The 57,671-nt window shown below is 49.1% G+C and carries 49 protein-coding genes and 3 pseudogenes (1 of these 52 running past the window's edge); 23 read left to right on the forward strand and 29 right to left on the reverse strand.

Translation table 11 applies throughout. From position 1 onward, the window contains the following. Nucleotides 1-347: 347 nt before the first annotated feature. Nucleotides 348-545: a hypothetical protein gene (locus NATSA_RS12460; protein WP_210512931.1), complete on the reverse strand. Its 198-nt coding sequence runs from the start codon at nucleotides 543-545 to the stop codon at nucleotides 348-350. 7 nt (nucleotides 546-552) lie between these two features. Between NATSA_RS12460 and NATSA_RS12465 the strand changes: the two genes are divergently transcribed. Together NATSA_RS12465 and NATSA_RS12470 are read left to right on the forward strand one after the other, a co-directional pair. After that, the gene (locus NATSA_RS12465; protein WP_336244716.1) at nucleotides 553-870 is read left to right on the forward strand and encodes a type II toxin-antitoxin system RelE/ParE family toxin; all 318 of its coding nucleotides are present in this window, start codon (nucleotides 553-555) and stop codon (nucleotides 868-870) included. 76 nt (nucleotides 871-946) lie between these two features. Next, on the forward strand, nucleotides 947-1,906 hold the full coding sequence (locus tag NATSA_RS12470; RefSeq protein WP_210512933.1) for a calcium/sodium antiporter: 960 nt from the start codon (nucleotides 947-949) through the stop codon (nucleotides 1,904-1,906). A gap of 146 nt (nucleotides 1,907-2,052) precedes the next feature. On the opposite strand, the gene NATSA_RS12475 is transcribed toward NATSA_RS12470, so the two are convergent. The 5 genes from NATSA_RS12475 to hxsD form a co-directional block, all read right to left on the reverse strand. Next, nucleotides 2,053-5,262, reverse strand: coding sequence for a DEAD/DEAH box helicase (locus tag NATSA_RS12475; RefSeq protein ID WP_210512934.1), 3,210 nt, complete (start codon nucleotides 5,260-5,262; stop codon nucleotides 2,053-2,055). Between the two features lie 250 nt (nucleotides 5,263-5,512). Next, a complete protein-coding gene (locus NATSA_RS15610) occupies nucleotides 5,513-5,635 on the reverse strand; it encodes a hypothetical protein (protein ID WP_272491780.1) in 123 nt (40 codons plus the stop codon). Nucleotides 5,636-6,425: 790 nt separating this feature from the next. Beyond that, nucleotides 6,426-7,544, reverse strand: coding sequence for a His-Xaa-Ser system radical SAM maturase HxsC (gene hxsC, locus NATSA_RS12480; RefSeq protein WP_210512935.1), 1,119 nt, complete (start codon nucleotides 7,542-7,544; stop codon nucleotides 6,426-6,428). After that, entirely contained in the window at nucleotides 7,541-8,977 is a 1,437-nt protein-coding gene (gene hxsB / locus NATSA_RS12485; RefSeq protein WP_210512936.1) for a His-Xaa-Ser system radical SAM maturase HxsB, read from the reverse strand. Before hxsB ends, hxsC begins: the two co-directional genes overlap by 4 nt. Further along, on the reverse strand, nucleotides 8,977-9,288 hold the full coding sequence (gene hxsD, locus NATSA_RS12490; protein ID WP_210512937.1) for a His-Xaa-Ser system protein HxsD: 312 nt from the start codon (nucleotides 9,286-9,288) through the stop codon (nucleotides 8,977-8,979). The genes hxsB and hxsD overlap by 1 nt, the downstream gene beginning before the upstream one ends. Nucleotides 9,289-10,137: 849 nt before the next feature. Between hxsD and NATSA_RS12495 the strand changes: the two genes are divergently transcribed. Continuing rightward, entirely contained in the window at nucleotides 10,138-10,518 is a 381-nt protein-coding gene (locus tag NATSA_RS12495) for a hypothetical protein (RefSeq protein ID WP_210512938.1), read from the forward strand. 56 nt (nucleotides 10,519-10,574) lie between these two features. Here NATSA_RS12495 and NATSA_RS12500 read toward each other — a convergent pair whose 3' ends face one another. From NATSA_RS12500 to NATSA_RS15690, 3 genes are read right to left on the reverse strand one after another with little or no spacing between them, the layout of a single operon-like run. Continuing rightward, entirely contained in the window at nucleotides 10,575-11,330 is a 756-nt protein-coding gene (locus tag NATSA_RS12500) for an N-formylglutamate amidohydrolase (RefSeq protein ID WP_210512939.1), read from the reverse strand. Next, nucleotides 11,331-11,576 carry a hypothetical protein gene (locus NATSA_RS12505; protein ID WP_210512940.1) on the reverse strand — a complete coding sequence of 82 codons (246 nt, stop codon included), beginning with the start codon at nucleotides 11,574-11,576 and terminating at the stop codon, nucleotides 11,331-11,333. Next, a complete protein-coding gene (locus tag NATSA_RS15690) occupies nucleotides 11,573-12,259 on the reverse strand; it encodes a DUF433 domain-containing protein (protein ID WP_210512941.1) in 687 nt (228 codons plus the stop codon). Before NATSA_RS15690 ends, NATSA_RS12505 begins: the two co-directional genes overlap by 4 nt. Nucleotides 12,260-12,403: 144 nt before the next feature. Between NATSA_RS15690 and NATSA_RS15825 the strand changes: the two are divergent. The 6 genes and pseudogenes from NATSA_RS15825 to NATSA_RS12540 all read left to right on the forward strand — a co-directional run. Continuing rightward, nucleotides 12,404-12,733, forward strand: a pseudogene (locus NATSA_RS15825) (5-methylcytosine restriction system specificity protein McrC); the annotation flags it as partial. Nucleotides 12,734-12,790: 57 nt separating this feature from the next. Further along, a complete protein-coding gene (locus NATSA_RS12520) occupies nucleotides 12,791-13,606 on the forward strand; it encodes a type IV toxin-antitoxin system AbiEi family antitoxin domain-containing protein (protein ID WP_210512943.1) in 816 nt (271 codons plus the stop codon). 3 nt (nucleotides 13,607-13,609) lie between these two features. After that, nucleotides 13,610-14,401 (forward strand): nucleotidyl transferase AbiEii/AbiGii toxin family protein, encoded by a 792-nt coding sequence (locus tag NATSA_RS12525; RefSeq protein ID WP_210512944.1) that lies wholly within the window; start codon nucleotides 13,610-13,612, stop codon nucleotides 14,399-14,401. Nucleotides 14,402-14,650: 249 nt separating this feature from the next. Beyond that, nucleotides 14,651-15,583: a hypothetical protein gene (locus NATSA_RS12530; RefSeq protein WP_210512945.1), complete on the forward strand. Its 933-nt coding sequence runs from the start codon at nucleotides 14,651-14,653 to the stop codon at nucleotides 15,581-15,583. 475 nt (nucleotides 15,584-16,058) lie between these two features. Then, nucleotides 16,059-16,391, forward strand: a complete 333-nt coding sequence (locus NATSA_RS15830; protein ID WP_419539891.1) for a DUF4160 domain-containing protein — start codon at nucleotides 16,059-16,061, stop codon at nucleotides 16,389-16,391. Next, entirely contained in the window at nucleotides 16,375-16,638 is a 264-nt protein-coding gene (locus NATSA_RS12540; RefSeq protein WP_210512947.1) for a DUF2442 domain-containing protein, read from the forward strand. The genes NATSA_RS15830 and NATSA_RS12540 overlap by 17 nt, the downstream gene beginning before the upstream one ends. Before the next feature lie 105 nt (nucleotides 16,639-16,743). Here NATSA_RS12540 and NATSA_RS12545 read toward each other — a convergent pair whose 3' ends face one another. Further along, nucleotides 16,744-17,880 carry a Fic family protein gene (locus tag NATSA_RS12545; protein ID WP_210512948.1) on the reverse strand — a complete coding sequence of 379 codons (1,137 nt, stop codon included), beginning with the start codon at nucleotides 17,878-17,880 and terminating at the stop codon, nucleotides 16,744-16,746. A 235-nt stretch (nucleotides 17,881-18,115) separates the two neighbouring features. Between NATSA_RS12545 and NATSA_RS12550 the strand changes: the two genes are divergently transcribed. Then, a complete protein-coding gene (locus NATSA_RS12550) occupies nucleotides 18,116-18,382 on the forward strand; it encodes a BrnT family toxin (RefSeq protein ID WP_210512949.1) in 267 nt (88 codons plus the stop codon). Continuing rightward, nucleotides 18,369-18,593 (forward strand): type II toxin-antitoxin system BrnA family antitoxin, encoded by a 225-nt coding sequence (gene brnA / locus NATSA_RS12555; RefSeq protein WP_210512950.1) that lies wholly within the window; start codon nucleotides 18,369-18,371, stop codon nucleotides 18,591-18,593. Before NATSA_RS12550 ends, brnA begins: the two co-directional genes overlap by 14 nt. Before the next feature lie 61 nt (nucleotides 18,594-18,654). On the opposite strand, the gene NATSA_RS15835 is transcribed toward brnA, so the two are convergent. Continuing rightward, complete coding sequence (locus tag NATSA_RS15835; protein WP_210512951.1) at nucleotides 18,655-18,762, reverse strand: DUF3024 domain-containing protein; 108 nt, start codon at nucleotides 18,760-18,762, stop codon at nucleotides 18,655-18,657. A 50-nt stretch (nucleotides 18,763-18,812) separates the two neighbouring features. Continuing rightward, on the reverse strand, nucleotides 18,813-20,639 hold the full coding sequence (locus tag NATSA_RS12565) for an SWIM zinc finger family protein (RefSeq protein ID WP_210512952.1): 1,827 nt from the start codon (nucleotides 20,637-20,639) through the stop codon (nucleotides 18,813-18,815). Between the two features lie 241 nt (nucleotides 20,640-20,880). Here NATSA_RS12565 and NATSA_RS15840 point away from each other — a divergent pair. Together NATSA_RS15840 and NATSA_RS15845 are read left to right on the forward strand one after the other, a co-directional pair. Continuing rightward, a pseudogene (locus NATSA_RS15840) lies at nucleotides 20,881-20,994 on the forward strand (hypothetical protein); the annotation flags it as partial. Nucleotides 20,995-21,239: 245 nt separating this feature from the next. Continuing rightward, nucleotides 21,240-21,422: pseudogene (locus tag NATSA_RS15845) on the forward strand (TOTE conflict system archaeo-eukaryotic primase domain-containing protein); the annotation flags it as partial. Here the strand turns inward: NATSA_RS15845 and NATSA_RS12570 are convergent. The 3 genes from NATSA_RS12570 to NATSA_RS12580 all read right to left on the reverse strand — a co-directional run bounded on the left by NATSA_RS12570 (nucleotide 21,398) and on the right by NATSA_RS12580 (nucleotide 22,940). Then, a complete protein-coding gene (locus tag NATSA_RS12570; protein WP_210512953.1) occupies nucleotides 21,398-22,267 on the reverse strand; it encodes a type II toxin-antitoxin system HipA family toxin in 870 nt (289 codons plus the stop codon). The pseudogene NATSA_RS15845 and the gene NATSA_RS12570 overlap by 25 nt on opposite strands. A gap of 64 nt (nucleotides 22,268-22,331) precedes the next feature. Continuing rightward, on the reverse strand, nucleotides 22,332-22,706 hold the full coding sequence (locus NATSA_RS12575) for a HipA N-terminal domain-containing protein (RefSeq protein WP_210513038.1): 375 nt from the start codon (nucleotides 22,704-22,706) through the stop codon (nucleotides 22,332-22,334). 15 nt (nucleotides 22,707-22,721) lie between these two features. Further along, nucleotides 22,722-22,940 (reverse strand): helix-turn-helix transcriptional regulator, encoded by a 219-nt coding sequence (locus NATSA_RS12580; RefSeq protein ID WP_210512954.1) that lies wholly within the window; start codon nucleotides 22,938-22,940, stop codon nucleotides 22,722-22,724. 244 nt (nucleotides 22,941-23,184) lie between these two features. Between NATSA_RS12580 and NATSA_RS12585 the strand changes: the two genes are divergently transcribed. After that, nucleotides 23,185-23,334, forward strand: a complete 150-nt coding sequence (locus NATSA_RS12585) for a hypothetical protein (protein WP_210512955.1) — start codon at nucleotides 23,185-23,187, stop codon at nucleotides 23,332-23,334. Between the two features lie 285 nt (nucleotides 23,335-23,619). On the opposite strand, the gene NATSA_RS12590 is transcribed toward NATSA_RS12585, so the two are convergent. Both NATSA_RS12590 and NATSA_RS12595 read right to left on the reverse strand, forming a co-directional pair. After that, nucleotides 23,620-27,285, reverse strand: a complete 3,666-nt coding sequence (locus NATSA_RS12590; RefSeq protein WP_210512956.1) for an SNF2-related protein — start codon at nucleotides 27,283-27,285, stop codon at nucleotides 23,620-23,622. A 197-nt stretch (nucleotides 27,286-27,482) separates the two neighbouring features. Continuing rightward, on the reverse strand, nucleotides 27,483-28,241 hold the full coding sequence (locus NATSA_RS12595; RefSeq protein WP_210512957.1) for an SDR family NAD(P)-dependent oxidoreductase: 759 nt from the start codon (nucleotides 28,239-28,241) through the stop codon (nucleotides 27,483-27,485). 271 nt (nucleotides 28,242-28,512) lie between these two features. Here NATSA_RS12595 and NATSA_RS12600 point away from each other — a divergent pair, with 271 nt between their 5' ends. Further along, on the forward strand, nucleotides 28,513-29,433 hold the full coding sequence (locus NATSA_RS12600; RefSeq protein ID WP_210512958.1) for a hypothetical protein: 921 nt from the start codon (nucleotides 28,513-28,515) through the stop codon (nucleotides 29,431-29,433). A 40-nt stretch (nucleotides 29,434-29,473) separates the two neighbouring features. On the opposite strand, the gene NATSA_RS12605 is transcribed toward NATSA_RS12600, so the two are convergent. Beyond that, a complete protein-coding gene (locus tag NATSA_RS12605) occupies nucleotides 29,474-30,208 on the reverse strand; it encodes a DUF3667 domain-containing protein (protein WP_210512959.1) in 735 nt (244 codons plus the stop codon). Between the two features lie 437 nt (nucleotides 30,209-30,645). Here NATSA_RS12605 and NATSA_RS12610 point away from each other — a divergent pair, with 437 nt between their 5' ends. Both NATSA_RS12610 and NATSA_RS12615 read left to right on the forward strand, forming a co-directional pair. After that, complete coding sequence (locus NATSA_RS12610; RefSeq protein ID WP_210512960.1) at nucleotides 30,646-30,831, forward strand: hypothetical protein; 186 nt, start codon at nucleotides 30,646-30,648, stop codon at nucleotides 30,829-30,831. A gap of 208 nt (nucleotides 30,832-31,039) precedes the next feature. Further along, on the forward strand, nucleotides 31,040-31,471 hold the full coding sequence (locus NATSA_RS12615) for a MauE/DoxX family redox-associated membrane protein (RefSeq protein ID WP_210512961.1): 432 nt from the start codon (nucleotides 31,040-31,042) through the stop codon (nucleotides 31,469-31,471). Nucleotides 31,472-31,629: 158 nt separating this feature from the next. On the opposite strand, the gene NATSA_RS12620 is transcribed toward NATSA_RS12615, so the two are convergent. Next, nucleotides 31,630-33,897, reverse strand: a complete 2,268-nt coding sequence (locus NATSA_RS12620; protein WP_210512962.1) for a T9SS type A sorting domain-containing protein — start codon at nucleotides 33,895-33,897, stop codon at nucleotides 31,630-31,632. Nucleotides 33,898-34,184: 287 nt separating this feature from the next. After that, nucleotides 34,185-35,171 carry an NAD(P)H-quinone oxidoreductase gene (locus NATSA_RS12625; RefSeq protein WP_210512963.1) on the reverse strand — a complete coding sequence of 329 codons (987 nt, stop codon included), beginning with the start codon at nucleotides 35,169-35,171 and terminating at the stop codon, nucleotides 34,185-34,187. A 239-nt stretch (nucleotides 35,172-35,410) separates the two neighbouring features. Between NATSA_RS12625 and NATSA_RS12630 the strand changes: the two genes are divergently transcribed. Beyond that, nucleotides 35,411-37,492, forward strand: a complete 2,082-nt coding sequence (locus NATSA_RS12630) for a glycosyltransferase family 4 protein (RefSeq protein ID WP_210512964.1) — start codon at nucleotides 35,411-35,413, stop codon at nucleotides 37,490-37,492. A gap of 12 nt (nucleotides 37,493-37,504) precedes the next feature. Beyond that, the gene (locus NATSA_RS12635) at nucleotides 37,505-38,551 is read left to right on the forward strand and encodes an NAD-dependent epimerase/dehydratase family protein (RefSeq protein WP_210512965.1); all 1,047 of its coding nucleotides are present in this window, start codon (nucleotides 37,505-37,507) and stop codon (nucleotides 38,549-38,551) included. Between the two features lie 33 nt (nucleotides 38,552-38,584). Here NATSA_RS12635 and NATSA_RS12640 read toward each other — a convergent pair whose 3' ends face one another. Further along, nucleotides 38,585-39,406 (reverse strand): class I SAM-dependent methyltransferase, encoded by an 822-nt coding sequence (locus NATSA_RS12640; protein ID WP_210512966.1) that lies wholly within the window; start codon nucleotides 39,404-39,406, stop codon nucleotides 38,585-38,587. 276 nt (nucleotides 39,407-39,682) lie between these two features. Here NATSA_RS12640 and NATSA_RS12645 point away from each other — a divergent pair, with 276 nt between their 5' ends. Further along, nucleotides 39,683-42,352 carry a CHRD domain-containing protein gene (locus NATSA_RS12645; RefSeq protein ID WP_210512967.1) on the forward strand — a complete coding sequence of 890 codons (2,670 nt, stop codon included), beginning with the start codon at nucleotides 39,683-39,685 and terminating at the stop codon, nucleotides 42,350-42,352. A 1-nt stretch (nucleotide 42,353) separates the two neighbouring features. Here NATSA_RS12645 and NATSA_RS12650 read toward each other — a convergent pair whose 3' ends face one another. From NATSA_RS12650 to NATSA_RS12685, 8 genes are all read right to left on the reverse strand, one after another. Further along, nucleotides 42,354-43,790 (reverse strand): DASH family cryptochrome, encoded by a 1,437-nt coding sequence (locus tag NATSA_RS12650; RefSeq protein ID WP_210512968.1) that lies wholly within the window; start codon nucleotides 43,788-43,790, stop codon nucleotides 42,354-42,356. Between the two features lie 84 nt (nucleotides 43,791-43,874). Beyond that, complete coding sequence (locus NATSA_RS12655; RefSeq protein WP_210512969.1) at nucleotides 43,875-44,786, reverse strand: ATP-grasp domain-containing protein; 912 nt, start codon at nucleotides 44,784-44,786, stop codon at nucleotides 43,875-43,877. Between the two features lie 49 nt (nucleotides 44,787-44,835). After that, the gene (locus tag NATSA_RS12660; protein ID WP_210512970.1) at nucleotides 44,836-45,828 is read right to left on the reverse strand and encodes a 2-hydroxyacid dehydrogenase; all 993 of its coding nucleotides are present in this window, start codon (nucleotides 45,826-45,828) and stop codon (nucleotides 44,836-44,838) included. Nucleotides 45,829-46,111: 283 nt separating this feature from the next. Continuing rightward, entirely contained in the window at nucleotides 46,112-46,999 is an 888-nt protein-coding gene (locus NATSA_RS12665) for a DMT family transporter (protein ID WP_210512971.1), read from the reverse strand. Between the two features lie 340 nt (nucleotides 47,000-47,339). Continuing rightward, a complete protein-coding gene (locus NATSA_RS12670; RefSeq protein WP_210512972.1) occupies nucleotides 47,340-48,434 on the reverse strand; it encodes a radical SAM protein in 1,095 nt (364 codons plus the stop codon). Between the two features lie 15 nt (nucleotides 48,435-48,449). Continuing rightward, entirely contained in the window at nucleotides 48,450-50,795 is a 2,346-nt protein-coding gene (locus tag NATSA_RS12675; protein ID WP_210512973.1) for a spermine/spermidine synthase domain-containing protein, read from the reverse strand. A 432-nt stretch (nucleotides 50,796-51,227) separates the two neighbouring features. Further along, complete coding sequence (locus NATSA_RS12680) at nucleotides 51,228-51,860, reverse strand: fasciclin domain-containing protein (RefSeq protein ID WP_210512974.1); 633 nt, start codon at nucleotides 51,858-51,860, stop codon at nucleotides 51,228-51,230. A gap of 202 nt (nucleotides 51,861-52,062) precedes the next feature. Next, entirely contained in the window at nucleotides 52,063-52,206 is a 144-nt protein-coding gene (locus NATSA_RS12685; RefSeq protein WP_210512975.1) for a hypothetical protein, read from the reverse strand. A gap of 83 nt (nucleotides 52,207-52,289) precedes the next feature. On the opposite strand from NATSA_RS12685, the gene NATSA_RS12690 reads away from it, so the two are divergent. From NATSA_RS12690 to NATSA_RS12700, 3 genes are all read left to right on the forward strand, one after another. After that, a complete protein-coding gene (locus NATSA_RS12690; protein WP_272491781.1) occupies nucleotides 52,290-53,114 on the forward strand; it encodes a DUF3891 family protein in 825 nt (274 codons plus the stop codon). A gap of 77 nt (nucleotides 53,115-53,191) precedes the next feature. After that, the gene (locus tag NATSA_RS12695; protein WP_210512977.1) at nucleotides 53,192-54,262 is read left to right on the forward strand and encodes a CIA30 family protein; all 1,071 of its coding nucleotides are present in this window, start codon (nucleotides 53,192-53,194) and stop codon (nucleotides 54,260-54,262) included. Between the two features lie 270 nt (nucleotides 54,263-54,532). Next, nucleotides 54,533-57,671, forward strand: the 5' portion of a protein-coding gene (locus tag NATSA_RS12700) for an FISUMP domain-containing protein (protein ID WP_210512978.1). Its footprint extends 296 nt past the window's final position; the window shows 3,139 of its 3,435 coding nt (coding positions 1-3,139); its start codon is at nucleotides 54,533-54,535; the stop codon falls past the right edge of the window.

Raw genomic sequence — 57,671 nt, forward strand, 5'->3', positions numbered from 1 at the left:
TTCTGGCAATATTGGCAGGCCGGTAATCAAATTGAATTGCGCTGCGGATGTGGTATCTTTCCCACAGTGCGAGGTGTTTGTATGGCTTCATGTGCTCGACTCTTTGGTAGGAGAAAAGACGGAAGCTGCAAAACTTCGCGAAAAATCCGGGGGGCTAGCCCCCCGGATTCAAACTTTTCTCCCAGGATCGGGCACTTCAAATGTTAATTAGCCAGAATCGAACAACAATTTCCATTTTATGTCATTATATTTAAAGAAATGTTCGCACCTAAAACTGATTGTCATTAGCTTGATTCCACATTTTCTCTCTTTGCCATAAGTCATTGAATGATATGGACCTACAATCTTCAAAACTCGAATTGGTCAAACTGATTCTCAAGATCGATAATCAGCAAACCATCGATAAGCTCACTGAAGTGCTCAAAGAGCAAGATCACGATTTTTGGAATGAGCTCAGTGATCAGCAAAAAGAAGAAATCAAGCTCGGCATCAATCAACTCGATGACGGCCAAAGAATAAGCCTGGAAGAATTTATTTCTAAACATTCTTGATGTGCTTAAAGTCTACCTCTCTCCTTTGGCTGAAAAGAAGTTATCGTTACTTCTTGAATTTATTGAGCAACAATGGGCAAAAAAGGAACGAGACGAGTTCCTGCAAAAAGTATTAAACGCATTCAAAAGAGTAGCTACTCATCCTGAGAGTTGTCCAAAGTCGGATACTTTCCCGAATCTGTTTAAATGCGTTGTGAGTAAACAAACATCATTTTTCTATCGATTCAACTCTGAAGAGCTTGAAATTATAACGGTTTTTGATAATCGTCAGGACCCACATAAAATTGATTCTGATATCAAAAAATATTTTAGCCAATAATGAGAATTATAAATTTTGGGATATGCGTTTTAAAATCCACCCTCATCACTAATTATCTGAGTCCCCCTCCTCCAATATGTTCGATTTGTTTTTTCTTATCATTGGCATTGTTTTACTTACCATTGGTGGGGAGTTATTAATACGGGGTTCCTTGAGCGCTGCTTCTTTTTTTAAAGTTTCCCCTCTTTTATCAGGTCTTATAATCGTTGGCTTTGGTACATCAGCACCAGAATTCGCTGTCTCGGTGGATGCTGCAATTAATCTTCGTGCTGATATCGCAATTGGCAATGTAGTTGGTAGTAATATTGGTAATATCTTGCTCATTTTAGGTCTGTGTGCACTCATAAAACCACTAGCTGTGCGTCCCCTCGCTTTGAAACGTGATGCTTTGACTGTTATGCTTTCCAGCGTGTTGCTACTGGTATTGGTGGGAGGAAGCAGCCTCGCAAGATTTGATGCCATCATCCTTGCAATAGCATTGTTGGGTTACTTGTTATTGGCCTATTTTAGCCAGCGCCATACAAGCTCCCCATCCGCTGAGCTTCACAAAGCTGAAGCAACGGAAGTTACTGGAATTCCAGGCTCAACCCTTAAAACTATTGTTTACATACTGCTTGGTTTACTACTTTTGATTGCTGGGGCTCAGGTTTTATTATTGGGTGCCATTGGAATAGCCGAATCATTTGAGATTTCAGAAGCGTTTATAGGTTTAATTTTAGTGGCAGTAGGTACCTCATTACCTGAATTGTCAATATCTGTATTGGCGACGATTCGGGGCCATGCGGACGTTGCCGTAGGGAACATTCTTGGTAGTAATATTTTTAACACACTCGGTATATTGGGTGTTTCAGCAATGCTGCAACCACTTCCCGTTAACCAAAGAATACTAGATTTTGACTTATGGATAATGTTGGGTGTCTCCATGTTGCTGTTCCTTTTTTTGTACACGGGAAAAAAAGTTACCCGCAGGGAAGGGTGTATTCTACTTTTTGGATATCTCGCTTATGTATTTTTCAGTTTCACTTTGTTTAGTTAACATGACTAATCGAGAAAATTCACAAAAACGCATAACAAGCGCTTCAGGCGGACTGGCAGTCGCATTTTGCCCAATTAAAACATCTCGCCCAGCCACTTAAACGCAAGGCCGATAAATATAAGTGCCGTGCCCATCCCCAAAAATCATCACCCCGCAACCAGCTTTCTTCCACTTTCCAATAAAGAAGCCGGCATCGGTTCCTCAAGTCGCCAGGTTATGCTCATAGGTTGTGCCCCTTCATGCGTCACATATTGCACAGGGCCCAGAAAAACATAGCCAATGGTATTGCCCCATTTCGACTTTTTCCGCTCACGTACGAAAAGCAACACGTTCTTGCCTTTATCACGTTGTTGTACATATTCCTGACCTCGACCACGATCGGGTCGGGCAGAATTCTGTGACTGCCAGTGGAATAGTTCTTCGTTGATGGCATAATCGTGGTACATGGTGGTTGGTGAGTATTCTTTTTCACTTTTCTCCAGCGTGACAAATAGAAGCTCGGTATTGGTTTCACCAATGCGTGCTACCCCCTCTTTAATTGACTTTGATTTTCTAAAATCATTGAATCCGAAAGCTGTCAAAATCTGATCACGATGGTAACGCGCATGAAATCTAAGGGGACAAGGGTATCCAGGTCGAAAAGTTTTTTCTTCTACTTCGATTCGGGCGATAATCCAATCCAGTACCTGCACAATTTCAGTACACATCACAGGATGTGACCCGATATGTTCTACAGCCCGCGTCAAGGAGCTAAATCCTGCTTTAGCCGGCGGGACGCTCCATATATCGTAACAGAGCATCATAGCCATCAACGCGTGTTCTGGTTCTTTAAAATCAGAATCGTCCAGGCTGGATACCTTGTTTTGTGCGAATTTCGCCAACAGCTGCCTTATAAATCGGAAGTATCCCACACATCGATTGGGCAACCATTTCTGGAAAATAGCTTTAGTAACATTCTTTTCGAGAGATTCGGAAAATCCCGGTATTAAGCCGGCATCGGCGCACAAACGATGAAAATTTTTATCCCGCTTGTATATTTCTTCCGGGTCCAAATGGTAAAACTCCAGAAAGTTCTCAAGTGTAAGTGGTAGTGTCGACTGATGCTGAAACTGCCTGATTAGATGGCGCATATGAGCATGGGTGCGCCGTGTGTTTCGGCGGATATTTTCGATAATTCGATCTCGGGCCACTCGCTCAAGTGTAATGGAACACCCCAGTGGCAGATTCGGAAAATCACGTTCGATTTCGCGTCGTGTGGATGTGTCCGTCTTGCCTACCAATGCCCGGAACTTATGTTCGTAATCGTACTCCTTGCGGGCATTTGCGACATAATCCAACACTGTTAAACACTCCTTGCCATCCGAATTGCGCAATCCACGCCCAAGTTGCTGCAGAAAGACAGTCAAACTCTCAGTGGGACGTAAAAACAGCACAGTGTCCACCTCCGGAATGTCGAGACCTTCATTAAACATATCCACCACAAAAAGGTAGTTAATATCGCCTCGTGCCAACTTCAGACGCAGCTCTTCTCTCCGGATGGCATTCTTGCTGGTAAGTACAGCGGCCCGGAAACCTGCAGAGACAAAGCGTTCCGCCATAAACTCAGCATGCCTCATATCCACGCAAAAACCCAAGGCACGCACTTTGTGCTCATCGACGGTGTATTTGCGAATGCTATCAATAACCTCACCGACACGTGCATCAGATGCGGTGTAGACATGGGACAATTCTTCGGTCGCATAACCTCCGCGTCGCCAGGTCACGCCTGAAAGATCGACACTATCGGTGATGCCGAAGTACTGAAATGGACAGAGCAGTTTTCGGTTGAGTGCCTCAGGCAGACGGATCTCCGCGGCTATCCGATTGTCAAAATCACGCAGAATGTCTTCACCGTCCATGCGTTCGGGCGTGGCCGTGAGTCCAAGCAGCACTTTAGGTTTGAAATAGTCGATGATGGGACGGTAACTGGACGCAGCAATATGATGCACTTCATCCACTACAATGTAGTCGTAGTATTCCTTACTCAGCGAAATTTGATCCCATCGGCTATTGAGTGTCTGGACGGATGCGAATACGTAATCAACATGAGTGGGCTCATAGCGACCAGTCCATAATTCACCAAAATTCTGATCACGGAGAATACCACGGAACGTGGCCATTGCCTGCTTAAGGATCTCCTCTCGATGTGCTATGAATAGCAATTTTGGACGAGTGGTTGTATTCGCTTGCCTTTGCAAATTTTCTTGTTCCTCTTCCTCCTTTTTACAAAACCTGCGATAATCGAATCCAGAGATTACCGTTTTTCCCGTACCAGTTGCAGCAACTATCAGGTTACGCCAGCTGTCATGCACTGACCGACGAGCGCTGAGTGTTTCCAATATCCGCTGCTGAAACGGGTACGGTCTCAGATCGAAATAAACGAAAGATGGTGTGGCATCATAAGACCGACGTGCATCCCGCAGTGCACTGGTAAGCCGCTTAGCTTCATAGGGCTCGAAATCGTAATCATTCCAGTATGTTTCAAAAGTCTTTATGAACTTGTCGATGATATGGCTGATTTCGCTGTTTGTGACCTTCAAGTTCCACTCCAGTCCGCTGGTGAGTGCGGATTGCGAGATGTTGGATGAACCTATATAGGCGGTATGAAAACCCGTGTTGCGCCGGAACAGATACGATTTGGCGTGAAGTCGTTCACTGCCGGTATTGTAGGAGACTCGGATTTCGGTATTCTGAAGTTCATTCAGAAATCGGATGGCCTTTTCGTCGGTTGCACCCAGGTAAGAGGTGGTAATAACACGCAGGCGTCCACCACGGCCGGTAAATTCCCGCAATTCTTGCTCGAAAATCCGGATACCAGTCCATTTGATAAATGAAATGAGCAAGTCAATACGGTCTGATGACAGAATCTCCTTTTTAAGCTCGCTCTCCATGGTGATTCCTGCGCGACTGCCAGTGAAAAGCTCGCTTTGAGTGAGACGTGTAACCGGAGTGATGCGCTTTAAGTGTTCTTCGAGGTTGGAAAATGGCGCATTATTCTGGTCGAAAACGGCAGTAAGTACCTGGCCACCGGCCTCAATAAGATCCTCAGATAGATCCAGCCGTCGTGTGCTTTGATTCAGCCGCTCGATAAGCTCATTGCATAGTTGGATTTGCTGTTTAATACCTTCGTGATCGGACCGATATTCACCAAGGACCGACTGCATAATCCGGGAAAGATATCGACTCAGGTATAAGGCGGCCTCTTCGGGATCAAGTGGTTCCTTTGCAATATGATATTGGCGTTGATCTTGTTCCTCAAGCTTACGTTGGAGCGTCCTGCTGATGAGTTGTTCGTAAAGTCCGTAAGTGAGAGTCATAATGGAAAAGACACGTCAAGATGGCTTAAATTTTGTCTTTCTATCCAACTTATTCCAATTTTGATTATTAACCATGGTACTTACGATGAAAAAACACTGCACCTAGAGAATCCATACATCATACTGCTTTTCTTAAGACTTTGGGTACTCAATCAATGCTATTAATTTCATGCCTGACCAGGCAATAATTCAAAATTTTACCGCAGCTGTTGTCCTCGCAATATAATTTACGATTGACCTCCAGCATAATCTACGCCACCCGCTTGTCATTGCCATACCAGGCAAGTGGCACGATGTCGCCCTTATTGGGCGCAGATTCCTCCAGAAAGGCATTACGTTCGGCTTTCATCATGCCGTTCAGGGTCATCCCCATGACCTCATTCAGACCGTTTTCTAGTTGAAGGTGGGTGGCAATGAGTTAGCTGAGTTGTACTTTTGTTATATGCATTGTCTCTTTGCGTTTGGTTTTGGTTAGTTTGGTCGCTTGCCAAACCTACGCAAGGAGATTTTTTTATGCTACCTCAGACACACAAAATGGTGAAGTACCTTTCAACGTTACTGGCATATCCATGGAAACTTCATGCACCTTGGCCCGATCCAGCAGCGGCAGTTTCTTCAGAACCCTTACCAGATCAGCTGTCCGGATTATAGTTTCGGCTCTATCCCCAAGGAATTGATTTAATACGAGTATTCTATCTTAAATTAAGTGGATTACTTATGTGTACATTGAATAGTGTGAGCTATGTGAGCTGTGTGAGCTGTGTGAACTATGAGAGCTGTGAGAACGGTGCGAACTATGTGAAGAGTGGGATCTATGAGAGGTATGCTGATTAGATGAATAAAATTCACTGCCATAAATCTCATTTGCATGTTTCAATACGAGTCCGTCATTTTCTTCATACTCATTATAAACAATATCTTTTGCAGATAATATGCTTGTTTTTTGAGTAATAGAAGTTCCAATAAATATAAATCCAGTAAGTAGAACAGTTAATAATCTTCTCATATCTCCTCCAACTACTCTTTTTTCTAATGAATATTAAATTTCTGTTTCGTTGCAATTTAAACTTAGATTTTTAATTTGTCAACAAACTAGTTAGCAAATATTCAGAATATATATGTTGTTGTTTATTTTTGTTTTGATCCTATATGTTTGATTAGCTTTAATTATTCATTACAGGTTGAATTTTTCTACTATGAAACTTTTCTGATGATGCAAAAAAACCTGGACATTCGGATTTAATATTGCATAATTCACATTTCTGGACATAAATATTTTTCCATTCTGAAATTGATTTAACCGCAAATCTTCTTATTTTTTCTGGTAAAATGCATAATTGGCTATTATATATTGATACATGCATATCCCTATAGTGTAATATCAGTACTGCTTTTTCTAATTGTTCGTTGTAGTCATATGGGTCAATCCAGAGTTCATTGATATTATTAATTGCATGTCCCGTTGGCTCCATTTGCATAAATGCAATCTGATATACAAATGGCATATTTGAGTAGATAAACTCAGCTATATTTGCCAATCTTTTATAGTTGTGCTTCATTACAACAACACGTATACCAATTTTTACATTGTAAGAAGCAAGGTTATAAATACCTTTTATTGTGTCATAGAATGTTTTTGTACCTACTATATTGTTATGTATATGATCTATATCACAATACAATGGTATTTCTATAACTGTTCTTTCATTTATACAGCTTGCATAATCATAAGCATATTTCTTATCCTTAAATTTTATACCATTTGACAATATGTTTATATGTATTTCAGGTTGTCTCTTTTTGATTTCTTTAATTATACCAAATAATTGTTCACCTATAACAGTGGGTTCACCTCCAGTCAAGCCAATCGATTCCGTTTGTTTAGGTAGGAGTCTTATATATTCAATATTGAGTTTAAATCTATCTGCTTCCTTTTTAACTGGTGGTTGGGAACACATTATGCAATTAGAGTTACATCTCCCAGTAATAAATATCGCATTATGTTTTGATCCTTTTTCGTAAACAACATTTATTACGCCACTGGAGTCGATTGTAACTATATCACCATTATTAAGCTCATCAGTGTTACTTACACCCGATACACCTTGCTGTTCGCTTAAAAGCTTATGACCTGTAATTATAGCTTTATATTTCCCTTTAATATCTATTTGATCAGTTACTAGGACATAGTCTTTTCTTCTTAAAAAAGCCCTATTTTCTTTTACTATTATTCCAATAATAGTCTCTTCTAGATTATATGGTTCCCCAAATAGTTGCTTCATAATTCTATATTTCTGCGAATAATCCAACTCCAAAATATTTTGTTTATTTCAGGGTTGTCTTCTTTAAGTAGACTTAACAAGTACTGAATTATACTTTTATTTTTTTTACAGAAGTCACTAGTTGGTCTATGACCTATGAAATCTTTTTGTTCATTATAGTTTCTTACTGGGTCTCCTCCACAATAAGACAAATAAGCACAAGTCGAACACTGAGGAAGACTTTCAGCAACTGAATATTCAATCAGCTCATGAAGATAGTCACTATTAAATATATCTTCATACTTATCATTGTTAACATTACCTATTTTAAATGTTTTGTCCCCTGAAGAGGCTAACATTCTTCCTTCATCAGAAACATATACGTCACCGTCATAATCATATATAACACCTGAAATAGCTATACCACTTGGTGATTGAAGATCTACAAATCCAGTGCTAAATGGAGTTAAGATTCTAGAAAGCAATATTGTAGCATAGTCTTCACAAAAATATTCACCGGAAAGATTAATTTGAATGATATAGTCTAAACCTAACTTATACTCTTCAATAAATTTATTTACTGGATAAGCTAAAAAATGCTCATCTCTTTTAGCAAATCCATAAGGATTTAGTGCTCTCAAAAATATTGAGTTAAAACCTAACTCCCTATATGTGTCTATGATCTCAGGAAAGTTTCCTAGGGAATAGGATGATGTTGTCATTAGTGCTGATACGCTATCTTCTCCAAGATATTCCCTACAAAGCTTTATTTTCTCTACTACTGATTCAAAACTATTATTATTTTTTTGTAATGGTCTATTTTTATTATGAAGGTCTCTTGGTCCATCAATAGATGTTGATATGTAAACCTTGTGTTTACTTATCCACCTAAGCATCTTCTCATTAATTAATGTCAGATTTGTACAAATTACAAACTCTAGATTTTTTTTATGATATATATTTTTCCACTCTGCATAGTTTATTATATATTTGATTATTTTATAATTAAGTAAAGGCTCCCCACCTTGAAATTCTATTTTTATATTATTGCTAGGACTTTTAAAAATCATGTCTACTGTTTTTTTCGCAGTAGACTTATCCATATCGAACTGATAATCTTCTACATTTTTTTTTGATACTTGACAATAGCTACAATTTGCGTTGCACCTCAGAGATGCAACAATCATATGTAGAGAGGTAAACTCAGATAGAAAATTTTTTTTTGTTCTATATTTAGTCGCAAGTAATTCAATAACTGATTCAATATTTGTATCAGCAACAATATGCTTGCTTTTTAAATTTAGATATGCATCAGATTCTATATCAAGATTATGGTTCACAAATGAATTAAAGTCAATTGGATTCAAATAGACATATTCTCCTATTTCGTTTGAAATGAAGTAATCGTCTTCGAATCTTTCAAATCTAAACGGCAGTATACTATAATTACTCATCACTTATTAATTGAAGAAAATGCTTTTTTTACCAACTGCTTTCTTATCTCTTTATACTCTCGACCTGTTGTTAATCTTATTTGCTGATCGATTACTTCATTATTAAATTCACGGGCAATAGTATCTAAGTTAATATTTTTATCTTTTTTCTTAAGACAGACCTCTATCCCTGACTCATTCGTATTGATACTTATGTAGCACCTATCTGTAAAGATATAAGATGAATGTATAATTGAAGTAATTTCAAAAACATTTTTGTCCACATTGATCACAATCGAATCAGCGTCAATTCTTTGATTTGTATCTTCCATGTTTTAATATTTTAATAAATAGCTAGAAACAAAATATTTTCTACGAATTAAACAAAAAAAGACAAATTTAGCAAATAATTTTACTTCTTAGCTTTTAAGACATCTCATTTTTACAAATTAATACGTATGAATTTCATATTAACTGAATTTATTCGCCTTTATGAAATTTATCGACTAGAGGTTATTAAACTTTACCATCCTGCAATAGAGCTTGCGATCGACCTCCAACATGAATGACTGCGCAAGCGGCGCGATTGCCCGCTAGCTCAATCCCAGCAAGTATGCGCTCACTTCATCAAAACCGATGAAAGCATCATTAAGTAAGTCGTCGGAGTGCCAGTCCGTGAGCGTGAGTAGCTCCTTTTCGATGTGGACCCCATCTACAAGAAATCTATCCAGGGACGGGATTTACGTTGAGGTGTCCGGGATGTGTATGATATGGAGGGTCTTTTCGGAGGGCATCGGCGTGTACTGCGGGTTCACGGGTACTCGCCTGTGCAGCGCATTTGGGATGGCAGAGGGTTGATACAAATGTTGGGCCGGTGGATATTGCCGCTTCCGACTTCGGCAAGGACGATAACCTGCAATTTGGGTGGAACTGCAGTGAGAACTCATCACCTCATCCACCATACTGCAATAGGGGACGTGGCACACTCTTTGAAACACTACCAACGATAATCCCGGCTCAGGGCTTTTAAACGTCAAATCGTGTCGTAGTGAGGCATTATTTTATGAGATACCACAGTGAAAATTCGGAATCAACACGCTGTCATCGGGCTGTCAAGATGATTATTCTTTATATTGAGCGGCATACACTTGCCATCCACTTCACCAAATATTTAGTGTGACATGCATCCCCCGGAACATGAGATAACAAAAGACAAACTTGTTTTGACCTGGCATGGAAAAGGTGACAACCTCTCTGATTTTATTTTCGAGTGGCGAGGCAAATTGATCCAGGTGAAATACGGTGTCAATGCTCTTTATAAAAGTACTACTGAGACTGTGACCATTGTTTTCAGGAATAAGAGCTACAGCTTTGGTATCGGCAGATCATCTGCGGGAGGAGGGCGATTTGGAAATCAGCCCCGGATTGAGACATCGACCCATTTTTTATCATTTATTCAAGGCATAAAAAGTCTCACGATCATCGATAATTTGAGAAAAGGTGCTGTCCCAAAGCGTGAAAAGGATATTGCTTTCAAAGTTGTCAAGACACCTGAGGAATGACAGCGCTGCAAGTCACGTGATGCAGTTTTTAAGGCAATGCTCCTGCTTTAAACGGTTCAGACCGTCACACTCGATGCGATTACATCCAGATAGTCCTGAATTGTCTGTCGGACATGGTCATAATTCCCATTTTTGTCGCTGCTGCCATCCTCCAGATACAGTTTTCGATTGACCTCCAGCATGATGGACGCCACCCGCTTGTCCTTGCCGTACCAGGCAAGCGGCACGATGGTGCCCTTGTAGGGCCAGTCCACCCCCAGCGAGTATCCGCGCGCTTCGAAAAAGCGGACGGACGCATCCACAAGTTCCTGCGGCGTGTGGAACGGGTCGGTGCCGATGTTGAAATCCGGACGGGGCCGGCGCGGGTCCAGGTCGCGCTTCAGGGGGATGTCCGGATAGGAATGCGCATCCACGATGACGGCCCGACCGACCCGGTCCAGTTCCGCCTGCACCGCCTTCTCGAGCCTGGCATGGTGCGGGTGATAATAGCGCTCCAGGATCCGCTTCCGCAACTCCGGGGTCACATTGCGCATCGGCTCGCCGTCGTCGGTCGATTCGTAGAGCACGCCCATCCCGAATTTCGCCATGACTTCTTGACGATCGTCCGCAAACCGCTCCACGTCGCAGAAGATGCGGGAGAATCCGGCCGCGACCGGATGATCGTCACGGGCCGCATCCACAAACAGATCGTCGGTGTGCCAGTCCGTGAGCGTGAGTAGTTCCTTTTCGATGCGGGCCCCATCCACAAGAAATCCATCCCGGGATGGGATGTGCGTTGAGGCGTGCGGGATGTGTATGATGAGGCTGGTCATTCAATCAACCTTCTTCATTTTCCCTTTTAGTGATATTTGATATGCAAAAGGCCTCTTCTCACGATAAATGATGTCTACAATTTGCAGCCAATTTTTAGCCAGAGCCTCAACCATTTGCCATACACTCAAACCTTGTTTTTTACTCGTTCCTTTTAAGAAAAACATTCCGATGTTCTTCCTGCGGTAAAGTTCAAGCTCATGTTTTCTTCGGTGAATGGGCATATTTTCGTCAAGAGAGAGAATCATGCCGCTTCACAAAATTCCAGTGCATCCTGTATCTGCTTTTCCGACAAATTGTAGACATGAGAAATGTAAGCAATGGGATCTCCTGCAATATAGTGACCGTGAATCGTTTCCGGATAAATGTTTCGGTCATCAATTACCGGATGGCCAAATTTTCGTTTCGGATCTATCAGAATGGACTTTTCCTTTCCCAGCGGCCAGAACCGGGATGCAATATTCCCGGAATCGAAGTCGAGTTTTTTAAAAAAGAATCTGATGAAGTCCATATTTAATTGTCTGGTGCCGTCGAGAGTGACTACATCCTTGTTTTTTGACAAATAGATTTTGAATCCGTCTGTTTTGATATTATCCAGAACTTCTTTCATCGCAAACGGGAAGGCGGTGTCGTATGTACCGGATAGATCCTTGTGGGCTTCGAGAACTTGCCTGGTTTTAACTCCGGCCTCCGCAAATTGCATCAAGGAATGGAACTCTACCAAGGTGTGAAAACTTACCGCCATAGAATTTTCGACCTTCCAGGAATATCGCTCAGCAAACTCTTTTCCGAGTTCGCCGTCCCAGTATTTGGTAATCCATCGGAAAACCTTTGCGTAGGGAACCCTCAGTATTTTTGCGATTTCAGAGGGAGTGTAAATACCGTTGCCTATTTCTAATTGATTTTCGAATTCCATATGGTTTGGTTTCACGGCGATGGTAAGGATAATCGGTAAATACCATTTCTTAGTCAAACGTGAATGTAATTCTGTTGGTACCCTTTTGTGCCATATTGAATGATTATTTCAGTAGGTTAAGTCAGGCTATTCAAATTGACATGATAAAAGCATTACAAAAAGGTCCTTTCGATCGCCCGGATGATCCTGCTGAATGTTCATCCGGATATTTCCAGAGGCCGGGACTATGTGCTCGCCCTGATGTTCGACATGAACGATCTCTGGGAGCAATATGCCGCGTTGCAGATCCGGAGGCATTTGCGGGAGCCGGTGCCATGTATTGTCGCTCAATGTGCTGGATGCGGCCGGCCGGTTGATGCAGGGGCGGGAGTTTGTGCGGCCGTTGGGGGAGTTTGTTGCTTCTATCCGTATTTGATTAAAATGGTCAGAATTGTCACGGATCACCACTATTCAGAATTGTTGATATTCAGGGGTGAGACTTCGTTATAAGAGTAGAATATTGCAAGAAGTATTGAAAAGTGATAACTTTTGCAAAAAGTTACTATTATGGGTTCGCAATCTTTCACTCGTTTGGAGCATTGGGTCGGGCATCTGCTAGCTACCGGAAAGTATGCATTTTCCTGGGAGGAGCTTAAACAAAATATGCCTCATAGTACCACGGACGCACTTAAACAATCCCTGAATCGCGAAGTCAGGAAAAACAATATCCTTTCCATCCATAAAGGATATTATATCATTATTCCGCCGTCCTATAAGGCCCGGGGTATTCTGCCACCGACACAATTTATCGACGGGCTGATGCATTTTCTGAAACGTCCCTATTATGTCGGGCTGTTAAGTGCTGCCTCTATGCATGGAGCAGCACATCAGCAACCTCAGGAGTTTTTTGTGGTGACCGAACTACCCGTACTACGTCCAACCCGAAAAAAGGGAATCAAGGTTAATTATCTTAGCAAGAAGAACTTCCCGAAATCTTTCATCCAGCAAATAAATACGGAAACCGGCTTTATTAAAGTTTCCAGTCCACTACTTACCGCGGTGGATTTGATTCAATACAACCACCACATCGGAGGAATCAACCGGTCTGCCGTCGTCCTGCATGAATTGATGGAGGTAGTTGGAAAAGAAGATTTCACGAATGAATTACTGGAATATGTCCCGGTTTCCGTTATGCAAAGACTGGGTTATCTGCTGGAATACAAAGTCGAATATGTCGAATGGGCAGACACACTTTTTCGTCTGTTGGATAAAAAAGGGGTTAAACTATTCCGGACGCCTTTGAAAACGGGTTCCTCTGAGAGTGGTTATTCGGCGGATAACCGCTGGAAAGTGCTTGTAAATGTGGATGTGGAAACAGACTGATCAATGATACCCCGCGCATATATTACAGAATGGAGCAGTGTAGTCCCATGGCAAACGGATGAGCAGATTGAGCAGGATTTGATAATCTGTCGTGCACTTTGTGAAATTTATCAGGATGAATTCCTGTCGGAAAAACTGGCTTTCCGCGGCGGAACCGCATTGCACAAGTTGTATTTATCCCCGCAGCCGAGATACTCCGAAGATATCGATTTAGTGCAGATAGTTGGTGAACCCATCAAACCGGTAATTCGCCGCCTTCGGGAAAGGCTGTCTTTTTTAGGTGATGCATCCATAAATCAGAAAAAGGATAACAACACCCTGTCATTCCGTGTAGCGGCGGAATCAGATCCATCGATAGTCCTGCGACTTAAAATTGAAATCAATTGTCGTGAGCATTTTTCTATGATGGGGTATTTTCATAAACCATTTCAAGTGGCAAGTTCCTGGTTTAATGGAGAATGTGAAATTACTACATATCGGCTGGAAGAATTGACGGGGTCAAAATTGCGAGCAATGTATCAAAGGAAAAAAGGGCGTGATTTATTTGATCTATATAAAGTCTTGATAAACCGGAAACCATTTGACGAGCAGGAAGCTATAGCCTGCTACCAACGTTATATGGAGTTATCCGGGGGTAAATCCCCAACAAAAAGACAATATTTATTGAATCTGGATAAGAAAATGACTGATTCCGAGTTTTTTGGTGATCTTGAAGCACTTGTGAGACCGGATGAATCATTTGATTGGCAGGAAGCATATGAAGTGGTGAGAGAGCGACTCATTGAACGTATTTGATAACTGACACCTATCCTTTCAACATAGAATTCACAAGATTGATTTGAGGTTTGCAGAGCTTGCAAAATTACGAAATGACGCCCGTGCCGGTCCTGCAGAACCGGATCCGGCGCCTGCTGCTCGATTTCGAGGGGATCCGGGACTTCGCCATGGGTCCCTTCATGTTTTTTTGAAAATTACGCCATTCTCAGTACTCTTCTGGTTCAAACAACCTTTTGAATCAGATGTTTTAACAGAAGGGTAACCGCCTTGGATAACGATCTGCAGCAATATGCCCGGCAGTACATGGACCGGCAAAACAACCGACCGATTCCGGAATTCGAAGGATATTCTCCCAACGAAATGCAATATCTGCTGCATGATCCATTCGGGCCGGACAGCCCGTTGAAACTGAATCTCCTTGATGAAGCCGATTACCGCTTGATTCCCATGCTGAACATGATTCGGTATCTCGGAGGACGCCTGAAAAAGACCGGGGAGATGAAGCTCACGGCCAAAGGGTTTCTGCCGGTAAAAATCGTCGCCGACCTGTACGAACAGGGTTTTTATAAAGAAGAAATGATTGAATCGGGTATTGTCAAGCTTTATAAGCAGACCGATTCGCATTCGATCGATCTGGCCAGGAAACTCTCCGATATCGCCGGCCTCACGAAAAAGCGCAATAACAAGCTCAGCCTGACCAAAAACGGTGAAAAACTGCTTGGAAACAATGCCGAACTTTTGCGTCAATTATTGTTGACATTCTGCTACAAATTCAATTGGGCCTACTATGACAGGTACGAATCGGAGAGAATCGGCCAAATCGGTTTTGCATTTTCCCTGGTTCTGCTCAAACGTTACGGAGATAAAAAGAGACGAGATACTTTCTACGCCAAAAAGTACTTCAGGGCCTTCCCGGATTTATACGAGGGCGGGGATGCCCAGACTGAAATCGAAGAAAATCCATGGAACCCCGCCAGCAGATGTTATTTTATTCGAACATTCGAGCGGTTTTTACATCTGTTCGGTCTGGTCGAAATCGAAACAGAGAAAGTATCCATGAAAGAGCGATGGTCACCCGAGAAGCATTACATCACGCGCACCGCTCTGTTTCACCGGCTGATCTCGTGTGCACCCCACCGGAAGTTTCCGTCGGGCCATGTGCCGCCGGGTGTGCCAAAAATTAACGGAAACCCTCTTTAGCCATGACCCACTCTCCATTTTCTGACACTAAAAAGTAGAGACTCGGGGCTTTATTGGCGGTTTCACGGATACTCGCCGGTGGGGCGCATTTGGGTTGGCGGCGGGATGACCATCTGGGAGGCGTAGTGGAAGTTATCGGCCAGGAGCGGCTCCAGGTGGGACACGTCCAGCGTGTTCATCATGCGGGCATAAGCGCGCAGGGCGTCTTCTTTGGTGAGTTACATGGTGGTTTCCTGTGTAATAGTTTCGGGGTGATGGCGGGTATGATAACGTTTTCTACAGGCCGCATCCACCCGGCAAATGGATTTTGTGTTTGCTTCAACAGGACTGGCGGACCGGATGCGCGTGAGGGCGCTCAATGATCCGGCGGACTGGGGGCCGAGCGATTATTGCCGGATTGAAATTGATTTTGGATAGACCAGGCAAACTCATCGAAAAAACGTTGTAAGGATTCCAGAAGTTACGTGTCTATAAAATGACACCATTATTGTTGCAATCGGACAATAATAGACTCATTAATCGGATTAAATCTCGATTTTTTTTGAGCTATTCATCTTCATCTTTACAACTTTCGGATGCCAACGGTACTAAGAACCCGGGGATATCGTCTTTTTTCTTCAGTAATGAAGGGAATGAACCCATCCACATACACGTTGAAAGTGGAAATGGATATTGTAAATTCTGGATTAAACCAGTTATACTTGTATATACAAGCGGATACAGTGCAACGGAATTGAACAAAATCCAAAAACTGATTGAAGAACATACCAACCTGATCGAATCTTCCTGGAATGAGTACCTCGGCTGACATAAAAACCCCGCTGGCAAGGAACATCCGGTTTACCGATCGCATGATGGTGATCCAACTGGATGACGGCCGGGAGCTGGCCGTTCCTATCGACTGGTTCCCGAAACTGCGCAATGCCGGTGCAATCGACCGGAACAACTGGCGGCTGATTGGAAACGGCATCGGAATCCACTGGGAAGCCCTCGACGAGGACCTGTCCGTGGAACGCCTGCTACTTGACGGAAAGCCCGTCAGAAAACAGCGGTAACCCGGCGCTCGGAATCCCGATTATGTCTCACAGGTGGTAAACTGGTCGCAAATTGCGACCGGTTTCAGAGCCTGAAACATGCCCCTTAACCCGCACGGTGTGCGTTCAATACGACAGGATCTCGACCAGTGCCGGGTTGATGTAGTAGTGCCGGCCCCTGATCTCTCTTTTCTCCAGGATTTGTAATTCCGCCAGCTCATTCAGGTAGTTGCGGGCTGTGTTTTCGGCATAAATCCCGCGATCGACCAGATGTTGCACCTTGACATAAGGCTGGGTGAAAATCGCTTCGGCGAGATCCCCGGGCCGACGGATGTCCGTCTGTTCCCGCAGCACGTCAAGTATATCCTCCCTTGTTTCAATGATGTCATTGACCTTCCGGAGGGTAAGCTGCGAAGTCCACTCCACTGCTTTCAGCATGTAGAGCAACCAAGCCTTCCAATCACCGCGCTGGGATACGCCCGCGAGGTACTCGTAATAATCCTGCTTGTGCTCAAGGATGTACCGGCTCAGGTAAAGAATGGGCAGTTCCAGCTGATGGCTCCGGGTGATGATGTGCAAATTCATGATTCGTCCCACCCGTCCGTTACCGTCCCGGAACGGGTGGATCACCTCGAACTGGTAGTGGGCAATGCACATTTTAAGCAGTACATCATCCGGCTGCGACTGCTCATCGTTCAGAAAGTCGATCAGATTGTCGAGTTTGGCTTCCACCACTCCCTTGCCGCGAGGCGGGGTAAAGACAGGTTTTCCCGCGTTCGGACCGCTTCCTCCCATCCGGATGAATGTCCTGGCAAACGGCGGACGAATGCCATCCCCGCTCTCCTGGATGATCTGATACAGTTTGATAAAATAGTCCCGGTCGAATGCGCCTTTCTTTTTCAGATAGTGATACCCCTCCCAAAGGGCCTCACGGTATCGGAGCACCTCTTTGGCAGGTCCCGCAGATTCACCACCGGTTTTTGAATCGCTCATCGCCCTGTAGAGGTCGTCATCGGTGGTGAACACGTTTTCGATGGCACTTGAAACCTTGGCCTCCTGGAGTGTGATGGAATTGATAAGCATCCCTGGATTTGGAATGGCAATACTTCGTCCTGCCAGCAACGCCAGCGCTTCTTTTGCCCGACCGAGCTGCTCGTAGATATCCACATCTCTGTAGAGATCCGGTGCAATCGGCAAATCAGGCAGAGCATTCCACGGCTGTGTCCGGTCCGGGTTTACTGTGTATTGCTGTGCTTTTGGCATTAAAATTCCGGGTTTTTAATGTATGCGTCCAAATCCGACCTCAAAATAAGACATTCCACCCAAACAAACATTAAATTTTCCGTTTTTTAATGTCTGGGTCCAGATCCGGCGGACTGGAGACCGAGCGATCACTGCCGCATCAGGATAGATTTTGTCCCGGCTGTGTAAACCAAATCGAAACACTTGCATATAGCTCTATTGTATTATTGAGTAAAAAAGGTATATATTTCATACCATGATTGAATTTGAGTTTGATGAAAATAAAAGCAGGGCTAACCGGGAAAAGCACGGTATAGATTTCTATCAGGCGCTGGATCTGTGGAAAGATCCGGATGTACTGGAAATCCCGGCAATAACTTCAGATGAACCAAGGTTTTTAATAATCGGGAAGCTTGATCAGAAAATCTGGTCGGCAGTCATAACGTATCGAAAAAATAACATCCGGATCATTTCCGTTCGAAGAGCACGTAAAGAGGAAATAGAACTATATGAAAGCTTCTGATTTTGATAAAAAATTTGATGATGGTGAGGATATCACCAGTCTGCTTGACCTGAAAAAAGCCAAAAGGTCTTCTCAGGTTCAAAAGAGGATCAATGTGGACATGCCAGAATGGATGGTGCGCCAACTGGACAAGGAAGCCAAGCGTACGGGAGTCACCAGGCAGTCTGTGATCAAGTTCTGGCTTTCTGAAAAACTGAAAGATACTTCTTGAATATCTCTTTCAGGGGCAAACCGAGTTGTGTTTATCCGCAGGTTTTCCTTAATAACATCCTTCATCCGAAAAAGCATCCGTGTGGATCGTTTTTGACCTCAATTAATGCCTCCGAAAGGGTCGGGAAGATCGGTTTCGGTTCATATCCATGCCATTTCAGGTCCGACATTATCTCATTTTGCCTGCTTTATCAGCGTTGGAAGCAGCGAATGATAGAAACTACATATATCTCACACGGTCTGAAAATACCTGTTCCAGTTCTTCTTTCATTGCCCGCCGTGTCGGATACTCCTCTATCAATCTCCTGACAATATTTCGCACTCGCCCCAGTCCACCCCGCCATTTGATCATAGCACGCAGTTCGTTTGCAATGTCCCGGTAATACTTGCGCCCGACATTTTCAGCGGCGTATGCTTCAATGGCCTGCTGCATTACATTACCGGCTCCCTCAGGCCGCATCTCAGCCATTTTCGGGGCAAATACGCAGATACTGTTAAAACCAGAGGGATTGCCGGCTTCATTCATAAGCATTTCTTCCAGCCGGTCAAAGCGTTTTTCTTCAACATAGATCTCCGCCAAAAAATGGTCGACATGAAAAACATCTTTTCGTTTCTTTTGCTTGGCTATGATTTTTTCCAGCTCTCGCGGCCATTCCGCTTCCGGCCATGTTTTTTTGTACTCCCTGAACCATTTCATATGCCGGTAATCGTCAAAAATGAGTTTTTCCAGCCATGTTCTCATGTCGGCCGGACTGTTTTCGCCCTCTGCTATTTCATAGAGCAGTTTATACCAGGTTGTTGATTGCGACCCGTCATCCTCCAAGGATATCGTCATCCTGTCCCCCTCATCGGCTTTCTTCAACCCCTCCGCACTTAATTGCTTCGCCTCTGCGAAGTGCTTTTTTTCGATGTAATACCTGACCAGCATCAGACAGAACTTCGGATCATCTTTCATGGACAGCATCACTTCAACGGCTTCTTTTTCCCGTCCCAAATGCTGCAGATACTCGATCTTGATTTCTTGCACCTGATGTTCGCCTATGAAGGATTGTTCGCCGTTTCTGAACTCATCGGTAAGACGATCCAACAGCTGCAGGTACCGCTCGACTCTGCTCGCATCCGTGGCCGAAAGCCCCATGGCGTGCAGCAAATGATCCGGCACGTCACCGATGTGCAACTTTTCATCCGGAAACATGTTCCAGATGGAATCAAACAGGTTGTTCTTCAGCTCCTCATTACCGGATTCCACTATTTTGCAAAGCTCTTCGGCTGCTGACTCCATGAATCCGTCTGCATCCGGCAGTTCATAGTAATCATTCCCGTCCTCTATCAATTCCTCCAGGCTGACCGGCACCTCCTCGAGAATCGCTTTCGCAATGAGAAGGGCTTCCTCCGGCCTGTTTTCCTCACGATGCTTCTTTGACAGATCAAGCAGCCAGTCCGTTTGAGCCATCAGCTGATCCGACAGCATATCCATATCCTCGAAATCCCGATACTCCGGATATTCAGCAAAATGCCGGTTTCTGAAGGCGGATCGAACCGCTTTCGATACAATGCGCCGGTACCTTTCCGATTTTTGATGTTCCGGCAGCCGGTACAAAAACTCACTTTCGAAAACACTTGCAAGCTGGTGATCTTGTTCCAGCTTACTGCGTAAAAATCCAATCAACTCTTCATTGTCGAGTACTTCGAAAAGCTGATCAATTATCAAACGCGACTCAAAAGCCGGCAGCTTGTATAAGTCCCCCGCTCGGGCAACCCCCGGATATTTGTCTCCGGCAACCTGAAGCACCGCGAAACACGCAGCTACAACATGTTTGCACACCGGCCCGTCAAACGGACAGTCACAATGCCACTCGTCGTCACCTTCGGGATTGAAAGTGAGCGATACCTCGTAAACCCGCCTGCCCATTGCACGGGTCACCCATTTATGCTCCGATACTCTTTCGGGAGATTCTATGAAGTCGTTTCTGAAGTAGTCCAGGCCCCGGTCGAAAATCTTCGGACTCACGTATTCGGGCAGCCTGACGAGCATATCTTCCGGCATAATCATAATCCGTTATTCATATCTTATTGGCTTGATACACCTGCCTAAAATCATAATTTATCCTTTATGATCTAAAAAAAATGATCATGAACCAATATGATCATATGCTGTCAGAATCTACACCCAGGCCGAGGACATCTTAATGATCCCGCATTTGATGCTGTCTTTTGAGGAACGGGAAAACCTGGAGACGGAAGAACGGAAAAAGCTGAAAGAACTCGGATTCTAGTTTCGGGGCAAGGGAGGATGGCCTGTACTGAGCAAGATCACACCTGGGCATCCGCCTCTGTTTCCGGAGCTGGAACAGTTGCACGTCCTGGATACGGTTATCGAACAAACCATACTTGTGGCAGGGCGCGCCGCCATGGAAGCGCTTCCATTACTCCGGGTCAACGGCAACGATGAAGTCACCGGACAGGGACCCGCCCTATTTTCCTTTTATCCTTCTGGTCCTTGACAAGGAGTCCGGGTACATTATGTATTACGAGCTGCACATCTGACATTAAAACTCATTGAAGAACACACCAATCTGATCGAACCTTTCTGGAATGAGTTTTTCGGCTGATATAAAAACCCTGCTGGCAAAATAATGGCAAGAAACACATTGGAATATACCCGCTTTTGAAAGATCACACTTCCTGGTTTATTACTGCTGAATTCGACGGTAATAAAGCACGTAACGAGGCATACCGGGTGCTTTCAATCCTTGAGAATGATTCACTACCTGTTTATATGGAGCGGTCAGAGAATGTGCTGCTTCAAAAAAGCACTTGCGATCTTTGATCAAGTATGGAAAGGTATTTCGATTTCATCTCATTATTTAGAAACGATCGACTTATGATCTCTTTAAAAGCCGGTAACTTTGCCTCCAGATTGCTGATCGCATTGGCAACCTGGCGCTGATTCAGTCCAATATTCCTGCCAAAGGAAATAAAAACGGCACGATTGAAATTGCTTTTTTTGCCTCCGATTGTCAGCGCCAGTTCCTCCGGATCTTTATTGGCCGGCATAACCAGCCTTGTATTGATCAGGTCATAAGCATTGGCCAGTTTCCATCCGGATTCCTGCTCCTTCAGGAGTGAGAAATTTTTCAGATGCATATCAGCGTTTCCAGTCAGGTAGCAGAACAATATGAGATCAAAATACCGGGTAAGATCAAAGCCGGGGTTGTCAGAGTACTTTTTTATAATCCCGGAAATCTGTTCATGTGAACCCTTGTATTTGTCTTCGGTCAACCGTTCTGTGAGCTGACACATATCCTCCATGGCCATTTTTTGCCCAGTGCTTCTGCGATCGATTCTCCTGGTCAGGAACGAAAGCTCCCCGCTTCGCAAGCGCACAAGTCCAAACGGAACCGTTTGTATTCCAGCTGCATCGGCCAGAGAAAGCGTAGTATGTTCGTTTTCAGGAAGCTGATCCCATTGTTGGGACGGTGGCTTCAGGATATATCGTCCCCAAAGGCCTGTAATTGTTATTTTCGGATGACGACCTGCCTGTTTTTGTACCTCCATAGACATTTTTGCCTGAACGCCGGGTATGGTAACCCGCTGTCTGACGACCTGACTTGCCAGCTGATTTAGCTCTTCAAGATCATAGGGGATTTCCGGAACATGTGGACTTTCGAACAAACGCCGGGCACATTTTGTATGATATTCTCCAGTATCTCCCGTTTCCCGGGTGCATATCAGACATTTACTCATGATGTCCCTCTGATTCATCATCGCGGCCACTGGATGGTCCCCAGCCGACAGATGGTTCCCGTACACTGACATTCCCGATGCAGTCCCGGCAACTGACCAGGAGCAGGCCCATTCTGTCCCGCGGGTTCACCTTCCAGGTTTCCGTCACCACATCCAGAAGCCATCCCTCCGGAATCAATCCATCAAAAAACGGAAACATGACATTGGATTGATACGGCTCCCGGCGAAGCGGGAGTGTCAGACTGACCGGAGCGACATCGCCTGAATCCAGATATTCAGCCGCATAGGCAAATTCATATCCGGTTTCGGTTTCCTTCAGAATACCCGCAAACGCTTCATGGACATAAATATGTGCTATTCTATGCATCATCTTGCCTAATATCTACTCTTGATCTTTTACGGGAACCGGCCCCACCTTGTGCCCGAATAAACCCAGCACCTGATTTACTTTATCCATGCGAAGACTCTCCTTTCCTTGCTCCATATCTCTGATGAAGCGCAAACCCACTCCGGCACGGCGAGATAGCTCTTCCTGGGTTATACCCAGCTGCTTTCTTCGATTTTTGACAAAACGTATAATTGCATCGCTATTCGCATTCATATTATACCCTATAAGATATAAAATTTCCTAAATATAGTATATTATATCAATTTGGGTATAATAAAACAATATAGTTCGGAAGTATACCCGATGCAGCATAATAATCTTCGGTACAGGACGCTGCTAACCAGCATTAACTTACCGATCAATTGCGACCGCCGGACAAAAACAAAAGCAGAACGTTTTTTACAACAATTACAAGAGCAATAAATAAGCGAAGCTTTCCCCGAAGACTGCCTTTCAAATGAAGAAAGAATTTGCCCGTAACCAGCTCCTGGCGCAGCAAAAGCAGTTTCTTGTCGAAGTTTTCTTTGTTCAGGATGATGTCGCTGAAAAGCTTTTCTTGCAAATACTTCAGCCTGTGTCGATCCGCTCTGAAAGCGATGCTGAATGAAAACAGGAGTATATCCAGCCAGATGGTATAAGGAGTAGCTTTGCGGCAAATCGCATCGATAAAAAAACAATTTTTTTCTGTTCTTTTTGGATGATGATATTGCGCGTATGAAGATCTCCGTGCACACAGATGTCGGGGGTCACGACTATTCCCCACCCCGGGCCACCAAGATTCCCCAGGCGGGGTCATTAAGATTCCCCACCCCGGGTCATAAGGTGATGCCCGGTATGTTGGTCTGGTTATGTTATGGTGTAAACGGAACTTGTGTATAGTGATATCTTCCGCTCATCTGCTGCCGGCCACACCTATAATCATGGACATCACCCGTCGATCGACCGGTTCGATCACGGGCAATCCGTCCAGAACATGGGCCAGCGCATCTTCGTCGAGCGGATTTTTATGCAAATACCGGTTGATGTTTTTGAGCCGGATGTTCTGGTATTTCCGGTTTTTCCGTTCGGTTTCAATCCAGCGGATCAGCTCCGGCTGGGCCACATCAAGCCAGCGGTTGGCCAGTTCATACCAGTCGACGCCCGGGCTGGACTTGCCCGAATTGCCTGCGGCGCGCCTGTCTTCCCGATGCATTACCAGATCGTGCAACCGATGCACATACTGGTGCCACTCCCTGCTGCCGTGATCTTCCATTTTTTTCCATTTCGGCAATAAATAACGCATCTGTTCAATAGCATGTCGCTTTTTATTAGGCAGGGTCTGCTGCTCGTAATTATACAGCCAGGCCATGTGTCGTTGCATCAGCGCTTCGGCATTCCGGTCGAATTCAGCAGGTTCGGATTCCGGAAGCAGTTTGCGCAGCTTCTCAGTAATTTTATGGATGTCCTGGTGAATTTCACTGCCTCTGCCCCTGGAACTACCGCTACTCCTGTCGCTGGCACCGCCCCTGGCACTGGCACTGTCACTGGAACTATCACTATCTCTGGCACTACTACCACTTTTGTAACCGCTATCTCTCTCACCGCTTCGACCCGCGTTGCTGTCTCGGCCGGCATCCGTTTCATCTTCCTGTGCATGGTCATCACCGTCTTCCGACCGGCCGGCACCCGCTTTCTCTTCCTGTGCTTTTCCTCCATTTTCTGTCCGGCGGTCCATATCTGCTTTTTCCGTACGTAAGATCCACCAGGGAGCGGTGCTTTCGGAGCCCCGGACCGCCGCAAAGACAAATGGTTCATTGGTACGGACGACACTGATCCAGGCTCCGGCGCTGTCGCCATGCCGTACGGCCTCATCGTAGAGCGTTCTTTCGATCAGCGGTTCCGGCCCGAACACCATATTGCGCATGGATGTGAATGCATCTTCAAAGCCTTCCCACGACCGTTCGGCCTGCCGGTGTTCTTCAAACTCGGCGATCACTTCGTCTGTACTGAGCGTCTCTTCCGCGAACGTTTCTCCACGTACCGCCATTTGTTCAGGCAGGTTGATATTGCTGCCAATGAGCTCCTCGACCATCTGGTGCCGATGAAAAAACTGCCGGTCTGTTTTCAGGCGGAATGCTTCGGAGTCATCCGGCCAGTAAACCGTTATCTCCGGGTGGGGACTGTCCAGCCGGTCTACCCGCCCGATTCGCTGCTCGGCCACCCGAATGACAGTGGGCATATCCAGGAACACTACCGCCGACGCGCGCTGCAGGTTGATCCCCTCGGCCAGGGCGTCGCTGCACAGAGCGACCATCGGCCGGTTTTCGGCTTCCAGGGCAAACGCTTTTTTCAGCTGCTTTCGGGTGTCGTCCGAGCTGCCGGTCACTACCATCGTCTGTTCATCGTACCCCAGATCCTTCAACTTTTGGCGGATTACCTGCAGGGTGATGAGGGCCGTATCGTAGGCCAGTACCATGCCTTCTTTTTCAATAAGCCGGGCCACCATTTTCGCCTTATCCGTCTCCCGGCTGCCGCTGATTCGCCGTGCAAGTTCGGCAATCTCTTCCAGCGCCTCCACCTCCTCATCACAAGCCTGTTGCCAACGGTCACGGTCGCTGATCCAGTCCGGTAAGGGAATATCCAGGTTCGTGTCGGGTGGATTTTTACGGAGCTCCCGGATCCGTCCGATAATATCGCCCGTCGGGTTTCTCTTGAAATCCCTGACACCAAACGTTTCCCTGGCTGCATCGGTACCCTCGAGATGCTCGATGAGAGCGGCACGGCTGGATCGCAGCATATTCCGGATGTTGTAGCGCGTCAGGGCCGGTCCCATTGTCAGCCGCTTTTTCAAAAACGACTGCTGGCGTTCTTTGTTGAACAGATCGTATTTATCGGCTTTCAAGCGGGAAAGATAGATGATGCCCCGCAACCGGTCGATGAGCCGCTCGATCCGGCCGGCCAGCTCCACATCATCAGTGGTCTCGCCGGTCTTGTAGATTTTGGAGCGATGGACCGGATAGCGGCAGAGATTGCCGAACTCATCGCGGTAAGCCTCCGGCTCCTCATCGATCGCCTCGTTGAGTTCACGCTTGGTACGCCGGACCATGAACCGGTGGACATAATTGCGCAGCTGTTCCATCTTTTCGGGGCTGCGCGCATCCCGGCTGGTCATCAGCTGGCGATAGGTCCGGTAGGCCTCATCGCTCAGGTTATCCAGCCCCAGTATTTCCACCAGTCGCAGCAGATCCTCGCTTCGGCGGTTGAGCGGGGTCGCGGTGAATAATATTACGTGGTCTGCGCGGTTGACCACGATCGAGCGGCTGCGGGTGGAGGCTTTGTTAAGGTAGTTGTGCGCCTCATCGACCAGCAAAATGTTTGCCTGGCGGATTTGCTGCAAAACCTCCCGGGCTTTATCGCCGTCGGATGAACTCAGTATTCCGTGCGAAACCGGCCCGGACATCGACTGCGGCAGGTATCCGAGTTCTTTGTTCCAGGTATCGATGACCAGTGGCGGGCAGATGATCTGATAATTGGCACGGAACCAGGCCGACCGGCTCCATAACCGATTCAGCAGGGATTCAAGCAGACGCGCTCCCATGCGTGTTTTGCCGGAGCCGGTGGGATCGGCGATCAGGACGCTGCCTTGCCGTTCAAGCAGATAGAGTGCCTGGGCGATGGATCGTTTCTGAGTGGGCCAAAGTGATGCTATGTTCCGGCGCAGCCAGCGGTTCGGATACTCTTCTATCCACTGGCCTTCGTTGATCATTGCGATTGCCCGGGCCAGGGACTCCTGCCAGCTCACATTGCGCAACAACGATTCCAGCAGTTCAATGACAGCGTCATTCCAGGGTGTCGCCCCGTGGCGAAAATGATCGGCAATATCGCTGATGTCGTTATAGCCCTCGGTGCCCCAGCTTCGGCGAACGTTGGCCTCTCCCTGGGTCAACATGCCGGGCCGAGTAAAATTGCTCGAACCCAGCATGGCATGCAGATCACCGCGGTAGATTTTGGCGTGCAGATTCGGACGATATAAAAAAGCCACCAGTTCAAAACGAATTTTTTCGATCAGTCGCAATACCGGTCCGTTCAACAACACCGATATACCTCGCTGCAGCCAGTACTGCCGGATTTGATCGGGCAGCGAAAGTCCGGACGATCCGTCTTTTGTCCGCAACTCTGCTGCATATCTGTCGGCACCGGAACTGTGTCGGTCTGACCTGTGACCGGCGGATTTATGGTTGACGGACCCAAAACTGCCCGTTCCAGGATCACCGGTTCCAAGATTCACCATTCCGGGACTGCCGGAGAGCCCGTCCGGCTGAAGAGGGGAAACCGGCTCGTTGCCAAGTACGATCTCGATGCGGGAACGGGCCTGCAGTCTGCTTCCGAGCTGCTCTGCCAGAAATGCCAGTGAAGAATATCCGGTGATAATCAGATATGTATCCGATTCTGCTATGTCACGACGAATCACATTCCAAACCACTTCCTCCCCGCCGCGGTTCATGGGATAATCGGCATGTTCGGGCAGTTGAGAGTCGAAAAGCGATCCTTGCGGAGCGGATGGATGTTCTTTGGTCATGCGATGGTGCCGGTAGGGATACTGGAAAAAAACTGGATTCTCAAAGGATCACATGCGGGCAATATACAAAATTTACAATCCGGCGTAGTTTCGGGGTTATTCTGCTCCACATGTTGATTGCATTACTTCTGAAACTCTTTTGCCTATACATTCAGGCTTTATCGAAATAATCTATACCCTGCAGTCCACATCATATTTCAATGCTCGTAAATCATCTTCCGGGTCATTCCGCCGTCGATAACCAGATTTTCTCCGGTAATGAAATCATTTTCAGGGTCGCACAGAAACAGGCAGGCCCTGGCAATATCATCCGGTCTACCGACTCGTCCGGTCAGGTGCTGGCGGTGATCCTTCTCCCGCAGCGATTTCGGATCCCCCGTATGTATCCAGCCCGGACTGACCGCGTTTACCCGGATTCGCTTATCCTGAAGGGATACCGCCAGGGCATGCGTCAGCGCCAGCAAGCCGCCTTTTGATGCCGCATAGGCCTCTGATCCCGGCTCCGACATCAGCGCGCGGGTGGAGCTGATATTGACGACCGCACTCCTCTCCGGCATCACTTTCGCTGCTTCTTTTGCGCACAAAAAGGCACCGCGCAGGTTGGTGTTCAGCACGCGGTCCCAGTCGGTCACGTCCGTTTCAAAAAGCGGCTTGAATTCCGATATGCCGGCATTGTTGATCAGGATGTCCACGCTTCCGAAAGTATTTTTTACATCCGAAATCATCGCTGCCGCAGCATCCGGTTGGCTGATGTCGCAGGCGAAGAAAGCTGCTTCATGTCCTTCCTGCCGGAGCGATTCGCAGAGCGCTGCGCCGTTTTCAGAGTCCGCATCGGCAACGGCAACCTGCGCCCGGCGTTCGGCAAACCTTTTTGCAATGGCCTTGCCGATTCCATTGGCTCCGCCGGTGACGATGATAACTTTTTGATGAAAAGGAGAGGTTTCCGGCTTGTTCATATCCTGACGGGTTTTGTTGAGGGCAGATTTTTGACAGCCGAATTCCGGCAACATGACTCATAACCGGAAAAGGATCTTGCTTTCCAAAAGAATACAAATAATTTCGGATTGATCCCCAAAATTAGCGACTTCCGGCCCTTTTTCCGGAATGATGTGCGGTTTCGGGTTCAAGGTAAATATTTCCCATTCTTGTTTTTGAAAAAAACACCAATATCGGTACACTTCTTTTTATAGTACAATTGCGAATTATAAATCAAACAAACAAACCGTCTTGGAAAACGATCTGCAGCAATTTGCACGCCAATACATGGACAGGCAGAATAACCGACCGATTCCTGAGTTCGAAGGATATTCTCCAAACGAAATGCAGCACATGCTTCACGACCCTTTCGGTCCGGACAGCCCGTTGCAAATCAATGTCCTTAGGGAAGACGACTACCGCTCAATCCCATTGTTGAACCAGATCAGGTATCTTGGAGACCAGCTTAAAAAGTCTGGTGAATTGAAGCTCACGGCTAAAGGCTTTCTGCCGGTAAAGGTCGTTGCCGACATGTATGGTCAGGGTTTTTACAAAGAAGAAACAATTGAGTCGGGCATTGTCAAACTCTATAAACAGACCGATTCACACACGATAGACTTGTCCGCCAAACTTTGCGAGATGTCCGGTATTACGAAGAAACGCAAAAACAAGCTCAGTCTGACAAAAAAGGGTGAAAAGCTGCTGGAAAACAATGACAAACTGTTGCGACACATTTTGCTGACGTTCGGTTTGAAATTCAACTGGGCTTACTATGACGGGTATGAGTCAGAGCAGGCCGGTCAGCTCGGTTTTGCATTTTCCCTGATTCTGCTCAAGCGCTATGGTGGAAAAAGGCGGCGGGATATTTTCTACGCACAAAAGTACTACAGAGCCTTTCCGGATCTGTACCAGGGCGAGGATGCATATAAAGAATTACAGGAAAACCCCTGGAATTCCGCGCTTCGCTGCTATTACATCCGGACATTTGAGCGGTTTATGGATCTTTTCGGACTTGTTGAAATTGAAAAAGAAAAAATTACCGGTATGGATATGTGGCCGCACGAAATACATTACATCACGCAAACCGATCTGTTTAACAGGCTGATTTCCTGCGCGCCCCACCGTGAATTTCCGGCGGGACACACCCCTCCGGGTGTGCCAAAATTTGACTGATTCATACGTTGGAGACCGGTGTTCTGCTCGTTGCGGGGAATCAGCCCGCAGCTGCCTGGCTCGTGTAAGCCCCCACGAATCCGTGAATTATGCCTGCGAATAAGACCAGGAACAGGATGAGCAGGGTAGCCAGAAATACGGAAGCCACAGTCTTGAAGACGGTCTTGATCCATGTCTGGCCAAAAAATTGCTTGTAGCTGAATAACGTATAGAAAATGGTCACGGCGTAAAGCAAGCTTGATGAAATGATATTAATTACCGCAGAATTGAATAGTCCAATCAGCATAAAGATGATGGTCAGCAGGACTATTTGTGCGGTGATGGCGATGTTCAGAACCAGGTTTTCAGCGAGGTTGAATCCCGTTTTCTTTCTGAACAGCAGGTAGCTGAACAGTGACACGAAGAAAGCAAAGATCACAAGCCAGATATTCATGTAGGAGATGAATATTTGTATTACCGGATCATCAATTGCAGGAGCGGGTTGATCGGTTGCGGACTCCCTGTCAAAGACCCGGTAATAGAGAAACAGGTAAATACTGACAGAGATCAGGTAATATTTAAAAGGATTGGTGTAGGTAAACCGGTCTGCGTCCAGAAACCTGATGATTGTGGTGCCCGGTCTGAGTGCCAGGTCGCGTATCGTAAGCAGCAATCCCCGCTCCAGGTTGAAAAACTGCATTACAGAATGCGCGATACTCCGGACCGAAACCCTTTGAATCCGCCTGGTTTCCGTCACATCGACGTGCCCATCCTCCCATATCTTTAGTTTTTTCATAGACGTAATAATATCAAAAACAGCCGGATAATGAAATGTTTTTGTGACAAGTCAAGACAAGTAACGCGCTGCGAACACTGGTGTTGAAGTGCAATACCAGTATGGTTTGGATCAGACTGATCAGCTGTGAGGCTTGTATGAAAACACACTTTCAGGTACTTTATGTTTAGTCTTGCAAAATCAACTGTGTTGATGCCGGATAACACAAGGAATAATGTTCCTGACCGGGCAGTTTACAGGCAACGGGGGAGGATGTATCTGCAAGACAAAACCGATTGCCGGGAGCAGGAGGGGCCAGGGTGATGATGTCGTATGCACGTCCCCGGTCTTTGCCATTTCCAAAGAAAAAACGGGTCGAAGAGAGCACGCAGGTCGACCGGATAAACCGGTCTGTAAAATGCAGATGCTGTAATTCAGCAAACATTGATTAAAAATTCATGAACCGAAGTATTATGGACTCAGATGAAATGACGCTGTCAGAAAAATTTTCAAAGAAATGGAAGAGCCTGAACCGTCTTGAAAGGACCGCAATTTGTGTGCTTGCCATTTTCGTGATGGGAGTTATTATTTTTACTTTAGGTACAAATATCGGGGAGGCCTTTTACCGGGCTTTCAGCGGGTAGGAAAATTCTATTATGGATGTACCTGAAGACACCTGTGTCCTGAGCCGTGATAACCGGGGAAAGGGGTTATTCTGTTCTTCACCTGGTTGACGAAAATCCATGCAATCTGAAACAAATAACGGCCAACGGTGGTTGTATACCTGAACACGTTCGCGTCAGGAGTTGCAGCTAATAACGGAATCCCAGCCAAACAAGAACAGCACCACACATGGATACCGCACAAATCGATTCGACCACCCTCAGAGACCGCCGGATGGGGTTTGCCATCCTCAGAATAATCCTGGGCATCAATATGCTCGGACGCAGCATGGTCCGCATCCCCGAATTGAACGAGTTTGCCTCGGGCATGGCCGGCAACTTTGCGGATACCATCCTCCCCGCACCGTTCGTCCACGTGTACGCATTTGTGATCGTCTTCGCGGAGGCGGTGATCGGTGTTCTGCTTATTGCCGGGTGGAAAACACGCTGGGCGCTGCTCACCATGGGAATCCTTCTGGCGACTCTGACATTCGGCATGCTTTTGCAGCAAAACTTCGGGACCGTCGCCAATATTCTGATTTACACCATCGCCGTCGCATTCCTGCTGTTCAACACGCGGTACGACTATTTCGGCGTCGACAGGGGATTCCGGGTGCGCTGAGCGGTGTGCGGCGTTTGGCGTACGGCGATGGATACGACGAAAGGAACGTCAGTACCTGACAGAGCCGGCTGCATCTTAAGATCATGCAGTTGATGCAAAGCCGGCTGATCTGTCAGGGCCAGCAGAAAATGCTGTGCCGGGTGAAAGAAGCAGCTTTCCTATTTCACCAGGGTCATGGTGCCGCTCAGAACGCTGTTTTCGGTCTGCAGACGATAGATGTAAAGGCCGGAGGACAGCTGCGATGCGTCAAAGTGAACCTGGTGTCGTCCGGCTGACATCTGCCCGCTGACCAGAACCGTAACTCTGCGTCCAAGCATGTCAAACACACTCATTTCGACATGAGAGTCCACCGGCAGGGCAAAGCGGATCGTTGTTGACGGATTGAACGGGTTGGGATAGTTCTGATCCAGTTCCAGTACGGCGGGAATCCCGGTGAGAATTTCTGTCCCAGTCGGAACGCGGGTGGCAAACCGCCAGACGTCACTCCAGTCTGAAGCTCCGTCACCATTTGAAGCCTGAACACGCCACCAGTAAGCGCTGTTGTACTCCAGCGGAGCATCAGGGCTGATCGTAAAAGAGGTGTCGGCAACAAGACTGTCAACCACGAGTTCAGAAAAGAGGGAGTCGGAAGCAAGGTGAAGGATGTAAGAATCCGCGTCGGCCGAGGGCGTCCATGTCAGTGCCGGCATGCGGGACAGGTTTCCGGACTCATTCTCCGGTAACAGAAGTGTCACCGGACCGGGCGGCTCCAGGGGAATTTTTGTGGTAAAGCTGCGCTGCTGGCTCCATTCCCCGATGCCCCGGGGATCTTCGACACGCACCCGCCAGTAATAGGTTGTTCCGGCAGCAAGTTCCTCAGGGATTTGAAATTCGGTCCCACCGACCAGGGTATCCACAAATACGGGGTTCAGGAAAGGAGAGGTGGATACCTGCACGCGGAACTCCACGAACCCCTCCGCCTCATTCCAGCTCAATGTTGGTGTAAGGGAAACTCCTGACGCGTTGCTGAACGGGCTGGAGAGGCTTGCCTGCGGAGCCGGTATGATTTCCTCTCCGATTCGCCAGAGGGTACTTCGTGCTAACATGGACGCTCTTGCGGAAAACCAGGGCTTCCCGTCAACAATACCCAAGTCGCGTGCGATAAATAGCTCTTCGGGTTCCATCATAATGGTTCCTTCACTGGTACCGTCTGTATAGAAGATGTTATTGCCGTTCGTTATCCATGCGGCATTGTCAACGGAGGCATAGCTGCCCCGGATCGATGTAGAGATACCAATATGATTGCCATCGACCAACAGGGGCTGCACGCTTGCTGATGTAGTGCCTGCCCGCCACCAGATTCTGCCCGGATCAGCTGAAAAGGGGGTCGTGAATATCAGATAATCACCCGCTGCCGTCATGCCCAGATTGAGTGCATCCTGCGCGCCGGTAAGGCCCAGATCTTCACTTAAGAGCCTTGTGGTTCCATTTCCAGCCGAATAGTAGAGTCCGGATCCGAAGTGAAAATCATTGGTGTCGCTATTCCAGGGCTGGGAAAAGAAGTATACCCGGTCACGGACGGCCGTGAGATTGTAGACGTTTCTGTGCTGCTGATCTTCCGGATCCGGACTGAACATGCGATTGGCTGATCCGTTTTTGTAAGCCCAAAGGGCAAAGCCTTCTCCGTCATTGCCAATCATAAAAATATGCTCACCCGCGGGTGTCAGGCTGTAGATGGAGCGGTTGGCCGTGCCGTTGACCGGCATCTGCCAGGACCGGCTGGCTTGCCCGGTTTCGGTAACGGTGGTTAAATACCGCGAAGCTCCGGAAGACTCTACTGTATAGAGTGAATCATTATGAACCACGATCTTCGGCGGCACTCCGCCGTTAAAGACCCGTTCAACCCCGGTGACTTTCATGGCGCCGTTGGTATTGCTGTTGATCAGATAGACCCGGTCCAGCGATTCGTCCGGTGAGAATGCAACGAACGCGACGCCATCCCCATACGGAATCATTTCACGGATGGTCATAAAATTATCTTCACTGCCGACAGCTTCGGAACGGGTTCCCTCCAGGGTGCCGTCGCTGGACCATACCTGCCATCCGCCATCAACCTGGGTGCCGAAATAAATACGGTCGCCCGATACTGCCGACTGGCGCTGATTCAGGTAGAGGTTTGTCACCTCAGGTAACGGAATTTCAAAGGTGCCTCCCTCGAAACCATTACTGATCCAGAGCGAGGGCGGGAAAGTGCTGATGGTGAATACACCGGTGCCGTTCAGGTCATGAAAGTCTCTCGGTGTACCTCCGAAGAAAAAATGCGGAGCTACTTCAACCCCCATGTATGATGAGATACCTCCGGAGGACGTACTGTAATCCGCTGCAGCGGCTTGTGCCTGAAGTGCCGGAAAGCCGGGATGGATGATCAGCACAGTCAGCAACGGCATAATACACCGGAAAAGGATCCGGCAGATCGGGGAAGGGGCAGGCAAGCACACCTTCCCGGGTTGATTGGAATTCATCGCATTAGCAGGTTTTGAGAATCGTTATGTTCGTTGGCGACCCTGATCCGGGTCTTTCTGCGCCATAATTATAGCAAAACTTTACACATATTTACAAGTTATTACAAAAAAATAACATAAGGCAGGATGTGCTTCCGGTGGGGGTGGTGAGCCGGAAGCACCGGCCAAGGTGGGTGAACCTCCGCAGGGCGGCCGGTTGCCGCCCGCATCATTCAGAACCCGGTGAGGACCAGTTTGCCGGCATTGAGATTCTGTTCCATTCGCTGATGGGCTTTTTCGGCTTCGGTCCAGTCGTAAACCTTGTCGATGACCGGTTTGAGCCGTCCCTGTGCAATCAACTCCCGGTTTTTTTCCCGGAAATCCTGTGTCAGGGCGATTTTATAGTCCGGCGGACGGTTGCGTAATGTGGAACCGCGAACGGTCAGTCGTTTGCGTAACAGGCTGCTCAGACGGACCTCGTTCACCCGGCTGCCTCCCATAAACGCCAGATAAACCAGTCGTCCGTCCATATCCAGCAAATCAATATTCCGCTCCCAGTATGGCGCGCCAACGGGGTCGATGATCAGGTTGAGGCAGGCCGGACCCCATTTTCCGGAAATGACCTCCCTGAAATCCTGCTCACGGTAGTTCACGGCCATGTCAGCGCCCAGTTCCCGGCACAAATCCACCTTTTCTGCGGAACCGGCGGTTACCGCTACATTGCATTTCAGCCGGAGTTTAGCCAACAGGATTGCTGCCGTGCCCACACCGCTGGCTCCGGCATGGATGAGTACACGTTCTCCATCAGCGGCATTAACCAGCCATGACAGCGCCTGCCAGGCCGTCAGAAAAGCCTCAGGTATGGCAGCAGCCTCTTTGAACGTCATTGTTTCCGGCACGGGCATGGCCATCTCTTCGTGGATCACGCAGCGTGAGGCATATCCGCCGCCGGAAAGCAGGCCGAAAACACAGTCACCGGGGCTGTACCGTGTCACACCCCGGCCGGTTTGCTCTACCACGCCGGACATCTCAAGTCCGAGCAGTGGAGAGGCGCCCTCGGGCGGGGGGTACTTTCCAGCTTTTTGAGCAAGATCGAGGCGATTCACCGCGGCTGCTTTCACATCGATCAGCAGCTCCTGTTCACCGGGGACCGGATCGGGGTGCTCGCCCGGAACCATGACGGGGCGGTCGCCGGATGTATCCACAAGAAGTGCACGCATATGTTTTAATAATTTCGATTCAAAATGAGAGATGTAATGACAGATAATACCGTGACCGTCTCTGGTTCGCATGGGTGCGCCCGGGTCTCACCGGTACTTCCAGACGATTCCATTTTAATAAGCAAATGCGACATATAAAAAGAAGATGTGCGTAACAGGCCGGTTTTTCCGGGAAAACATGATGTGATGTTACATCTAAACAATTATTTATAAATGTATATGTAGATCTGACTGACTGAATGATATCAAAAGAAGTTATGTTCGTCACTTTTATTCATAACAGTCTCGCCATGCGGATTTTCCTCGACGCCACAACCATATCGCCCGTACAAAGTGGCACTGGTGCGTATACGCGCAACCTGCTGCAATCACTTCCGCATGTGTCTGGTGCAGAGCATGTATATGCGGCTGTGGGTCCGGAAACCGGAAAGTTTCTGTCTCTTCCGGAAAAAACAACGCTGCTAAACAAACACTGCTCACCGCACCGTGTGCTGAATCACCAGCTAATCGGTAACCGTGACCGTATTCCAGCCGATCTGGCGATATTTCCAAACTATTTCATGCCTTTATTCTGGGAAATTCCATCCGCAGTTACGGTGCATGATCTCTCCTTTCTCTCCCATCCGCATTATTATTCATTCAAAATGCGGCAGTGGTACCGGCGGCGAATACGGCACAGCGTTGATAAAGCCAGTTTATTCCTGACAGTGAGTGAGGCTTCGGCCCGGCAGATTAACCGGCACCTTGGTGTTCCGTACGACCGTATTCTTGTTCACCCGCCTTGCTGGCTGGAATCAAAACCCATTGTACCGCACGAGCAGCGCTCAAAGACGCTGCTTTATCTGGGCAACATGGAGCCCAAGAAAAATATCCTGACGCTCATCGAGGCGTTCAACCGCAGCGGCCTGACCCAATATTGCCTTGAGCTGGTAGGCAAGCTGCATGCCGGCGGATCCTGGGCGCGCGCGTTCCGGCATCTCGCAGATGCATCAGACCGCGTCACCTGGACAGGGTATCTTTCTGATGACGAGGTGAAGCGTCGCCTGTCGGAGGCATTCGGATTTATTAATCTGAGCCATATTGAAGGATTTGGCCTGCCTCACGCAGAGGCACTTTCCTGCGGTACTCCTTGCCTGATTTCACATGATGCCGCGATGCAGGAGGTCAGCGGCGGCCGGTCACTTGTGACCGATCCTGACGACACAGCGCAGATTGCCGGGCAAATGCGGGCGCTTGCCGAATATGATTTTGACAAAGCCCGGGAGCATGCCGCTGAAATGTGGGAGAGATTTTCCCGCAAAAAGTACATGGAAAGCCTGGAGAAAATTACCAACCGCCTTACATCCGAAAACGCCCCGTTATTTCCCGGTTTTGGTGCAGGACGCCCGAACAAAACAACCGCAGTCCTGGCCACGGCATCCTATGCTGCCGTGTTTGGTGAGCCGCTTTCCGTTTCCAAAATGTATCTGGCTTTTCCGCTGCCGGTCACCGCAGAGCGGGAAGTGCGTAATGAGGCCGCCCGCCTGGCAAAACAGTATCCCGGACTTGTCTCAATGCGCCGGGGTCAATTCCACATTCTGCAACCCGACGCGGTTTCCAACATAAGAAAATTGGACGGGCAGAAAGTCCACTCCCTGGTCCGGCGCAGGCATCAGCTGCTCCTCCGGCTGCTTGGACGTGTGCCGCTGATCAGGGCGGTTTACTACTCCGGCGGCACCGCCCATCAGACCAGCCTTTACGACAAACCTGATCTTGACCTGTTTATAGTCACCCGGAAAAATTCGGTATGGATTTCCTACCTGATCATCCGGCTGTTGAGTATGATGATGCTTCGCAAAGACAGCTGCTGCAGCAATTATCTGGTTGATGAGCACGCCCAGGAGATCTTTTGGCAGCGGGATTATTACACGGCATTTCAGCTTTTGTTTTTGAAGCAGGTTTTCCGCAAACCGGGAACAAGGCATATCCGGCAGTGCAATCCGTGGATTAGACAATTTTTCCCGAATGCACCGGTCACATACAATACCGCGGAAAATACGCATGAATCAGAGAATAAATCCGCTGGCACAAAATCATTGATCTCCGGGCTCGTATTTGCCGCCAATCTTGCTGTCATGCGCCTGTTTGCAAAAAAATGGGAAATGAACGGCAGGAAGAACCGCAGCGGAGGACTGATGTGGGATGCATTCCGTATCAAATTGCATAGCAACGATCATCGTCCATGGGTTTACCGGATATACGATCACATTTTGCAGAACACATTAAGCCGAATCCGGTCCTCCAACCGGGAAAACGTCCGGAAAGTATCCGGCAGCTGGTAACCGCTATCTGCAATGGCTTCATCGGAAGATACAATCAGCGTCAGCAACCGGTCACCACATATAATGGTGATCGGCGCGAGCGGATTCATCGGCTCCCGGATAGTGCGCATACTGACAGCCCGGAGATGCCGGGTCACAGCGTTGCATCATCGCAATCCGGTTCGGGGGGATGGGGTCCGAAGCGTGAAAGGCGATTTGCGAACTTTTGACTGGACCCGGCTGGAGGATGATCTGCCTGAAGTGATTATTCACAGCGGACGAATTTCCGGACGCACCTTGCCCGGGCGTATTCTGGCCGGCATGCAGGGCCGGAGGGCTAACAGGCGGCTGGTCAGCTGGCTGAGCGGGTTTCCTGATCCGCCTTCACTGGTATTCGTTTCAGGCACTTTGGTTTACGGTTCGCGGGGTGAGCTTGAGACGTATGAATCCGCGCCGCTGAATCCCACCGGATTTCAAAAATACTATGTTCAGGCGGAATATCCCGTACGTGATGCGTCCAGAGCGGGAACCCTGCCTGTATATATCATGCGGATTCCCTGGGTACTTGGTCCGGACTCCTGGTTCCGGCAATTTTACTGGCGCGCCATGCAGAAACGGCACGAAATTCCGTGCTTTGGAGACGGTAAAAATGTGATGTCTGTTGTCCATATAAGGGATTGTGCCGGCCTGATTGTGCGGATATCAGAAAGTGCAGCCGAAAGGAGGAAGATACTGTGGACAAAGGGTTCCGGCAGGGATGTTCTGCAGGATGGTTTGCAGGATGATTTCGCAGGGCCCGGAGTGTACAACATCACAACTATGCCGGCGATTTCGCAGCGTACGTTTTGTGAGACGCTTTCCGGAATCTGCGGCATTCCGGTGAGGTATTATGACAAGCGGCAGCTGAAAAGCCGATATGGCAAAACTGTTACAGAGGCGCTTACATTTTCACTTTCGCTGGCATCCGCACAGGATGCGGTAAATACATGGCAGCCTGAATTTCCTGCGGTCGATGCTGCCTTGGAAGATGTGGTCCGGAGCCTGGAGCGCCGGAATGCTGAAACAAGTGATGCCGGATGACAGGGTGTCCGGCAATGCGCCGGATGGGTACATTCAGGAAGAAGCACGGGGCTTCATCACATAAAGGCTGTATTCGCCGATGTTCCAGAGCGGTGTCCGGGACACCAGCCGGTCAAGCTTCCATAATTTTTCAGAAAAGCTACCAAGCCGGGGGAGCAGATGTGACCGGTACCATGCAGGATAGAAAATGCTGTATCCGCGTTTTGAAGTGATACTGAAATGGGGTCCGAAAGCTCTTTTTATATCCCCATGAGACAGGACACGACTCGGAATCTTCCGCAGATCCGAATAGCCTCGCCATTTTTTGAAGACGCGTTCAAAGGCTTTGTCGAACCTTCCCTTGGCCAGCCAAAGCGGAATCTCGGTGATATAGAAGCGATTGACAAAAGTCAGTACCAGGACAGCATCATCCGTACAAAATGAGGCTATTTCACGGGCAGCCGCTTCCAGATCAAACACGGTGTTGAGTCCGCCGAAAAAAACATAGACCAGATCGAACTTTTGATCCGGAAACAGCCTGGGTACATCCTCAACGGAACCCGTCCCGGTACGGATATTTTCCAGGCCCCGGGACCGGGCATTTTCTTGCGTGAGCCGGATCATTTCCGGCGATACGTCAAGGGCATAAACTGTACTTCCGGGATTACGGCCGGCAAAATAGCACACATCAAAACCGGGGCCGCAGCCGATTTCCAGTGCATTTCGGAACGGATATTTATCGGCCTCCTTTCGAAAAGAGGTCCGGACTTTCTTAAGTACCGGATTTTCTTCGTATCGCTGCTCAAAATCGCGGGCATCGTCGTCATAGTAGGATGCCACTTCCGCGTAGTAGGTTTCGGGTTGATGGTACGGCATATTTCTTCCGCAGCGTGTTTACTGTTTACTATTTCAGTTCCGGGTAAGGTTGGCCAGCATTGTTTAATATGCAGCACGTAAATAACCCATCCAGAACAGTTGTTTATTACATATCGTTCCGGTTGTAAATTAATGAATATCAAGGAACTGGATCAGGTGTTTCTTCGTTCAGCTCCAGACATTAACAATGACTTTGTTACTCCGGGACCCGGGCGGACTGCAAGTCCGGCTTTGCATCCGGAGCTGAAATATAAATCAAAACCAGCGGGTAGTCTCATGTACAAATTTTTACAATTCCGGTTTTTGACCGGCTATCTATCGATTCTTGCTCTTGCGTTATTTTTAAATCCAGATTTTGCAGCAGCGCAAAATGGAGATGCTGATTTCCGGGTCTCCACTGCGTCTGTGGACGAATCCTATCCCAACTTTGACGATGCCCACCCTGTTGTCTATACAATAAATGGTGTGCAGGGCAAAGAACTCACACTTTACCGGGGTCAGACGTACACCTTTGAAATTGATGCATCCGGCCATCCTTTTTTCTTTACAACGGAACAAGGCGGTGCCAATAATTACGCCGGAGAAATCACCAATGGTGTGGAAAACAGTCGTGCCCAGGATGGTGTGGTGACCGTTACCGTGGATGAAGATTTGCCCGATGAGATATACTACGAATGCGGGTTTCATACCAACATGGGCGGGGTAATTCAGGTACAGAATCTTCCGGAACCGGCCATAACCGAGTATCGTGCACGTCTTTCCGGTGCCAATGAAGTCCCGCCGGTATTTACCACCGCCACTGGCCATATAACGGCATCGCTTGATGGTGCCGAATTGACCCTTTCGGGAAGTTTTGAGGGACTCGAAAGTCCGGTCGAACCGATTGCCGAAACCGGTGTACATATTCATGCCGGATTTGCGGGACAGAATGGTGGCGTAGAGGTTGTACTTACTCCACAACTCAGCGACGGTGACACTGCGGGAGATATCGATGAGACCATCACACTGACCGGCGAACAGCTCAACATGCTTGAAAACCGCCGGCTCTATATCAATATCCATACAGAAGGAAATCCTGCAGGCGAACTGCGCGGACAACTGGTGCCCGACGGACCGGCCGGCTTCCAGGCCTATGCTTCCGGCGGTTATGAAGTTCCTGCCAATGTCAGCCTTGCCCAGGGCGGACTTTTCCTGGAGTGGGACGGATCTGATCTGGTGGTGTCCGGAGCTTTCGAAGGCCTCAGTGAACCATATATTGAGGAGGTGGGCGAGACCGGTTCCGGCGCACATCTTCATGTCGGGTTTGCGGGAGAAAACGGACCTGTCGAACTTTCACTAACCGCCCAAACTTCTGACGATGGACTGTCGGGTGTATTTCATCCCATGGAAAATACTTTTGAGGATGTGGACAGCGATATTGCTGAACGACTGGCCGGACGACAGCATTACCTTAATATTCACAGCGAAGCGTATCCTGCCGGAGAAATTCGCGGACAGGTAGTTCCGGAAGCGGATATCTATTTCTATGCGCCGCTTTCATCCGGTATCGAGAAGTTCGGCAACACCAGCGAAGGCCGTGGTGCCGTACTTGTTGAGTGGTATGCGGATGAAAGTGAGATTGTCCTGACCGGCGCCTTCAGTGATTTGGGATCCGATTACGACACGGGAATCGGTTCACACATCCATGTCGGTTATGCCGGGCAGTCCGGTGGCGTCCTCGTTGCCAATCCGGCAAGCGTTGGAGACGATGACCGGAGCGGTTTCTACCAACCTGATGAAAACACGTTCACGCTCGAGCCTGAGGATGTGGCACTGCTGGTCAATCGCCAGACCTATTTTAATGTGCACACGGCCGAGTGGCCGGGAGGTGAAATCCGCGGAAGCCTGCTTCCGTTTGCTCAGCACTATTTTGCTGCCAATCTGACCGGAGAGGCAGAGGTTCAGCCTGTGTTTACCGATGCCTTCGGCGGAATTGCAGCAGAACTGCGTGGTAACCGGCTCACCGTTTCCGGGTCCTTTTCCGATCTTGGTAGCAATTTTAATGAATCACCGGGGGCGCACATCCACTATGGTCGTGCTGGTGAGAACGGTAGCGTTGCTTTTCCTTTTGATGTTGATACCGGTGACGCAGAAGATGCACGGGACGGAGTCGTTGCCGGGCCGGCCAATACCTTCGAATTGACAGAGCATGATATCCTTGCTCTGGCTGCGGGTGAACTCTATGTCAATATCCATTCTGAAGAAAATCAGCCCGGGGAAATTCGCGGACAATTACTGCTGGATCCCAACAGTGCACCGGTGGATGATCCCGCTATAACGGCTCCTGGCGACGGCGCAGAAATAGTAATCGAGGGCGATGCCGGTACGCCATTTGTGCCACAGTGGAACAGCTCTGAAGATCCGGACGGCGACCGCGTGGTTTATGTATGGCAACTGGCCCTGGATGAAGATTTTGAGAATGTCGTTTTTGCCGCAAACGCTGGCGAAGAGGAAGAGCTCAATCTTACGTTTGCAGATGTTGACGGATTGCTGGATGATCTTGGTGTTGAACCGGGAACGGAAGCTGTTGTCTATCACCGTGCATTAGCTACCGATGGTAGTTACTTCCACATCGGTTCAGGTGCTTCGGTGACAATCGAGCGGGGAGTGTTAACCTCCGGACAGGAGGAACCTCAGCTGGCCGACCGGTTTGAACTGCGCCAAAACTATCCGAACCCGTTTAATCCGGCCACAACTATTCAATTTGTGCTTCCTGAGCGGGCACAGACTACACTGCGTGTGTATAATGCTATCGGAAGGGAGGTGGCGACGCTGGTAGATGAGAATCTTTCGGCAGGTACACATGAAGTGACCTTTGATGCCGCGTCCCTTTCCAGCGGTATATACCTGTACCGCCTCGAGGCAGGTTCCTTCCGTCAGACCCAAAAAATGATCCTGGCCAAGTAGATCATGGTCCGGAAAGCCGTTTGACGGTCTGCTCGAAATCAATGAGCTGTCCGGGATATGCTGCCGGGGGATGCACTGTTTTCCATGGTTCGTGGATGTGCTCCTCCGGCAGGCCGGCCAGTTCGGGCAGCCAGTGACGAACGTAGTCTCCCTTGGGATCATACTTGCGGGCCTGATTGAGGATATGAAAATACCGGTCCCGAGGATCATTGCCCACTCCGCTTACATAAGCCCAGTTGCCCCAGTTGGAATGAACGTCGTAGTCGATGAGCATGGATTCGAACCACTCCGCGCCCATCCGCCAGTCAATGCCGAGATATTTGCTCAGATAGGAAGCCACATTCTGCCGTCCGCGGTTGGACATATACCCCGTCGCGGCAAGTTCCCTCATATTGGCATCGATAAACGGAATGCCGGTTTCTCCGTCCCGCCACTTCTGAAAACGTTCCGGATCGGTGCTCCAGCTGCCGGGCTCTGATGACAGGCCGTCGCGATGGAAAAGCCGGGCGCCGTACTTTTCCATGATGAAATGAAAATAGTCGCGCCAGATGAGTTCGAAAATGAGCCAGTACGTCGAGACGTTTTTCTTCCGTTCGGATTCGTACAATTTCACCTGGTCATGGATTGTTCTGGGAGACAGGCAGCCGTTGGCCAGCCAGGCGGAGAATTTGGAGCTGTAATCCGGCCCGAGCAGTCCGTTCCGCTTGAATTTGTATTTCTGCAGCTCGTCGGTTTTCCAGAAATAATGATCAAGTCGTGCCAGTGCCTGATCCTCTCCGCCCCGGAATACGATGGCAGCTCGCGGATCCGGCTCTGTATACGTTTGCGGCAAAGCATGATCCAGCGAAGCCTTTCCGGTGCCGATGGTTCCCGGTGCATGTTCCAACGATTCCGGAAGGGGTGGAAGCGGCGGAAACTCAGGGGCAGGCAGCGCCGGCCTGATTTCAGAATATTTTTCCACCCGTTTGCGGAACTGCGTAAAGACGTCGGGCGTCCCGGAGACCGGCATGGGCAGGTCATCCGGATGAAACAGGGTGAATGACCGGAATGTGCGGAGGGAAATACCACGGGCCGAAAGGACTTCCCTTATAGCCCGTTCCGTCTCTTTTTCTTCCGGTGCTATTTCCTCCTGAAAAGTGACCAGCGAAATATCCATGGCATCACACAAGGATGCGATGATCTCATGAGGCCGGCCGGTTGCGACAAGCAGTCCGGAACCGTTTGCCTGCAAACTCTTATCCAGCTGAGATAGTGATTCACGGAGAAATCGCTGCCGGTGAGGGCCTGTTTTCGGAAAGCCGAACCGGGTTTTACCTGTCACCCTTTCATCCAATACATACAGAGGGATCAGGTGGCTGCCATTTTGTGCCGCATGCGTGAGTGCCGGATTGTCGAGCAGTCGCAGATCGTTTCGAAATAAGTGGAGAGTGATAGTCATCAGTTAAAATGGATTCATAAGTTCAGGATAAGTGGCCATGATAAAAATAATCAAGACTCTGACTGCCACAGGCTGTCATGGCAATCAATCCACCTCCCCGATAATCGCTCGGGCCAGCGCTTCAGCGGCTTCGGGATGATGACGCAGCCAAAGTTCGGGCTCGATGATCTCCAGCTCCATGACCAGCCACTGTCCGCGTTCATCGCGGACCAGATCAACCCGGCCATAGGCGGGCGGGGACGGACATGCCGCCATTGCGCGTTCAGCGATTTCCACCTGTCCGGATGTGGGCTTCCAGTGATGAACCGAGCCCCCGTGATCATCCTGTACCCGGAAATCACCGGGTTTTGCCACCTTTCGAACCGCATGGGTATACCGGCCGCCAATTACCATCAGAGTGATTTCGCCCGTATGAAGGACATCCTCAATGAAGGGTTGCAGCATGAAGGATTCCTGCGCCATGAGCGGTTCGATGGCGGCAGACAGTTCGCGGGCGTTGCCCCGGTCAACGCGCCAGGTGTGACGCGCACCACCGGATATGCACGGTTTGACAACAGCCTCACTCCATCCGGCCTTTTCCAGCAGCCGGCTGAGGTCGGGTGCCGTGCCGGCTTCCAGAAAAAGCGAGGGTACGACGGGGACACCCCGGGACTCCAGATCAGCGAGATAATGCTTGTCCATGTTCCATCGTACCAGCGAAGCGGGATTGCAGAGACGGGTTTGCGGTTCGATGCGATCCAGCCAGCCGGAAAATTCCGGAATCCTTTCGTAATAATCCCATGTGGTGCGGAAAACGGCACAGCGGAAGCCGGACCAGTCGGCATCCGGATCAGCCCAGTCCAGACGGACGGATGAAAATCCGGCCCGGGCAAGGGCATTCTGAAGCAGCTGGTCCTCCCGCAGGATATTGGCGACATACCAGTCGCCGGGCGGGGCGTCGGATCCGGCATATCTGCGGTCGGTGAGCAGGGCGATATCGGCGGAACGGGATCGCAAAACAGTTGGTGTCAGTTAATTGATGCGATTGTTCTGATCCGGGAAAGAATCATGGCCGGACCCGGTTCTCCACTTCTTCACCTGCCTCAAAGGCGGAAAGGTTATTCAGGGTCGTTTTTGCAATTTCATTCAGGGCCTCTTTCGTCAGGAATGCCTGATGGCCGGTGATCAGCACATTGGGAAATGCCATCAGCCGTGCGATTTCGTCATCCTCGATAACTTGTTCAGAAAGATCCTGAAAGAAGATATGCTCTTCCTGTTCGTATACATCAATGCCCAGTGACCCGATTTTTTTCTCTTTGAGCCCCTCGATCACATCAGCTGTATTGATGAGCGCGCCCCGGCTGGTGTTGATGAGCATGGGGCTGTTGTTCATCTTATCTATAGCCTGCTTGTCGATAATATGCTTGGTTTCGTGCATCAGGGGGCAGTGGAGCGAAATGATGTTGCTGTTGGCCAGCAGCTCGTCCAGTTCCATGTACTTCCCGCCCATTTCGATCACCTCTTCGTTCTGCCAGGGATCAAAGGCATTGATAGTACAGCCCATTCCACGCATGATCCGGCAAAAAGCCACGCCGATTTTCCCGGTACCGATCACGCCGACCGCCTTGCCGTGGATATTGAATCCGGTAAGGCTTTCAAGTGAGAAATTATTTTCCCGGACCCGGTTGTAGGCTTTATGGGTTTTTCTGTTCAGTGTCAGAATCAGCGCTGCGGTATGTTCGGCAACGGCTTCCGGGGAGTATGCCGGAACACGGAACACGTGCAGCCCGGCGTCATCGGCCGCCTGAAGATCGATATTGTTGACTCCTGCCGATCTCAGAGCAACCGCTTTGACACCATAACCGGCAATCAGCTCGATAGTTTCGCGATCGACCTGATTATTGACAAATACGCAAACCGCATCAAAACCACGTGTAAGCACGGCTGTTTCAGTGTTCAGCGCATCTTCAAAATAGGTGATTTCATGGCTGGTGCCGGAAAGCTGCTGATTGAAATAATATTTGTCGTACGACTTGGCCGTGAAGAATGCAATTTTCATAAGCAATAGTAACAGGTTTCATTTATCCGGGAATCATCCGGACAGGGCAAGCAGCAAAAAGATGACACATCATTTCTGGCTGCCTGTCTGATTACGGATTTGTATCATGGGCCCGGGGCTTGCCCGGGCAACATTGCTGTTTTCAATCTTATTACAACACTTTCGGCTCATTCGTTCTGCAGGGGTTGTCCCCGGCAAGCTTGCTTCCTTATTAAGCCGCAGTAATCCTGATTATCGTGCAAAGATATGAACAACAGGGTTGTGACAGTACTTCTGAGCGGACCTATCGTCTCTGGCTTAACAAAACTCCTGCCATGACCACACCCAGTCCAACCAGGTCCGTTGGCAGCAATTGATCGCCGAATGCGACCCAGGCCATGAGCATGGTGACGGGCGGACCCAGATAAAACAGGCTTGCTACCCTGGTTGCGTCAATACGGTTCAGGAGGTTCCACATCAGTGCGTATGCCAGAAGCGAAACGGCAAGCATCAGCCATATCGTGGTGGCAATGAATTCCGGTACCCATTCAACGGCAAGCTGTTCGAAGGCAATGGCTGGAATGGTCACCACGAGTGCGGTACCGAGGCACTGGTAAAAAAGGGCCAGAGGCAGCGGGAGGAGGTCATCATTGCCGGTGACTTGCATTCTGCGCCGGTAGAGGCTTGCCGCTGTGATGGCAATCACTGATCCGAAGGGTATGAAGTAGCCAAAAATGGACTCTGTATCGGAAAAATCGGTTCGGTAAAGCACGGCAATCATCACCCCGATGAAACCAATGATCAGTCCGACCCACCGGTGCAGCGGAGTGTGCTCATTGGTGATCAAACCGGAAAAGGCGCCGGTTACCATGGGCTGGAGTGCTACTACCAGGGCGACGATGCCCGCTGGAACTCCGTAATCAAGCGAAAGTTTCACGCACCCCAGCCAGACACCGTGTGCAAGGATGCCGATAACCATGGATGTAAGTGCCGCATTGCGTCCCGGCCAGACAAAATGTCCCCGTATCAGAAGCCAGCTCAGAAGCAGGAGCGTAAGCGGCCAGTATCTCCAGAAAAGCAGTGTGAACGGGCCGGAATTGGGCAGGGCGTAGTCGGCTCCGATAAACCCGGAGTTCCAGAACAGCACAAAAGCCACTGCCATAACCCAGGTTGTACTTCGCAAAGATTTCAATTCAGTATACGTTTTTTGATAATGCCTGAGTTGTTGACTGGTGTTTTAAAGATAAATAAACTAAAAAAAACGGCTTGCAGTTACATTTTAAATTTATTTTAAAAAATCAATGCAGAAATTTAGATAACCGGTTTACTTGTACTACATGGAACAGAGCAGCAGGGTTAAAGCAAGTGAGATGAATTGCTGTGATTCTCTATTGATTTAACTTTAACACCAAAAAAAGAGCTAATCCGCAGAATCGGAGTGAGAAATAATTATTGACAATACGTAAAATCGGGCAATTGTATTGTTTAAGGTTTTTTAATATTCCATCGGCTGCCTGAAACGGCGCAGCCCCTTACCTTCGCAGCCAACCACGTCTCTGGATGTCCAGATTGGTAAGCCCCAGCTCCTTTGCATGATCGACAACGGCATTGTACTCATCCGTGGTGATACGCCGGGAAATCTCCGGATAGTCGTAGGCCTTGTGCTGCGGATTGTACTGTGACATGATGTTGACATAGGTGTCTTTTGGCAGGTTTTCGGCAATCCAGTCCATGATCTCTGCCGATCCGCTTGTTTCGTTCGGCATAACCAGATGCCGGATCATCAGACCCCGGTGCATGATGCCGTTTTCATCCGGCTTGGCCACACCGACCTGGCGGTGCATCTCCAGGATCGCTTTTTTGGTGATCTCCGGATACGTTTCGGCCTGACCGGTGAGTTCCTTCGACAGGTCGCTGTCCCAGAACTTGAAGTCGGGGAGGTAGATGTCAATGACGCCATCCAGCAGGGACAGGGTCTCAAGACGCTCCCATCCGCAGGTGTTGTATACGATCGGCAGCCGGAACCCGTTTTCCACTGCCTTGTCGATCGCCTTCACTATGAAGGCAGGATAATGAGTTGGTGTGACCATGTTGACGTTATGGCACCCCATTTGCTGCAGCTGAAGCATCAGTCCGGCCATTTCCTGAATGCTTCTTTCGCTTCCGCGTCCGCGATGGCTGATCTCCCAGTTCTGGCAAAAAACGCACCGCAGGCTGCAATGGGCTAAAAATATGGTGCCGGAGCCGCCGTCTCCGACCAGCGGACGTTCCTCACCGAAATGGGGCATTGCCGATGAGATATGGAGTTCCGTGCCGGGTGACTGGCAGTATCCGGTCTCTCCGTCATGACGATTGACGCCGCATTCTCTCGGACACGTACGGCAGTTCTCCATCATGGCCCAGAGCTTGTCTCCCCGCTCTTTCAGCTCGCCTGTCCGGTGAAGCTTCAGGTATCCCGGTTCAAAATCAGGATTTATGGCCGGAGTCCCGTCGGATCTGCCCGGTGCCGCGAAACTGCTGCCCAGTGTTCCGAGCATGATGCAGCCCACACCGGCCTGACAACACATTTTTGCCGTGTTTTGAAGAAATGCGCGTCTGCTGAGGTTTTTATATTCAGAGGTATCCATAATAATCCTTGTCTGTTATTTATTTGGAACAGGTGCAGCGGTTTTCCGGTTACCGCCGGATACAGTTGCCATCATGATCAAACTTGTGAGCTTGACCAGGGCCACGGTGATGCAGGTGCCGGTCAGACCCATGACCGGAAGCAGAAGTACGCCGCCCAGGATGCCGCCAAGCCATCCGCCCAGCAAATCCGAGCCGTAAATCAATCCGGCCGTTTTGCTCAGTCCCTCCGGATTTTTCAGATAGAGTTTGTTGGCCAGCGGAAACTGTCCGCCTACAAGCATTCCGCTCACAAATGCAACGGCCAGGAACAGTATCCGCACGAAAATCAGGCTGGCCTGCGTGTCCGGAAGTGCCCGGGCGGCCAGGAAAATCAGCGGCAGGGCGATGGCAAAGCCGATGATGGCCGCCTCCAGGTAAAGGAACAGCCGGCGACCGTGCTCTTCGCCGGAAGTGATGCGGGTCAGAAAGAGCGCCCCGATGCCGGCACCCGCCATAAATGCGGCCACGAGCAGACCGACCCATGAAAACACGTGACCGTATGTGATCTGAAACATGAATATCACAACGAGACTGAATATCATCCCCGCAAAGCCGCTTGCAAAAATGGCAAAGGGGATGGCGCCCCGTGCATATGTTCCGGTTGCGAATCTGATCAGGAAGTGGATCAGCAGAATGACCACCAGCACCGGAATGATGACATTCAGCCCGATGCGGTCCAGCTGGTTGAACCAGGAGCCGAATTCCGGGGCATGCAGCGTATTCCAGTGGGCGATGTGATAAAACATGCCGATCGGCTTGAAATCGTAATTGATTTCGGTGGTGTGTCCGTCGATGTAGTTTTTGAACCATTGCTGCCATCCGGCATGCAGTTTTTTTTCAATGTCCCAGGGCACCATCTCCTCTGCAGTGATATCCCGCGCCTCAAGCCGCTCCATGAGCTTCATCATGTCCAGCTGCATGACCTCCTCTGAATCGGAGGAGAGATAAATGTGCTTGCTTTCTCCCGGACTCACCCGGACATGGGAAAACACGCTGCTGAGAGTATGAAAGACGTTGCTGTTGAGATCCCGGATCTCATCGCTTGTATAGGTCAGTGACCCGGGTGCTCCGAGGACCAGAATTCCATCCTCGCTTAGTCGTTTTTTGGCCAGCTCGAAAAACTCCCGTGTATAAAACCGGTTCGCCTGCAGATTTGACGGCTCCATCACGCCGATGAAAATCAGGTCATACCGCCCGGAGGTTTTTGAAAGGAACAGGCGGCCGTCCGTATGTTCCAGGTTCACCCGTTCATCGTCAAGCTCCGATTCTGTCAGGGGCGTCGGGTGCTTGCGGATGATGTCGATCAGCCTGGGATCGTGCTCGGCATAATCGATGTTTTGGACGGACGGATGTTTCAGCGCTTCGTTGATGATGCCGCCGGCGCCGCCTCTCAGGATAAGTATTTCCTGCGGATCCGGATGGGCCAGCAGCGGCATATGAACAAACTCTTCTACAAACTGGATGTCCGGCACCGGCGTGATAAGTTCGCGAATGCCATCCAGAAAGAACAGATATTGTTCGTCCCGCTCGACCACGCTGATGTTGCTGTAGCGGGAGTTTTCGTAGTGTACGACATTGTGTCTCTCCCACTGCATATCGACCGAACGGCTGTGCAGTGCGTCTGCCGGTCCGCCCGCCAGGGCGTATCCGGTTACAACCAGCAGAACAGCAAGGGCGCCCTTCAGGAATTTCCGGAACGTGCCGTTTATCTCTGCGGGACGCATTAGTGCCGCAGCCCGGGGCCAAAGCAGGTAGAGGCAGGCCAGGATGTTAATCAAGGCGATACCTGCGGCTATCTGGAAGGTATGCAGAAATGGAATGAGCAGAAATGTGCTGATGACTCCTCCCAGTACGGTCCCGGCTGTTTCATACACATAGACCTTTGCGGCCGAACTGCTGTCATTATCCGAGTACATTGCGTAAATGCGGCACCCGATGGTGAACAGGGCGCCGTGGAGGATGCAGACGGGCAGCAGGATCAGAAACGAGGAGTAAAACATGGGGAGCAGCTCCACATTTTCCCCGATCGAAACGCCAAGCAATCCTTTGAGGATGCGCGTGAAAAATATCGCGGCTATGAATGCGGCAGAGAAGAGGACCGCAATAATGGTGTATGTTTCGAGCCTGAATCTGGTTTTATCGGCGATTCTGCCGAGGGTGAGGCATCCTGCAGCTTCCAGAATCAGCCAGTTGGCCAGGATGATGCCGATGCTCAGTTCGATCCCCGCGAAGACGATCATCAGCTCACGCAGCAAAAGCACTTCGGCCACAAGTCCGCTGAAGCCCATCACCAAAACAGCTATGCGAATACGTCTGTGCATCGTCTTCACTGCAATATCTGTCCTGCCTGAAATAATGTATTTGACATCGGCCTGACAGTCAGACCGCTGCTGAATACCTTTTCTTTAACTGCCCGGAGTATTGCTGTGCCACCATTAATTAAAAAAGTAATAAAAGAGGGCTCATGAGTCAGCAATACGCACCGTCACAATACAAAAAAATGATTTTACTGATGATTGTACGTTCAAAATATAAATCTGGAATTATATTACGAACGAAAAAAGATGGCTGGCATTTTAAGACAGGAAAAATCCGGCTGCAAAATCTGCGATCATCAGATCCTGCAAAATGCTGTTGGAATAGTTTTTATCCGGTTTTCAATGGAGTTCAGGGCACAGAAAAACAGTGTACTGAATATAAAATAAAAAGCCTTGCAGATAGTACCTGCAAGGCTTCGAAGGTTATGGACTTTGTTATCTCCTGCCGTTCCCCCTGTGGGCTCTGTTGCCCGGGTTGAATTCCTCCGGCGGAAGCATGACGGTGTCTATTACATGGATGACTCCGTTGCTGGCCTCGATATCCACAGCAATTAACTCTGCGAATCTGTCTTCGTTGCCTGTAAAGAAACTATCATCTTCACTCATTATTTTAATGAATGAGCCTTGCTGTGTTCTGATCTGCTTCGAGCTGACCACATCACCGGACATCCGGTTGCCGGCGGCAACGTGGTAGAGCAGAATATCCGTGACCAGTTCCTTCCTTTCTTCTGACAGTAATTCTTCGGCAGTTAAGCCAAGTTCATCGAGAAGATTTACAAAGGCTTCATCGGTCGGGGCGAAAACCGTGAATTGCCGTTTGCCGCTCAGTACACCATCAAGTCCGGCAAACAGAACAGCTTCGACAAGGATGTTGAAATCATCATTATCAACTGCGATATCGACAATTGTGGAGCTGCTTTCCGTACCGGCGATGTTTGTCAATAATGCCGGCAAATTGTTGTCTTTCCGGAGATCCGGTCCGTCAGTGGTTTCACTGACGTTGGTCACATCACATGCACTCACAACAATCAGAAGTGCAGACAGAATGAAAGGGGCTAGATTTTTCATGGCTTGAATTAGTTATTATAAGTTAAGGGAGTGGTTTTTACATATGATGCACTGCACTTTTTCCAGAACCTCAGATTTGGCAGAATAGTTCCCGGTCTGATAGCGTAAAATCATGATTGCTATGAATTTACGCTAACAATGTGTTAGGGTTTGCTGCCTTTTCCCCCTTGATGGCATTGCATTGAGGCAAAAACGGTCCGGTTCACCATCCGGGCGTAAACTGGAATCCGAAATGAGTGCCCCTTTCGGGTCGCTGAAACGGATACGCCACATAGAATTCCAGCACGATGGCTCCAAGGATGTTAAACCGGCTGGAAACGCCTGTGCTGAAGACGGGTATGGCCATTCCGACTGAATGTTGTCCGGGTGAACAATGTTGAAATAAGAGAAACGGACACAAAGAATTTCAGAAAGAGAACTAAATGTGCTATGGTCATCCGGGAACAAAAAAATCACCTGCTTTTGGTTACCCAGCCGGCTCATGCATGGCTGTCCGGACAAATTGCAGAACATTGGGGTGGAAACGGCTATGTACGGCCGGAACCATGGAAGGAGATGTGCCTGGCAGCTGCCCGGCACGATCACGGGTGGACCGGGCGGGATATGCGCCTTGTCCGGAATCCTGCAACCGGCGCGCCCTATGATTTTCGGAATATGCCGATTGGAGAGCATATGGACATTTGGGATCGGTCGGTGACGCTGGTTGCAGAATCGAACCGTTATGCCGCACTGTTGGTATCCAGGCATGTGATGAACCTTTTTTCCATGCACGATTTCTCCGGGGAACCGGATGATATTCGAAGCAAAGCGAAGCAATTCAAAGAGAAACAGCAGGAGCTTCAGGAGAGATTGATCACCAGCTGCAAACGGGATGAGTTTTACAGCAGCTTTCTTACCGATGACACCCTTGAAAAGCATCGCAGGCTTCTGTCCGCCTTCGATTACTTGTCCCTTTATGTGATTCTCGGGAATGCGGAGAAATCGGCGCTGTCCGATGTGCCTTCCGGCAAGAGCGGATCCGGAACAATTCAATTGGAAAATAAAGAGGAAGCTGCCGGAAACGATGCCGGTCCGGAAGCCAATGGCCTTCTGCAAACATGTGCTGTTTCGCCCTGGCCGTTTCTTACCGACCGCCTGTCATTGCGCTGTGATGCCATCCGGTTAAAAACGTTTTGTGCTGATCAGGAGGAGCTTGACCGGGTCATGGAACAGGGGGACCGGGTGCTGTTTACCGTGGAGCTGGTCCCGGAATGATCCCAATGAGGGAAATGTTCTGATCGGCCTGCAGCAGATACGTTCAAAGCAACTTCAATGCAACCCGGTAAGCCATCATGAAAAACCGTCATAAGAGCACATCTTCGCGAAATCCCGGGGAGATTCCGGAACACGACTATCTCGCGATGCTAACCGGTCTGACCCATTCCGGTATCCTCTGGGAGCCGGTCAATGACACGGTGATGGGAGGCCGTTCACATTCCAATGCCGGCTTCAACAGTTCCGGGCAGCTTTGTTTTCACGGGCAGGTTTCACTGGAAAACAACGGAGGTTTTGCATCCGTGCGGACTCGCTGCCGCCTTGGCCTTGGTGGTTTTGCCGGGTTTCGTTTGCGGCTTGCTGGTGACGGAAAGCGATACAGCTTCAGGATCAAAACCGGAAAGGACGGACAGCTGCACCGGTTTTCGTACGAGGCCGTTTTTGACACACGCGACGCATTGCATTCGGATCATTCCGGTTGTTGGAAAAATCCGGGTACCACCGGTTTGTCAGACCGCTCGCTGTCACTTGCTGACGATAGCCATGAGGAAATATGGCTGCCTTTTGACCGGTTTCGTCCGGTATTCCGGGGACGTCAGGTTCCGGATGCGCCGGACCTGGATCCGTCGGACAGCGGAGAAGTGTCGCTGATGATCAAAGACGGTCAGGAAGGCTCTTTTGAATTACAGGTCAGTGATATTGCAGCTTATCGCTTGCCGCAGGAAAACGAGCAGCAATGGATGGAGCTGGCACTGGCCATGGCCGGTGAGTCCGGTACACCGTACGGTGCTGTAATTGTGGGGCCGGATGACCGGATCATTAGCAAGGCCGGCAACCGGGTTGGAGCGGCCAGTGACGCCTCTGCACATGCTGAAATAGAGGCGATACGCAAGGCCGGAAAAAAACAGGGCAGTGCCGGTTTGTCCGGATGCAGGCTGTTTACAACAGTGGAGCCCTGTCCGATGTGTATGAGTGCGGTGATATGGGCCGGAATTTCAGAAGTGTACTACGGCGCCGGCATACCGGATGTCGTTGCAGCCGGCGGCAAACAGATCATGATGCGGGCTGCAGAGCTGGCCGGACGGACTCCGGATTCGCCGGTATTGTACGAAGGACTTTGCCGCGATGCGTGTATCCGGAAGCTCTGACCTGCTATAATGATTTTTGGACAAAAACTAAGTATTCAAACCAGAAGCCCGGGCAAACAAGAATCACTGTGTAAAATATTGTAAACATAGCTGTTTGTTTAGTATTTTGATTTAAGTAATGTGCATCCGGGCGGCCTGTAATTCTGCTATTTATTGATGGAATTCCGCAATTCATTACAGGTTTAAAAAAACCGCTCCGGATGATTTCGGGCAGCTTTTCTGCCGCAATGCATGAGTGGCTTTACCGGACAGATATCGGGAGGTTTCATCATGAATATCAGGCATTTTGTACGCCCCTCAGCCCTCCTTTGCCTTTTTTTGTTTCTTATTACCTCAGCAAAAGGAACATCACTTGAGGTTCGGGTACAGGACAATTATACCGCCAGGCCGTTGCATTCAGCATGGGTGACGCTGTTCAGCGATGGCGAAGAAATCGGGTCAGGGTATACTGACAACCGGGGTTATGTTGTTTTATCCCTGCCCACCGGCAGTGATGAACCGCCGGATCTTCCTGCCGCACTTGCACTCAGCCCCAACTATCCCAATCCTTTTCAGGATGAGACACGAGTCGACATAGCCGTGCCGGAAGATCAGACCATCACCGTAACCGTTTACAACATTCTGGGCCGGCGCGTGGCCACCCGGCAAATGCCGGTCCGTTCGGGATATCATACCCTCACCATGTCGCTGGGTCATCTGGCTACAGGAGTCTATTTCCTTCGGGTGGATGGAAACGAGTCCCGGACAGTAAGCATGTTCCGAATGGGAAGCGGGGTACACCGGGGCGGACCTGCGTTTTCGATGGCGCCGGGACGTGCACCTGAAGTGCATGGCCAGGTGCCTGTCCGTACCCGGCAGGATTATGACGCGTCAGACCATTCCGGCGCCTCACCCGAGACCACTGCCGCCAGCTATACCATCCGGGTGGAAAAGGACCGGTACGATACCTATCAGGCCGATCTGAACATACCGGCAAGCAGGCATGTAACACTGTCGATATCGCGCAACAATCTTGTCGAATTTTTGGTCACCGATACGGATGGAACCGGACTTCCCATGCCTTTGGATATTACATCCGGACATTTCCACACATCCATAAACACTCCTGAGACCCTGACACTTAAATCGGGTGTATACAGGGCATCAGGAGCGATCGGCAGCGGCTTGAAATTGGCGCACGAAATTGAGGTTGCATCGGTGGATACTACCGTGGTTTTGCGGTTTGATGAGGCGGGAGTGCTGCTTCCGGGCGAACCGCAGGCGCGTGCGGGTGACGCGGCCTATGATCTGGATATCAGGATACTCTATCCCGGGAATGCGGTTACTGAGGACCCGGAACTGCTCTATGGCGGACAAGTACTGCGTACCGAAATTGAGCTTATTGTGGATCCGGATGCAACCGTGGGCCAGATGAACGAATTGCTGGATACTTATGACGCGCAGATTGTGAGTATGCTTTCGGATAATATCATCTTCGTCATCCGTGTGCCGGATCCCGGAAGCATTGATGCACTCAACAATCTCATTGATCAGATCCGCAATGAACCTGTCGTCTGGATGGCGTCCAAATCCGTAATTGTAGAAGGCCCTGACTCGATCAATGACGCGAATCAGCAGCCCGGCGGCATCCAGCAGATACCGGGGCACACGACGTCCATGGTTCGGATTGACCATCATCTTGCTGCCCGCGCTCACGCCGCATGGAATATGCGGAGTACCATTGCGGATATGGATCGTCGTCCGCAAATTGTAATTGCTGATTATTTCGGAGATGGTGTGCCGGGTATAGGATATAATGCCAGTTTTCGCAACGCTGATTTTGCCACCGGAGCCACTTCCAATCACGGATATCACGTACTGGGCATTATCAGCGGCATGTATGACCCGGTGGAGACGCTGGAATCCGGACCGAACGACGTGACCGGCATGTTCCCGGAGCGGCTTCACGTACGGGCCGTGGACCTCGCGGATACGCTGCTGAATACCTGGCCAAGACGCATGAATCAGATCATATCCACGATCCGGGAGATCATTGCCGGTGATGAACAAGCCAGGATTGTCGTCAATACAAGCCTGAACAGCCGGAATATTGCCAACCAGAAAGAGTCTGCCATCAGGTGGATCACACGTATAAGAGGTGAGAACATCCACACATTCAACGCCGGTCTGGAAACCAGATTTGTTCACTTCACATCGGCAGGCAACAATCGTTATGACAACGGGAATATTGTTTCATGGCCGGCGTCTGACAACAGCATGTTCGCCTATGCGACAATTCGTGACATGCTATTCGATAACCGGCCTGTCCCAAGGCTGAGAAATACCATTGTAATCGAAAACCGTGTCCACACAGGGCATCTTGATTCGGAAGAGGCGCGGAGCAGACCCATGCCCGGATGCGCCAGTTACAGCTCGATCATGGGCGGATCACTATCGGCCATGGGAACCGATATCTGGTCTTTCGGAGACTGCCTTTTTGAGTCAGATGGTGAATGTATTGTTCCCGTTTCTGACCCCCGCACTTCGTACATGACCGGCACTTCGATGGCTACCCCGCAGGCGGCAGGTCTGGCAGCCTATGTGTGGGCGGTGAACCCGGAGCTGTCCGTAAATGATGTTATGGACATCATGTTCAGCACCTCGGTGGCGGACACCTCCCGCAATACACCGGGCTTCAGCTGCCATCAGCAGATGCCGAAGCCGGTGATTGATGCCTATGCCGCGGTACTGGCAGGCGGGGGCGAAAACGCGCGTCTTGCACTGCTGGATGTAAACGATGACGGCGTATTTGATCATCACGACCTGAGAATCATTATCGATTCGCTGCGGCTGCGCGATGGTGCCCTGGACTACTCGCGGTTCGACCTGAACGGCGATGGATTTACAGGCGGCGACAGCACCGACCGCTTCGATCTCGACATGAACAGCCAGTACACCGTCGTCTGGGAATTCATAGACGGCGAACCGGTATCCTTCGACGAAAGCCATCTGACCGATATGGATATTCTGTGCTATTACGCCTGGTCGGATCTTTATCAGGGCGACCCGGATCAGCGGGAGGAGTCGCTCTTCGGGTTGTGCCGCGAGCCCGAAACAGATGTTGTCATAGACATCGACGGAAATGTTTATCCCATCGTCCGGGCCGGCACTCAATGGTGGATGGCAGAAAACCTGAGGGTGAGCCATTACCGTAACGGTGATCCCATCCCCAATATCACGGATGCAGATGAATGGACTGATTTGTCGACCGGAGCCTGGGCGGTGTATTACAACGATATGTCCAACGATACCAAATACGGCAAGCTCTACAACTGGTACGCCGTGTCAGATCCCCGCGGGTTGTGTCCGGTTGGATGGCATCCTGCGAGCAGGGATCCCGGCAGCCCCTACTCATGGAGCCGGCTTTCTG

Origin of the sequence: Natronogracilivirga saccharolytica, from assembly GCF_017921895.1 — a bacterium.
GTDB lineage: Bacteria > Bacteroidota > Rhodothermia > Balneolales > Natronogracilivirgulaceae > Natronogracilivirga > Natronogracilivirga saccharolytica.

What these genes read in the sequence shown, in the direction of transcription:
- NATSA_RS12460 (WP_210512931.1), bottom strand. Translation starts at nt 545, where the DNA reads ATGTTTAGAAATAAATTCTTCCAGGCTTATTCTTTGGCCGTCATCGAG.
- NATSA_RS12470 (WP_210512933.1), top strand. Translation starts at nt 947, where the DNA reads ATGTTCGATTTGTTTTTTCTTATCATTGGCATTGTTTTACTTACCATT.
- NATSA_RS12475 (WP_210512934.1), bottom strand. Translation starts at nt 5,262, where the DNA reads ATGACTCTCACTTACGGACTTTACGAACAACTCATCAGCAGGACGCTC.
- NATSA_RS15610 (WP_272491780.1), bottom strand. Translation starts at nt 5,635, where the DNA reads ATGGGGATGACCCTGAACGGCATGATGAAAGCCGAACGTAATGCCTTT.
- hxsC (WP_210512935.1), bottom strand. Translation starts at nt 7,544, where the DNA reads ATGAAGCAACTATTTGGGGAACCATATAATCTAGAAGAGACTATTATT.
- hxsB (WP_210512936.1), bottom strand. Translation starts at nt 8,977, where the DNA reads ATGAGTAATTATAGTATACTGCCGTTTAGATTTGAAAGATTCGAAGAC.
- hxsD (WP_210512937.1), bottom strand. Translation starts at nt 9,288, where the DNA reads ATGGAAGATACAAATCAAAGAATTGACGCTGATTCGATTGTGATCAAT.
- NATSA_RS12495 (WP_210512938.1), top strand. Translation starts at nt 10,138, where the DNA reads ATGCATCCCCCGGAACATGAGATAACAAAAGACAAACTTGTTTTGACC.
- NATSA_RS12500 (WP_210512939.1), bottom strand. Translation starts at nt 11,330, where the DNA reads ATGACCAGCCTCATCATACACATCCCGCACGCCTCAACGCACATCCCA.
- NATSA_RS12505 (WP_210512940.1), bottom strand. Translation starts at nt 11,576, where the DNA reads ATGATTCTCTCTCTTGACGAAAATATGCCCATTCACCGAAGAAAACAT.
- NATSA_RS12520 (WP_210512943.1), top strand. Translation starts at nt 12,791, where the DNA reads ATGGGTTCGCAATCTTTCACTCGTTTGGAGCATTGGGTCGGGCATCTG.
- NATSA_RS12525 (WP_210512944.1), top strand. Translation starts at nt 13,610, where the DNA reads ATGATACCCCGCGCATATATTACAGAATGGAGCAGTGTAGTCCCATGG.
- NATSA_RS15830 (WP_419539891.1), top strand. Translation starts at nt 16,059, where the DNA reads ATGACACCATTATTGTTGCAATCGGACAATAATAGACTCATTAATCGG.
- NATSA_RS12540 (WP_210512947.1), top strand. Translation starts at nt 16,375, where the DNA reads ATGAGTACCTCGGCTGACATAAAAACCCCGCTGGCAAGGAACATCCGG.
- NATSA_RS12545 (WP_210512948.1), bottom strand. Translation starts at nt 17,880, where the DNA reads ATGCCAAAAGCACAGCAATACACAGTAAACCCGGACCGGACACAGCCG.
- NATSA_RS12550 (WP_210512949.1), top strand. Translation starts at nt 18,116, where the DNA reads ATGATTGAATTTGAGTTTGATGAAAATAAAAGCAGGGCTAACCGGGAA.
- brnA (WP_210512950.1), top strand. Translation starts at nt 18,369, where the DNA reads ATGAAAGCTTCTGATTTTGATAAAAAATTTGATGATGGTGAGGATATC.
- NATSA_RS15835 (WP_210512951.1), bottom strand. Translation starts at nt 18,762, where the DNA reads ATGTCGGACCTGAAATGGCATGGATATGAACCGAAACCGATCTTCCCG.
- NATSA_RS12565 (WP_210512952.1), bottom strand. Translation starts at nt 20,639, where the DNA reads ATGCCGGAAGATATGCTCGTCAGGCTGCCCGAATACGTGAGTCCGAAG.
- NATSA_RS12575 (WP_210513038.1), bottom strand. Translation starts at nt 22,706, where the DNA reads ATGCATAGAATAGCACATATTTATGTCCATGAAGCGTTTGCGGGTATT.
- NATSA_RS12580 (WP_210512954.1), bottom strand. Translation starts at nt 22,940, where the DNA reads ATGAATGCGAATAGCGATGCAATTATACGTTTTGTCAAAAATCGAAGA.
- NATSA_RS12585 (WP_210512955.1), top strand. Translation starts at nt 23,185, where the DNA reads ATGAAGAAAGAATTTGCCCGTAACCAGCTCCTGGCGCAGCAAAAGCAG.
- NATSA_RS12590 (WP_210512956.1), bottom strand. Translation starts at nt 27,285, where the DNA reads ATGACCAAAGAACATCCATCCGCTCCGCAAGGATCGCTTTTCGACTCT.
- NATSA_RS12595 (WP_210512957.1), bottom strand. Translation starts at nt 28,241, where the DNA reads ATGAACAAGCCGGAAACCTCTCCTTTTCATCAAAAAGTTATCATCGTC.
- NATSA_RS12605 (WP_210512959.1), bottom strand. Translation starts at nt 30,208, where the DNA reads ATGAAAAAACTAAAGATATGGGAGGATGGGCACGTCGATGTGACGGAA.
- NATSA_RS12610 (WP_210512960.1), top strand. Translation starts at nt 30,646, where the DNA reads ATGAACCGAAGTATTATGGACTCAGATGAAATGACGCTGTCAGAAAAA.
- NATSA_RS12615 (WP_210512961.1), top strand. Translation starts at nt 31,040, where the DNA reads ATGGATACCGCACAAATCGATTCGACCACCCTCAGAGACCGCCGGATG.
- NATSA_RS12620 (WP_210512962.1), bottom strand. Translation starts at nt 33,897, where the DNA reads ATGCCGTTGCTGACTGTGCTGATCATCCATCCCGGCTTTCCGGCACTT.
- NATSA_RS12625 (WP_210512963.1), bottom strand. Translation starts at nt 35,171, where the DNA reads ATGCGTGCACTTCTTGTGGATACATCCGGCGACCGCCCCGTCATGGTT.
- NATSA_RS12630 (WP_210512964.1), top strand. Translation starts at nt 35,411, where the DNA reads ATGATATCAAAAGAAGTTATGTTCGTCACTTTTATTCATAACAGTCTC.
- NATSA_RS12635 (WP_210512965.1), top strand. Translation starts at nt 37,505, where the DNA reads ATGGCTTCATCGGAAGATACAATCAGCGTCAGCAACCGGTCACCACAT.
- NATSA_RS12640 (WP_210512966.1), bottom strand. Translation starts at nt 39,406, where the DNA reads ATGCCGTACCATCAACCCGAAACCTACTACGCGGAAGTGGCATCCTAC.
- NATSA_RS12645 (WP_210512967.1), top strand. Translation starts at nt 39,683, where the DNA reads ATGTACAAATTTTTACAATTCCGGTTTTTGACCGGCTATCTATCGATT.
- NATSA_RS12650 (WP_210512968.1), bottom strand. Translation starts at nt 43,790, where the DNA reads ATGACTATCACTCTCCACTTATTTCGAAACGATCTGCGACTGCTCGAC.
- NATSA_RS12660 (WP_210512970.1), bottom strand. Translation starts at nt 45,828, where the DNA reads ATGAAAATTGCATTCTTCACGGCCAAGTCGTACGACAAATATTATTTC.
- NATSA_RS12670 (WP_210512972.1), bottom strand. Translation starts at nt 48,434, where the DNA reads ATGGATACCTCTGAATATAAAAACCTCAGCAGACGCGCATTTCTTCAA.
- NATSA_RS12675 (WP_210512973.1), bottom strand. Translation starts at nt 50,795, where the DNA reads ATGCACAGACGTATTCGCATAGCTGTTTTGGTGATGGGCTTCAGCGGA.
- NATSA_RS12680 (WP_210512974.1), bottom strand. Translation starts at nt 51,860, where the DNA reads ATGAAAAATCTAGCCCCTTTCATTCTGTCTGCACTTCTGATTGTTGTG.
- NATSA_RS12685 (WP_210512975.1), bottom strand. Translation starts at nt 52,206, where the DNA reads ATGGCCATACCCGTCTTCAGCACAGGCGTTTCCAGCCGGTTTAACATC.
- NATSA_RS12690 (WP_272491781.1), top strand. Translation starts at nt 52,290, where the DNA reads ATGGTCATCCGGGAACAAAAAAATCACCTGCTTTTGGTTACCCAGCCG.
- NATSA_RS12695 (WP_210512977.1), top strand. Translation starts at nt 53,192, where the DNA reads ATGAAAAACCGTCATAAGAGCACATCTTCGCGAAATCCCGGGGAGATT.